Source organism: Streptomyces tibetensis (assembly GCF_007655005.1).
GTDB lineage: Bacteria > Actinomycetota > Actinomycetes > Streptomycetales > Streptomycetaceae > Streptomyces > Streptomyces tibetensis.
Window position 1 is genome coordinate 55,854 of record NZ_SZVW01000023.1, and the last position, 55,735, is coordinate 111,588.

At 71.1% G+C, this 55,735-nt stretch carries 51 protein-coding genes, 1 tRNA gene, 3 pseudogenes and 1 riboswitch (2 of these 56 only partly in view); of the genes and pseudogenes, 25 read left to right on the top strand and 30 right to left on the bottom strand.

The features are described from left to right. The 3 genes from FDO69_RS33080 to FDO69_RS33095 all read left to right on the top strand — a co-directional run. Positions 1–77, top strand: the 3' portion of a protein-coding gene (locus FDO69_RS33080; protein ID WP_138430245.1) for a hypothetical protein. The gene continues 793 nt to the left of window position 1, outside the view; the window shows 77 of its 870 coding nt (coding positions 794–870); its start codon lies beyond the left edge, outside the window; its stop codon occupies positions 75–77. A 75-nt stretch (positions 78–152) separates the two neighbouring features. Continuing rightward, positions 153–542 (top strand): TIR domain-containing protein, encoded by a 390-nt coding sequence (locus FDO69_RS33085; RefSeq protein WP_199838345.1) that lies wholly within the window; start codon positions 153–155, stop codon positions 540–542. Between the two features lie 3 nt (positions 543–545). Beyond that, complete coding sequence (locus tag FDO69_RS33095) at positions 546–1,349, top strand: RipA family octameric membrane protein (RefSeq protein WP_199838346.1); 804 nt, start codon at positions 546–548, stop codon at positions 1,347–1,349. A gap of 134 nt (positions 1,350–1,483) precedes the next feature. Here the strand turns inward: FDO69_RS33095 and FDO69_RS33100 are convergent, their stop codons facing one another. Further along, positions 1,484–2,158, bottom strand: a complete 675-nt coding sequence (locus FDO69_RS33100; protein ID WP_104785786.1) for a YdcF family protein — start codon at positions 2,156–2,158, stop codon at positions 1,484–1,486. Between the two features lie 6 nt (positions 2,159–2,164). After that, positions 2,165–2,929 (bottom strand): annotated as a pseudogene (locus tag FDO69_RS33105) (GntR family transcriptional regulator); the annotation flags it as partial. A 17-nt stretch (positions 2,930–2,946) separates the two neighbouring features. Between FDO69_RS33105 and FDO69_RS33110 the strand changes: the two are divergent. Together FDO69_RS33110 and FDO69_RS33115 are read left to right on the top strand one after the other, a co-directional pair. After that, entirely contained in the window at positions 2,947–3,162 is a 216-nt protein-coding gene (locus FDO69_RS33110; protein ID WP_104785585.1) for a DUF6284 family protein, read from the top strand. Next, entirely contained in the window at positions 3,159–3,644 is a 486-nt protein-coding gene (locus FDO69_RS33115) for a Pycsar system effector family protein (protein ID WP_167526727.1), read from the top strand. The genes FDO69_RS33110 and FDO69_RS33115 overlap by 4 nt, the downstream gene beginning before the upstream one ends. 184 nt (positions 3,645–3,828) lie before the next feature. On the opposite strand, the gene FDO69_RS33120 is transcribed toward FDO69_RS33115, so the two are convergent. Continuing rightward, positions 3,829–3,910, bottom strand: a tRNA-Tyr gene (locus tag FDO69_RS33120). Between the two features lie 220 nt (positions 3,911–4,130). Here FDO69_RS33120 and FDO69_RS33125 point away from each other — a divergent pair. Next, positions 4,131–4,619, top strand: coding sequence for a YajQ family cyclic di-GMP-binding protein (locus FDO69_RS33125; RefSeq protein WP_031108414.1), 489 nt, complete (start codon positions 4,131–4,133; stop codon positions 4,617–4,619). Positions 4,620–4,715: 96 nt separating this feature from the next. Here the strand turns inward: FDO69_RS33125 and FDO69_RS33130 are convergent, their stop codons facing one another. Beyond that, complete coding sequence (locus FDO69_RS33130) at positions 4,716–4,982, bottom strand: GlsB/YeaQ/YmgE family stress response membrane protein (RefSeq protein WP_104785587.1); 267 nt, start codon at positions 4,980–4,982, stop codon at positions 4,716–4,718. Between the two features lie 194 nt (positions 4,983–5,176). Between FDO69_RS33130 and FDO69_RS33135 the strand changes: the two genes are divergently transcribed. After that, the gene (locus FDO69_RS33135) at positions 5,177–6,439 is read left to right on the top strand and encodes an APC family permease (protein ID WP_104785590.1); all 1,263 of its coding nucleotides are present in this window, start codon (positions 5,177–5,179) and stop codon (positions 6,437–6,439) included. A 347-nt stretch (positions 6,440–6,786) separates the two neighbouring features. Here FDO69_RS33135 and FDO69_RS33140 read toward each other — a convergent pair whose 3' ends face one another. The 12 genes from FDO69_RS33140 to FDO69_RS33195 all read right to left on the bottom strand — a co-directional run bounded on the left by FDO69_RS33140 (position 6,787) and on the right by FDO69_RS33195 (position 18,481). Next, the gene (locus FDO69_RS33140; protein ID WP_104785592.1) at positions 6,787–7,179 is read right to left on the bottom strand and encodes a YccF domain-containing protein; all 393 of its coding nucleotides are present in this window, start codon (positions 7,177–7,179) and stop codon (positions 6,787–6,789) included. After that, the gene (gene htpX, locus FDO69_RS33145; RefSeq protein ID WP_033309007.1) at positions 7,176–8,039 is read right to left on the bottom strand and encodes a zinc metalloprotease HtpX; all 864 of its coding nucleotides are present in this window, start codon (positions 8,037–8,039) and stop codon (positions 7,176–7,178) included. The genes FDO69_RS33140 and htpX overlap by 4 nt, the downstream gene beginning before the upstream one ends. 262 nt (positions 8,040–8,301) lie before the next feature. Next, a complete protein-coding gene (locus FDO69_RS33150; RefSeq protein WP_104785595.1) occupies positions 8,302–9,825 on the bottom strand; it encodes an NADH-quinone oxidoreductase subunit N in 1,524 nt (507 codons plus the stop codon). Then, complete coding sequence (locus tag FDO69_RS33155; RefSeq protein WP_104785598.1) at positions 9,822–11,396, bottom strand: complex I subunit 4 family protein; 1,575 nt, start codon at positions 11,394–11,396, stop codon at positions 9,822–9,824. Before FDO69_RS33155 ends, FDO69_RS33150 begins: the two co-directional genes overlap by 4 nt. 6 nt (positions 11,397–11,402) lie before the next feature. Continuing rightward, positions 11,403–13,397, bottom strand: a complete 1,995-nt coding sequence (locus FDO69_RS33160) for an NADH-quinone oxidoreductase subunit 5 family protein (RefSeq protein WP_104785601.1) — start codon at positions 13,395–13,397, stop codon at positions 11,403–11,405. Next, complete coding sequence (gene nuoK / locus FDO69_RS33165) at positions 13,394–13,792, bottom strand: NADH-quinone oxidoreductase subunit NuoK (protein ID WP_104785604.1); 399 nt, start codon at positions 13,790–13,792, stop codon at positions 13,394–13,396. The genes FDO69_RS33160 and nuoK overlap by 4 nt, the downstream gene beginning before the upstream one ends. After that, a complete protein-coding gene (locus FDO69_RS33170) occupies positions 13,792–14,472 on the bottom strand; it encodes an NADH-quinone oxidoreductase subunit J family protein (RefSeq protein WP_104785607.1) in 681 nt (226 codons plus the stop codon). Before FDO69_RS33170 ends, nuoK begins: the two co-directional genes overlap by 1 nt. After that, the gene (locus FDO69_RS33175; protein WP_104785609.1) at positions 14,469–15,143 is read right to left on the bottom strand and encodes a NuoI/complex I 23 kDa subunit family protein; all 675 of its coding nucleotides are present in this window, start codon (positions 15,141–15,143) and stop codon (positions 14,469–14,471) included. Before FDO69_RS33175 ends, FDO69_RS33170 begins: the two co-directional genes overlap by 4 nt. A gap of 2 nt (positions 15,144–15,145) precedes the next feature. Then, positions 15,146–16,114, bottom strand: coding sequence for a complex I subunit 1/NuoH family protein (locus FDO69_RS33180; protein ID WP_104785612.1), 969 nt, complete (start codon positions 16,112–16,114; stop codon positions 15,146–15,148). Next, positions 16,111–17,472, bottom strand: a complete 1,362-nt coding sequence (locus FDO69_RS33185) for an NADH-quinone oxidoreductase subunit C (RefSeq protein ID WP_104785615.1) — start codon at positions 17,470–17,472, stop codon at positions 16,111–16,113. Before FDO69_RS33185 ends, FDO69_RS33180 begins: the two co-directional genes overlap by 4 nt. Continuing rightward, on the bottom strand, positions 17,469–18,083 hold the full coding sequence (locus tag FDO69_RS33190; RefSeq protein WP_104785618.1) for an NADH-quinone oxidoreductase subunit B: 615 nt from the start codon (positions 18,081–18,083) through the stop codon (positions 17,469–17,471). Before FDO69_RS33190 ends, FDO69_RS33185 begins: the two co-directional genes overlap by 4 nt. Beyond that, entirely contained in the window at positions 18,074–18,481 is a 408-nt protein-coding gene (locus FDO69_RS33195) for an NADH-quinone oxidoreductase subunit A (RefSeq protein ID WP_104785621.1), read from the bottom strand. Before FDO69_RS33195 ends, FDO69_RS33190 begins: the two co-directional genes overlap by 10 nt. Before the next feature lie 225 nt (positions 18,482–18,706). Between FDO69_RS33195 and FDO69_RS33200 the strand changes: the two genes are divergently transcribed. The 5 genes from FDO69_RS33200 to FDO69_RS33220 all read left to right on the top strand — a co-directional run bounded on the left by FDO69_RS33200 (position 18,707) and on the right by FDO69_RS33220 (position 25,578). Next, positions 18,707–19,918 (top strand): sensor histidine kinase, encoded by a 1,212-nt coding sequence (locus FDO69_RS33200; protein WP_104785623.1) that lies wholly within the window; start codon positions 18,707–18,709, stop codon positions 19,916–19,918. A gap of 181 nt (positions 19,919–20,099) precedes the next feature. After that, a complete protein-coding gene (locus FDO69_RS33205) occupies positions 20,100–21,461 on the top strand; it encodes a sensor histidine kinase (protein WP_104785626.1) in 1,362 nt (453 codons plus the stop codon). Between the two features lie 271 nt (positions 21,462–21,732). Beyond that, positions 21,733–22,404, top strand: coding sequence for a response regulator transcription factor (locus FDO69_RS33210; protein WP_104785788.1), 672 nt, complete (start codon positions 21,733–21,735; stop codon positions 22,402–22,404). Between the two features lie 176 nt (positions 22,405–22,580). Beyond that, on the top strand, positions 22,581–24,506 hold the full coding sequence (locus tag FDO69_RS33215; protein WP_104785629.1) for a 2-oxoacid:acceptor oxidoreductase subunit alpha: 1,926 nt from the start codon (positions 22,581–22,583) through the stop codon (positions 24,504–24,506). After that, positions 24,499–25,578 (top strand): 2-oxoacid:ferredoxin oxidoreductase subunit beta, encoded by a 1,080-nt coding sequence (locus FDO69_RS33220; RefSeq protein ID WP_104785632.1) that lies wholly within the window; start codon positions 24,499–24,501, stop codon positions 25,576–25,578. The genes FDO69_RS33215 and FDO69_RS33220 overlap by 8 nt, the downstream gene beginning before the upstream one ends. A 33-nt stretch (positions 25,579–25,611) precedes the next feature. Here the strand turns inward: FDO69_RS33220 and FDO69_RS33225 are convergent, their stop codons facing one another. After that, complete coding sequence (locus FDO69_RS33225; protein WP_104785634.1) at positions 25,612–25,992, bottom strand: winged helix-turn-helix transcriptional regulator; 381 nt, start codon at positions 25,990–25,992, stop codon at positions 25,612–25,614. Between the two features lie 90 nt (positions 25,993–26,082). Between FDO69_RS33225 and FDO69_RS33230 the strand changes: the two genes are divergently transcribed. Beyond that, a complete protein-coding gene (locus FDO69_RS33230) occupies positions 26,083–26,937 on the top strand; it encodes an SDR family oxidoreductase (protein WP_104785637.1) in 855 nt (284 codons plus the stop codon). 195 nt (positions 26,938–27,132) lie between these two features. After that, positions 27,133–28,083, top strand: coding sequence for an EamA family transporter RarD (rarD, locus tag FDO69_RS33235; RefSeq protein WP_324828126.1), 951 nt, complete (start codon positions 27,133–27,135; stop codon positions 28,081–28,083). Positions 28,084–28,163: 80 nt separating this feature from the next. Here the strand turns inward: rarD and FDO69_RS33240 are convergent. Further along, positions 28,164–29,318, bottom strand: a pseudogene (locus tag FDO69_RS33240) (MFS transporter); the annotation flags it as partial. Positions 29,319–29,411: 93 nt separating this feature from the next. On the opposite strand from FDO69_RS33240, the gene FDO69_RS33245 reads away from it, so the two are divergent. Next, positions 29,412–29,861: a winged helix-turn-helix transcriptional regulator gene (locus FDO69_RS33245; protein WP_104785643.1), complete on the top strand. Its 450-nt coding sequence runs from the start codon at positions 29,412–29,414 to the stop codon at positions 29,859–29,861. Here the strand turns inward: FDO69_RS33245 and FDO69_RS33250 are convergent. Continuing rightward, positions 29,848–30,471, bottom strand: a complete 624-nt coding sequence (locus tag FDO69_RS33250; protein WP_170320978.1) for a CGNR zinc finger domain-containing protein — start codon at positions 30,469–30,471, stop codon at positions 29,848–29,850. The genes FDO69_RS33245 and FDO69_RS33250 overlap by 14 nt on opposite strands. A 21-nt stretch (positions 30,472–30,492) precedes the next feature. Here FDO69_RS33250 and FDO69_RS33255 point away from each other — a divergent pair, with 21 nt between their 5' ends. Both FDO69_RS33255 and FDO69_RS33260 read left to right on the top strand, forming a co-directional pair. Next, positions 30,493–30,966 carry a VOC family protein gene (locus FDO69_RS33255; RefSeq protein WP_104785646.1) on the top strand — a complete coding sequence of 158 codons (474 nt, stop codon included), beginning with the start codon at positions 30,493–30,495 and terminating at the stop codon, positions 30,964–30,966. Positions 30,967–31,117: 151 nt separating this feature from the next. Continuing rightward, on the top strand, positions 31,118–32,068 hold the full coding sequence (locus tag FDO69_RS33260) for a M28 family metallopeptidase (protein WP_104785649.1): 951 nt from the start codon (positions 31,118–31,120) through the stop codon (positions 32,066–32,068). A 21-nt stretch (positions 32,069–32,089) separates the two neighbouring features. Here the strand turns inward: FDO69_RS33260 and FDO69_RS33265 are convergent, their stop codons facing one another. After that, the gene (locus tag FDO69_RS33265; RefSeq protein ID WP_104785652.1) at positions 32,090–33,571 is read right to left on the bottom strand and encodes a hypothetical protein; all 1,482 of its coding nucleotides are present in this window, start codon (positions 33,569–33,571) and stop codon (positions 32,090–32,092) included. 158 nt (positions 33,572–33,729) lie between these two features. Here FDO69_RS33265 and FDO69_RS33270 point away from each other — a divergent pair, with 158 nt between their 5' ends. The 3 genes from FDO69_RS33270 (at position 33,730) to FDO69_RS33285 (ending at position 37,318) form a co-directional block, all read left to right on the top strand. Beyond that, positions 33,730–34,233, top strand: coding sequence for a DUF6668 family protein (locus FDO69_RS33270; RefSeq protein WP_104785655.1), 504 nt, complete (start codon positions 33,730–33,732; stop codon positions 34,231–34,233). Positions 34,234–35,417: 1,184 nt separating this feature from the next. Beyond that, positions 35,418–36,473: an amidase family protein gene (locus tag FDO69_RS33280; protein ID WP_420878564.1), complete on the top strand. Its 1,056-nt coding sequence runs from the start codon at positions 35,418–35,420 to the stop codon at positions 36,471–36,473. A 263-nt stretch (positions 36,474–36,736) separates the two neighbouring features. Next, positions 36,737–37,318 (top strand): flavodoxin family protein, encoded by a 582-nt coding sequence (locus tag FDO69_RS33285; protein WP_104785658.1) that lies wholly within the window; start codon positions 36,737–36,739, stop codon positions 37,316–37,318. A gap of 3 nt (positions 37,319–37,321) precedes the next feature. On the opposite strand, the gene FDO69_RS33290 is transcribed toward FDO69_RS33285, so the two are convergent. The 4 genes from FDO69_RS33290 to FDO69_RS33305 form a co-directional block, all read right to left on the bottom strand. Next, entirely contained in the window at positions 37,322–38,233 is a 912-nt protein-coding gene (locus FDO69_RS33290) for an ABC transporter permease (RefSeq protein WP_104785661.1), read from the bottom strand. Then, the gene (locus tag FDO69_RS33295) at positions 38,220–39,242 is read right to left on the bottom strand and encodes an ABC transporter ATP-binding protein (RefSeq protein WP_104785663.1); all 1,023 of its coding nucleotides are present in this window, start codon (positions 39,240–39,242) and stop codon (positions 38,220–38,222) included. The genes FDO69_RS33290 and FDO69_RS33295 overlap by 14 nt, the downstream gene beginning before the upstream one ends. Positions 39,243–39,283: 41 nt before the next feature. Then, the gene (locus FDO69_RS33300) at positions 39,284–40,558 is read right to left on the bottom strand and encodes a LolA family protein (RefSeq protein ID WP_104785666.1); all 1,275 of its coding nucleotides are present in this window, start codon (positions 40,556–40,558) and stop codon (positions 39,284–39,286) included. A gap of 245 nt (positions 40,559–40,803) precedes the next feature. Further along, the gene (locus FDO69_RS33305) at positions 40,804–41,814 is read right to left on the bottom strand and encodes a polyprenyl synthetase family protein (protein WP_104785669.1); all 1,011 of its coding nucleotides are present in this window, start codon (positions 41,812–41,814) and stop codon (positions 40,804–40,806) included. 502 nt (positions 41,815–42,316) lie between these two features. After that, a riboswitch (cyclic di-AMP (ydaO/yuaA leader) is annotated at positions 42,317–42,494 on the top strand. Between the two features lie 3 nt (positions 42,495–42,497). Here FDO69_RS33305 and FDO69_RS33310 point away from each other — a divergent pair. Continuing rightward, positions 42,498–43,274 carry a transglycosylase SLT domain-containing protein gene (locus FDO69_RS33310; RefSeq protein WP_104785672.1) on the top strand — a complete coding sequence of 259 codons (777 nt, stop codon included), beginning with the start codon at positions 42,498–42,500 and terminating at the stop codon, positions 43,272–43,274. On the opposite strand, the gene FDO69_RS33315 is transcribed toward FDO69_RS33310, so the two are convergent. Further along, entirely contained in the window at positions 43,238–44,086 is an 849-nt protein-coding gene (locus FDO69_RS33315) for an HAD family hydrolase (RefSeq protein WP_104785675.1), read from the bottom strand. The genes FDO69_RS33310 and FDO69_RS33315 overlap by 37 nt on opposite strands. 171 nt (positions 44,087–44,257) lie before the next feature. Between FDO69_RS33315 and FDO69_RS33320 the strand changes: the two genes are divergently transcribed. The 3 genes from FDO69_RS33320 to FDO69_RS33330 all read left to right on the top strand — a co-directional run bounded on the left by FDO69_RS33320 (position 44,258) and on the right by FDO69_RS33330 (position 47,535). Further along, entirely contained in the window at positions 44,258–45,343 is a 1,086-nt protein-coding gene (locus tag FDO69_RS33320) for a GNAT family N-acetyltransferase (protein ID WP_104785678.1), read from the top strand. A gap of 21 nt (positions 45,344–45,364) precedes the next feature. Continuing rightward, a complete protein-coding gene (locus tag FDO69_RS33325) occupies positions 45,365–46,666 on the top strand; it encodes a glycosyltransferase family 2 protein (RefSeq protein ID WP_104785681.1) in 1,302 nt (433 codons plus the stop codon). Between the two features lie 113 nt (positions 46,667–46,779). After that, on the top strand, positions 46,780–47,535 hold the full coding sequence (locus FDO69_RS33330) for a polysaccharide deacetylase family protein (RefSeq protein ID WP_104785797.1): 756 nt from the start codon (positions 46,780–46,782) through the stop codon (positions 47,533–47,535). Between the two features lie 12 nt (positions 47,536–47,547). Here the strand turns inward: FDO69_RS33330 and FDO69_RS33335 are convergent, their stop codons facing one another. From FDO69_RS33335 to FDO69_RS33355, 5 genes and pseudogenes are all read right to left on the bottom strand, one after another. After that, positions 47,548–48,714, bottom strand: a complete 1,167-nt coding sequence (locus FDO69_RS33335) for a glycoside hydrolase family 26 protein (RefSeq protein ID WP_234388199.1) — start codon at positions 48,712–48,714, stop codon at positions 47,548–47,550. After that, positions 48,711–49,151, bottom strand: coding sequence for a hypothetical protein (locus tag FDO69_RS33340; RefSeq protein WP_104785683.1), 441 nt, complete (start codon positions 49,149–49,151; stop codon positions 48,711–48,713). The genes FDO69_RS33335 and FDO69_RS33340 overlap by 4 nt, the downstream gene beginning before the upstream one ends. Beyond that, entirely contained in the window at positions 49,148–50,965 is a 1,818-nt protein-coding gene (locus tag FDO69_RS33345; protein WP_104785686.1) for a glycosyltransferase, read from the bottom strand. Before FDO69_RS33345 ends, FDO69_RS33340 begins: the two co-directional genes overlap by 4 nt. A gap of 262 nt (positions 50,966–51,227) precedes the next feature. Beyond that, on the bottom strand, positions 51,228–53,528 hold the full coding sequence (locus FDO69_RS33350; RefSeq protein WP_234388200.1) for a lipopolysaccharide biosynthesis protein: 2,301 nt from the start codon (positions 53,526–53,528) through the stop codon (positions 51,228–51,230). After that, positions 53,521–54,794: pseudogene (locus tag FDO69_RS33355) on the bottom strand (DegT/DnrJ/EryC1/StrS family aminotransferase). Before FDO69_RS33355 ends, FDO69_RS33350 begins: the two are co-directional and overlap by 8 nt. Before the next feature lie 379 nt (positions 54,795–55,173). Here FDO69_RS33355 and fahA point away from each other — a divergent pair. Next, positions 55,174–55,735 carry the start of a fumarylacetoacetase gene (gene fahA, locus FDO69_RS33360; protein WP_104785689.1) on the top strand. It continues 650 nt past the right edge of the window, so 562 of the gene's 1,212 nt are visible here — the first part of the coding sequence; it begins with the start codon at positions 55,174–55,176; its stop codon lies beyond the right edge, outside the window.

Here is a 55,735-nt window from a genome sequence, read left to right on the forward strand (position 1 = left end):
AATTCAACTGCACCGTCAGGTGGCAGGGTCCAGATGGAGCAGAAAGGGACAACATGGCTACCCTGCGCCCTGTTTAGCTTTGGCTTTTTACCGTAGCTGTCCGTTCTGTGAACACACAGTGTTAGAATACCCGCCATTAAGAGAGGCGAGGTATGGACATGGAACGCCCGAGGGCCTTTATCAGTTTCCGCATGGAAGATCGCTGGGCCCGGGACTTCCTGAAGGAACGTGCGCGAAACACGCAAAACCAAGTGGAGTTCATCGACTACTCGATTCAAGACCCTTCCGACTCGTCATGGAAAAAGCAGTGCAAGCGCAGGATTTCCGAGACGAGGGGAACCATCGTTCTGATCGGGGCAACTACACACCAGTCGGAGCCGGTGGAATGGGAGATCAAGGAAACCCTTGAGCAAGGCCATCAACTCTTCGGAATTCAGGTGAATGATGGAGAAACACACCCGATTCCGAACGGCCTCCCCCCTGAGAGCGTGATCCGATGGGACTTCACTCAAATCTCTTCATGGCTCTCAACATGGGTGTGATGAATGAACTACCTTGAGCAGGTGGCCGCTGACATTCGGGCTGAGATTCCAGGCTCCGTCTTACCTCACGTCAACGTGGATGACTTGCTCAACATGTATGCGGCACTCGTTCTCGCCAAGGGCGTGGACGTAACCGCTTCAGACGTACATGACGTCTGGAGTGCCTGGCAGATGAAGCATGACCCCTCCCACGCCCATCTTCTTCCGTACGACCAACTTCCATCATCGGTGCAACAGCAGGACGCGGCTTTCGTGGTGGCTATTCGGAAGGTGGCCGAGCAGTTGCCGGGCCAGGATCGGGTCACCCAGGCACTGGTTCCGTACGGCCCTCCAGTGACGGAAGAGGATAAGGAGCGAATTTTTGAGCTATACAAACTTATGGTACAGAGCTCAGAAGGACTTGTAGGCCGCCGTCAGGGCGTGAATACTTTCTTCATCACGGCGAATGGCGTGATCCTGACAGGGCTCGGCTTCTTCATCAAGGCAGGAGGAAGCCAAGTACTCAAATCTGTTGGTGTCCTCGTGATCGCACTGACAGGACTTATCCTCGCCCACGCCTGGAAGAGTCTCATCGTTTCATTTGGGCAACTTAATACAGGAAAATTTGCGGTAATTAATCGCCTTGAACGCTTTCTGCCTGCCGCAATCTTCTATTCCGAGTGGGAGGCTCTAGAGCGGGGCCAGAACCCCAAGGTATACCGCTCTTCCACATCGCGTGAAATCTGGGCACCCCATCTGCTAACCGCTCTGTATGCCCTTGCGGCTACAGGTGCATCCCTAGTTGCCGTCGGTCTCTGGAAACCATGAACTGACAGGCGACGCAGTGTTGTCAAGTACCGCGGGGCCGACCGGCCCAGCCGCAGAAGGTTTCTCCCCGGATGCCCGCGCGGGGGCATCCGGGGAGACAGGAAAATCAGGGTGAACTGATGTCTGTCCTGGCCTCACTTGCCGGGGCGGGCAGCAACGTCGGCCGGCATGAGTCGGCTCGTGAAGCCTTCGACGCACAGCCGCTCAAAGGCGGCTACAACGGTGTCTGGCACGTCCTGCTCGATGGCCAGGCCCACCCTTGGGAAAACCAGCACCCGTTGCAGGGCGCCTACGACCATGTCGATCACCATGCGAGCGTCTCCGATGGAAGCGGCGTACTCCTTCAAGCCCATCGGCGTAGACGCGCACACCACTTCGACCTCGGGCCAGAGCTTCCGCATCATGGAGTACGAGCGTCGCTCTTCGTACGGCTTGCTCACGAGTAGGACAGACGAGACCTCGATGTCGGCCTCTGCCAGCACCGCTTTCGTGAAGTCGATGTTCTCGCCGGTGTTCGTGGCACGCGGTTCCAGGAGTACCGCGGACTCGGGCACTCCTAGCTGCAACGCCCGCTCGCGGTAGTGGACAGCTTCACCGCGCGGCATGCGCGCCCGGGTCGTCGGGCTGGTGGCCCCCGTGAAGACGATGACCGGCGCCATGCCCTGGTGGTACAGCTCCGCTGTCACGTCGGCCACCCCGAGGTCGTGACTGCCCAGCCCCACCGCCACCGAACACGGCCGTGGGGCATGGTGCATGGAGTGGTAGTCCCACAGGAGTCGAGCATCCGCCCATGTCTGTGCCGAGATCATTCCTGCCCCTTCTTGGTCCTGTGCCGAGTCGGGAACGTTGAAGTCGTACTCCCACGCGAAGCGAGAAGCGGCGTGAATGCCCACCGCGAACTCAACCACCGTGCGATCTGCGGTGTACGTGGTCCGGTGCAGCTCGACCACGGGCTCGTCGGCGGGGAGCTATAGGAGCTGCACTTCGTCCGTTGTCGGGACGCGAGCGAACAGGGCCTCCCTCATGTGGTCGATCTCGTATTCGGCGTCGTAGAGGACTCGGTACCCGCCGCCACGGCCGGCAGGCCCTGGCGTCGGGTCGACGATGCGCGTGCCCTCGACGTGCTCCGGCCTGTAATAGCTGGTGAGGGTGTGAGTTGGCTGCACTCCTTCCTTCACGAGTCGGGCGCGTGCGTACACCTCGGAGCCGACTGGGACACCCAGCCCCTCGGCTACGAGGTTGTCTGCCTCGACACGGCTCACGGTCTGCGTCTGCTCGTTGCGCTTGTATGCGCGTCCCGACGCGACGCGGTCAGCGATGAACGCGACTTCGTCACCGTCGCGCCATTTCGCCTTGTCGTACCGGGCGATACCCAGCCGCTTGAGTGCAGTGCGAGGACGCACGACGGTGCCACGTCCACGCGTCGACGTCACAAGGCCTTCAGCCTCCAATGCCTTAAAGGCCTTGTGAACGGTCTCCTTTGAGCCTTCCCCCGCCTCCACTAGCTCTCTGATCTGGGGCAACTGGGCGCCCGGCGGCAACTGACCGCTCTTGATCTGCTCCGCGAACCTGTCCGCCAGGTCGCGTCGCCGACTTCATGGAGCCGACGGCCGCTGAGCTGGACGCGATCGAGCAGGAGATGCCCGTCATCCTGGCGGACGTCGACCTGTTGGACGCGCAGATCATCACCCTGGACCGCATCCCCACCGAGCTGGACAATCGGCGCCTTCGCCGGGCCCGCCGCCGGGCGCTGGCCGCGTGCATCGCGCTGGCCAACCGCACCGGCGCTGCCCTGCCCGGGGGTGCGGCATGAGCACCACCACACGGAGCCTGACGGCCGCGCACGCTGAGGTGAAGGCGGAAATCACGCGGACCGACACCAAGACCGGTCTGCTGCTGGCGTTCGTCGGCGCAGTCCTGGCCGGCGTCTGGACGGTCGCCCGCGACCTGCCCCTGACGCTCCCCGCCTACATCGAGGGCGGGCTTGGGATGGTGCTGCTGGTCGTGGCGGCTGGTCTGCTGCTGCGGTCGACCCGGCCGAACCTGCGCGGTCGGCACGGGTTCCCGCTGTGGGCCACGCTCACCGCCGAGGAGATCACCGCCGCCGTCGCGACCGACCTGGTCACCGACATTGGCTGGCTCAGTTCCGGGGTGGACGCGATGGAGTGCGCCCGGCGCGCTGGCCACAGCATCGCGGTGCTGCACAAGGTGTACGCCAAGGTGCTCGACCAGACGCGGGAGCGTGCGAACGACCGGAACGACGCAGCCCTGCGGGAGTGGAACGAGCCAGCGTGATGATGCTCACCCCCGGGGGACGCCTGGGGGACACGCACTGATCAACCCTGGGATACGGGCGGTACGAGGTGAGACACGTCCACGCCCCGTCCACGCCCCGTCCACACCGAAGCGAACAGGAGGAGCCAACGAGAAACCCCCTCTGACCAGGACCTAACCTGATCAGAGGGGGTCTTCCCCAGTGTGGCGGCGCCAGGATTCGAACCTGGGAAGGCTGAGCCGGCAGATTTACAGTCTGCTCCCTTTGGCCGCTCGGGCACACCGCCGGGGTTGCTGCCTGTCGAGCCGCTCTTTCGCGGCGCTCCGTGGCAACGACGTAAACAATACCTGATGCCGAGGGGTGCTTCGCCACCCGATTGATCGGCGCTCGGAGGGCCGGGGGTGGCTAGGCTTGTCCGGATGCGGCCCGGGACCTGAACGGGCCCTGCGACCGCCCCCACACGCCGGTACGCACGATACGCACCCCGATACAAGGAGCCACAGGACATGGCCGACTCCAGTTTCGACATCGTCTCGAAGGTCGAGCGGCAGGAGGTCGACAACGCACTCAACCAGGCCGCCAAGGAGATCTCGCAGCGCTACGACTTCAAGGGCGTGGGTGCCTCGATCTCGTGGTCCGGGGAGCAGATCCTCATGGAGGCGAACTCCGAAGACCGGGTGAAGGCCATCCTCGACGTCTTCCAGTCCAAGCTGATCAAGCGGGGCATCTCGCTGAAGGCTCTGGAGGCGGGCGAGCCTCAGCTCTCCGGCAAGGAGTACAAGATCTTCTCGTCGATCAAGGAGGGCATCTCCCAGGAGAACGCGAAGAAGGTGGCGAAGACCATCCGCGACGAGGGCCCCAAGGGCGTGAAGGCGCAGGTGCAGGGCGAGGAGCTGCGGGTCAGCTCCAAGAACCGTGACGACCTGCAGGCCGTCATCGCCCTGTTGAAGGGCAAGGACTTCGACTTCGCCCTGCAGTTCGTGAACTACCGGTAGGTCCGGCCCTCCGGCCCCGCGCTCGCACGGACACCCGATGGGTGGGCACCTCCGGTGCCCACCCATCTTGTCGGCCGGCTGCCGTCGGCAGGCCCGTCAGTCGCGCGAGTTGCCGAACAGGAGGCGGTAGGCGATCAGGAGGACGAGCGATCCGCCGATCGCCGCAGCCCAGGTCGCACCGTCGTAGAAGCCCTTGCTGATCGGGTGGTCCATCCAGCGGGCCGAGATCCAGCCACCGATGAACGCGCCCGCGATGCCGATCAGGGTGGTGCCGATGAGACCGCCCGGGTCGCGCCCCGGCAGCAGGAACTTCGCGATGGCTCCGGCCAACAGTCCCAGGATGATCCAGCTGATGATGGTCATGCCGTGAACCTGCCCTTTCACGCTGTGCCCGCACTGTCCCGGCCGTGTGATCCCGCTTTCGGCAGGCAGGGGCCTGTGCGTCGTACGTCGGGTGTCCCGCGCGCGGCCTCCTCGCCCCGCACGTTCACGCCGTGTTGGTGGGGAGGACGCCACGGCCCCGCCCGTCGGTTGCACTGATCAGTAAGGTGCGACGCATGACAGCCTCCGACCCTGGACTGCGCCGCACCCTCGGCGTGGGCGACGCCGTCGTCATCGGACTCGGCTCGATGGTGGGAGCCGGGATCTTCGCCGCCCTCGCGCCGGCCGCGCACGCCGCCGGCTCCGGGCTGCTCCTCGGGCTGGCCGTGGCCGCTGTGGTCGCGTACTGCAACGCCATGTCGTCGGCTCGCCTCGCCGCCCTGTATCCGGCCTCGGGCGGTACCTATGTGTACGGGCGGGAGCGGCTCGGGGAGTTCTGGGGTTATCTCGCGGGCTGGTCCTTCGTGGTCGGAAAGACGGCCTCCTGTGCGGCGATGGCCCTCACCGTGGGCACGTACGTCTGGCCGGAGCAGGCGCACGCTGTCGCGGTCGGGGCCGTGGTGGCACTGACCGCGGTGAACTACGGCGGTGTCCAGAAATCCGCCTGGCTCACGCGGGTGATCGTGGCGCTCGTCTTGTCTGTCCTCTCCTGTGTGGTGGTCGTGTGCCTGGCATCCGGTGAGGCCGACGCCGGGCGGCTGGACATCGGGGCCTCGGGTGGGGCGGACGGGGTGCTGCAGGCGGCCGGTCTGTTGTTCTTCGCCTTCGCGGGGTACGCCCGGATCGCGACCCTCGGCGAGGAGGTGCGGGATCCGGCGCGCACCATTCCGCGCGCGATCCCGCTGGCGCTGGGCATCGCCCTGTTGGTCTACCTGTGTGTCGCGGTGGCTGTCCTTTCGGTACTGGGGTCGGGTGCTCTCGGGGCCACGACGGCGCCGCTGGCCGATGCGGTACGGGCGGCCGGGGCACCCTGGCTCGTGCCGGTGGTGCGGGTCGGTGCAGCCGTGGCCGCGCTGGGGTCGCTGCTGGCGCTGATCCTGGGGGTGTCGCGGACGACACTTGCGATGGCACGGGACCGGCATCTGCCGAGAGCGCTGGCCTCCGTACATCCGCGGTTCCAGGTGCCGCACCGCGCGGAGCTGGCGGTGGGTGCGGTGGTCGCGGTCCTGGCCGCCGCGGTGGACGTCCGGGGCGCGATCGGGTTCTCCTCCTTCGGTGTGCTGGCGTACTACGCCGTGGCCAACGCGTCGGCCTGGACCCTTTCTTCGGCACCTTCGGCGAGGGTGGTGCCGGCGGTGGGGCTGGCCGGGTGTGTGGTGCTGGCCTTCTCGCTGCCCCGGGTGTCGGTGGTCGTGGGCGCGGGGGTGCTGGTCGTGGGGGTGGTTGCGTACGCCGTGCGGCGCTGGAGGCAGGCAGGGGCCGGGGCAGGGGCACGGTAGGACCGGCTTCCACGACGGCCCGGGCTTTCAGGTGCCTCTCGGCTCGGGCGTTGCACGGGCTCTCAGCTCGGGCGTTGCACGGGCTCTCGGCTCGGGCGTTGCACGGGCTCTCAGCTCGGGTTATTCACGGGCTGCCGCCGCGGGGTCCAGCGGCACCTCTCATCGGGGCGGACGGCTCGGGGCACGGAGTGCCGCCCGCCCAGCGGGTGTTGTGCGTCTCGGTCGTCACTCGGGTCGGCAACTGCTCGATCGCGGTCATGGGTTCATCATGCAGGCCGCCGCTGACAGTCGGGCGGGCCTGTGGACAACCCCCGGCCTGTGGACAACGGAGGGTCGGCGCCTGTCCGTCAGCGCACTGCGAACGGCTCGTTCGTCCGCACGATGTCTCGGCCCAGCGGGAGCAAGGAGACCGGGATGAGTTTGAAGTTGGCGATGCCCAGCGGGATGCCGATGATCGTGACGCACAGGGCGATGCCGGTGGCGATGTGGCCCAAGGCGAGCCACCAGCCCGCGAGCACCAGCCACAGCACGTTGCCCACACAGGACGGCGCGCCCGCGTCACGGCGCTCGATCGTCGTGTACCCGAAGGGCCACAGGGCGTAGACGCCGATGCGGAAGGCCGCGATGCCGAACGGGATGCCGATGACGGTGATGCAGAGCAGCAGGCCCGCGAGCATGTAGGCGAGGAACAGCCAGAAGCCGCTCAGGACGAGCCATATGACGTTGAGTATGGTCCTCACTGGTTCCCACCTGCCATCTTCTCGAGCCGGGCGATTCGTTCCGCCATCGGCGGGTGCGTGGAGAACATCTTCGAAAGGCCCTGACCGGGCCGGAACGGGTTCGCGATCATCATGTGACTGGCGGTCTCGATGCGCGGCTCGGGCGGCAGCGGGAGTTGCTTCGTGCCGAGTTCGAGCTTGCGCAGGGCGCTGGCCAGGGCGAGTGGGTCGCCGGTGAGCTGGGCGCCGGAGGCGTCCGCCTGGTATTCCCGCGAGCGGCTGATGGCCAGTTGGATGAGCGAGGCGGCGAGGGGGCCCAGAAGCATGATCAGCAGCATGCCGAGCAGACCGGGGCCGTCGTCGTCGTCCGAGCGGCCGATGGGGATCAGCCAGGCGAAGTTGACCAGGAACATGATGACGGAGGCGAGGGCGCCGGCGACCGACGAGATGAGGATGTCGCGGTTGTAGACGTGGCTGAGCTCGTGGCCGATGACACCGCGCAGCTCGCGCTCGTCCAGCAGACGCAGGATGCCATCGGTGCAGCACACCGCGGCGTTGCGTGGATTGCGGCCCGTGGCGAAGGCGTTGGGTGCCTCCGTCGGGGAGATGTACAGGCGCGGCATGGGCTGGCGGGCCTGGGTGGAGAGCTCACGGACCATGCGGTAGAGCGCCGGGGCCTCGAACTCGCTCACCGGGCGGGCGCGCATCGCGCGCAGTGCCAGTTTGTCGCTGTTCCAGTACGCGTACGCGTTGGTGGCCAGTGCTACCAGGACGGCGATGACGAGCCCCATGCGGCCGAAGAAGCTGCCGATGACGATGATGAGTGCGGACAGTCCTCCCAGGAGTATCGCTGTCCTGAGCCCGTTGTGCCGGCGGTGCACGGTACGCCCTCCAAGTCGTGCGGCAGGGGGAACCTCGCTTGCTGAATCTGCGGTGCCACTGGTGCCGTGTTCTCACGTCCAGTGGACCCTCCCGTACTGGTCAACGCCAGGCGGGAGGCTCAAGTTCCCTGGTGCGTGCGGCGGTGGGGGTGGACCGTCCGGGTGACGGCGCCGGAAGCGGCACGCGCGCGTGGGGGCGAGTGCCCCGCACGCGCGCGGTGTAAGCGTCCTGCCGGTGGGGCCGCTGTGTCCGGAACGGGGTTCAGAAGAGGCCGGTGTCGGTGAAGCGCAGGATCAGCTGCGGTGCACCGGACAGGGCGATGCCGAGGACTCCGGTCAGGGCGATCGCGGCGGTGACCGGTCCGGGGACACGGTGCTTGTCGGGTTCGCCCTCGGGGGCGCGGAACAGCAGGGCCGTCCACTGGAGGTAGTAGAACAGCGCGATGACGACGTTGACGGCCATGACCACGGCCAGCCAGCCGAGACCGGCGTCGACGGCCGCCGAGAAGACGGTGACCTTGGCGAAGAGCCCGATGATGCCCGGCGGCAGTCCGGCGAGGCAGAGCAGGAAGAACGCCAGGAACAGCGCGGACAGCGGGCTGGAGGCGTACAGGCCGCGGTAGTCGGAGACTCGGTTGAGGACCTTCGTGCGGCCTACGAGCGCGGCCACCGCGAAGGCGCCGAGGTTCACGGCGCCGTACATCAGGGCGTAGGCGACGGTGGAGCCGATCGACTTCTCGGCGTCCCCGGAGTACGCGGCGGCGGCGATCGGCACCAGGAGGTAGCCGGCCTGGCCGACGGAGGACCAGGCGAGCAGGCGTACCGCGCTGTACGCGCGCGTGGCCTGCTGGCGCAGTGCTCCGGCGTTGCCCACGGTCATGGTGAGCGCGGCCAGGGCTGCCAGGGCGGGGCCCCAGACGTCGGCGTACGACGGGAGGGCCACGACCGTGACGAGGATGAGACCGCTGAAGCCGACCGCCTTGCCGATGACCGACAGATAGGCCGCGATCGGCAGGGGTGCCCCCACGTAGGTGTCGGGCACCCAGAAGTGGAACGGCACGGCGGCCGTCTTGAAGGCGAAGCCGACGAGGGTGAGGACGACGCCGGTCTGGGCGAGGGTGTGGAACTGCCCGTCGACGTGTCCGATGCGGTCGGCGACCTGGGTGAGGTAGAGGGTGCCCGTGGTGGCGTAGACGAAGCTGATGCCCATCAGGCTGACCGCGGTCGCGGTGACCGAGGACAGGAAGAACTTCAGGGCCGCCTCGGAGGACTTCCGGTCGCCGTACCTGAGGCCGACCAGCGCGAACGCGGGCAGGGAGGCGACCTCCAGGGCGACGATCAGGGTCGCGAGGTCACGGGAGGCGGGCAGGAGGGCGGCGCCGGCCGCGGAGGACAGCAGCAGGAACCAGTACTCGCCTTCGGGGAGGTCCTTGCGGGCATCCTTCAGGGCGGTGACCGACAGGAGGGCTGCCAGGAGGGCGCCGCCGAGGACCAGGAACTGGATGACCAGGGTGAAGCGGTCGGCCGTGTAGCTGCACGCGGTGGCGTCGCCGGTCAGGCAGAAGGTGCTGCGGTCGCCGTCGAGGAGGGGCAGCAGCATCAGCGTGGCGGCGGCCAGTCCCGCCACGGATGTCCAGCCGAGCAGGGCCTTGCGCTGTTCGGCGACGAACAGGTCGGCCACCAGGACGACGAGTCCGACGATCGCCGCGATGGTGGGCGGGGCGATCGCGAGCCAGTCGACGGACTGGACCAGCGACGCCGCCAGGTTCTGGGCCGGGGAGCTCATCGAGTGCCTCCTGCGAGGAGCTGCTGGACGGCCGGGTCGCTCAGGCCGAGGAGGGCCCTGGGCCACAGACCCGCGACGACGGTGAGGGCCACGAGCGGGGTCCACGCTGCGAACTCGTAGGAACGGACGTCGGGGAGCGTCGGGGCGTCCTGGGGCAGGGCGCCCATGCAGACGCGGCGGACGACGATCAGCAGGTACGCGGCTGTCAGCAGCGTGCCGAACGCGCCGATCGCCATGAAGGTGAGGAAGGCCGGGCGGCTGAGGCCGGCGGCGGGCCGGAACGCGCCGAACAGGGCCAGCATCTCGCCCCAGAACCCGGCCAGGCCGGGCAGGCCGAGCGAGGCGACGGCGGCGAAGGCGAGCAGGCCGCCGAGGCGCGGGGCCTTGCCGTAGAGGGCGGCCCCGGTCTCCTTGGCGAGGGTGTCGAGGTCGGTGGTGCCGGTGCGGTCCTTCAGCGCGCCGACCAGGAAGAAGAGCAGGCCGGTGATGAGGCCGTGGGCGATGTTGGCGAACAGGGCGCCGTTCACGCCGGTCGGGGTCATCGTGGCGATGCCGAGCAGGACGAAGCCCATGTGGCCGACGGAGGAGTAGGCGATGAGGCGCTTGAGGTCGCCCTTCGCGCCCTGCTTGGCTAGGGCCAGGCAGGCCAGGGATCCGTAGATGATGCCGACGACGGCCAGGGCGGCGAGGTAGGGCGCGAAGGTGCGGAACCCGTCGGGCGCGATGGGAAGCAGGATCCGGACGAATCCGTACGTACCCATCTTCAGCAGCACGCCGGCGAGGAGGACCGAGCCGACGGTGGGCGCGGCGGTGTGGGCGTCCGGCAGCCAGCTGTGCAGCGGCCACATCGGCGTCTTCACCGCGAGCCCGATCCCGATCGCCAGAACGGCGATGAGCTGCACGGATGTGCTCAGCGACCGGCCGTTGTCAGTGGCGAGTGCCACCATGTCGAACGTGCCCGCCTTGATCCCGATCAGGAGCAGGCCGAGCAGCATGACCACGGAGCCGAGCAGGGTGTAGAGGATGAAGCGCCAGGCCGCCTGGCTTCGTCCCTCGCCGCCCCAGCGGGCGATGAGGAAGTACATCGGGATGAGGACCATCTCGAAGGCGAGGAAGAACAGCACCAGGTCGAGGACGGCGAAGGTCGCGAGTGTGCCGGCTTCGAGGACGAGCAGCAGGGCGACGAAGGCCTTCGGGGTCGGGCCTTCGGGCATCTTGAAGTACGAGTAGAGCGCGCAGAGGAAGGTCAGCAGCGCGGTCAGGACCAGAAGGGGGAGGGAGATGCCGTCGATGCCGAGGTGGATGCGTACGTCGAGTGCGGGGATCCAGCTGATGTCCGTGCCGGCCTGCATCTTCGACGGCTGGTCGTGGTCGAAGCCGAGCGCGAGGACGATCGCCGCGATGAGGATCGCGCCGGTGACGGTGACGCCGTGCCGGAGCACCGCCTGCTCGGGTGACTTTCCCTTCAGTCCGGGCGGGGCGGGCAGGAGAGCCGCGACGGCGCCCAGGAGCGGGCCGACGACGACGAACGCCAGAAGGAACTGCATCACGGACTCGTTGATATCGATCACGCCTGCTCACGCTCCCGTGGCGACGAGGACGGCGGCGACCGCGAGGACGACGGTGCCGGCGAGCAGCGCGCTCACATAGGTCTGGACGTTGCCGGTCTGGGCACGCCGTACGGCGGCGCCGAGCCAGCGGGGCAGCGCACCCGCACCGCGGACATAGGTCTCGACGACCTCGCGGTCGAGGAACCTGACGAGGCTCGCCCCGGCCTGGACCGGGCGGACGAAGAGGGCCGTGTACACGGCGTCCAGGTGGAATCCGGCGGCCGCGTGGCGGTGCAGCGGTCCCAGCAGCAGCCGTCCCGGGTCGGCGGGGTCCGGGGCGTAGGCGATGTCGCCGTAGGCCGGCTCGTGGGTGGCGATGGCTTCGGCCTCGACCTGGGCGGCGTCGCCCTCGGGATGGGCCGCGACGGCGCCCAGCGGGACACGGGCCGCGAGGGCGGTGGTGTGCCGCCAGGCGGCGTAGGTGACGATGCCGCCGACGAGCGCCATGCCCGTGCCGAGCACGGAGGTGGTCAGGGTCGGGCCGAGGTCGCGGCCGTCGAACCAGTCGGGAAGCAGGCGGAACGCGAACCCGCCGAGGGCCAGGGACGGCACGGCGAGGACCCAGAGCACGACGGTCATCGTCAGGGGCTGCCTGCCGTGATCGGGGGCTTCGGTGCCCCGGCCGCGGAAGGCGAGCAGCCACAGGCGCATCGCGTAGGCGGCGGTGAGCACGGCCGTGAGCAGACCGGCGACGAGGACGAGCCAGCCCGCGGCGGCGGGGGCGTGCTCGGTGTGCCCGGTGACGACGTGCTCGGCGACGCCGAGCACGGCCTCCTTGGAGAAGAAGCCGCTGAAGGGCGGGATCGCGGCGAGCGCGAGCAGCGCCACCGTCAAGGTCCAGTAGGCGTCGGGGATGCGGTCGCGCAGGTTCCGCATGCGGGACATGGCGGCGAGCGAGTTGGTGCCGGCGGCGTGGATGATCACGCCGGCCGCGAGGAACAGCAGCGCCTTGAAGGCCCCGTGGGACAGGAGGTGGAAGACGGCGGCACCGCGGTCGCCGACGGCGAGGGCGCCGGTCATGTAGCCGAGCTGGCCGATCGTCGAGTAGGCGAGGACACGCTTGATGTCGTCCTGGGCGAGTGCGGCGAGGGCCGAGCCGGTCATCGTGACGGCGGCCATGACGGCGAGGACGACCATCGCGGCCTGGGAGGCCTCGAAGACCGGGAGGAGACGGGCGATGAAGTAGACACCGGCGGCGACCATCGTCGCGGCGTGGATCAGGGCGGAGACGGGGGTCGGGCCCGCCATCGCGTCGGGGAGCCAGGTGTGCAGCGGGAACTGCGCCGACTTGCCCGCCACGCCCGCGAGGAGAAGCAGGGCGATCAGCGTCGGGTGGTCGAGCCCGCCGCTCGCGACGGTACCGAGGATGCGGGTGATGCGGAACGAGCCGGCGTCGGTGGCCAGGGCGAACAGGCCGATGAGGAAGGGGACGTCGCCGAGCTTGGTGACCAGGAAGGCCTTGAGGGAGGCGGCGCGGGCCTCCGGGGTCTCCCAGTAGTGGCCGACGAGGAAGTAGGAGCAGATGCCCATGACCTCCCAGCCGACCAGCAGCACGATCAGGTCGCCGGAGTAGACGACCAGGAACATCGCGGAGGTGAACAGCGAGACGAGAGCGGCGTAGGAGGGGTATCGCGGGTCGGAGCGCAGATAGCCCGTCGAGTAGATCTGCACGCAGGAGGCGACCAGGCCGACCAGGACGGCGACGAGGGCGGCGAAGCCGTCGATGTGCAGGGCGAGCTCGATGGGGACCGAGCCGGTGGGGGTGAGTTCCGTGGCCGAGTCGACGGCCGCTCCGCCGCCCTGGCGTACGGCGACCAGCGCGGCGAGCACCAGGGAGGTGAGCGTCGGCAGGACGGCGAGGGGACGGGCGAAGCCGGGTGCCGTGCGGCCCACCAGCAGGCCGGCGGCGGCACCGAGGAACGGAAGGAGAGGGACGAGGGCGGCGAGGGTGGTCGTGGTCACGCGGTGGCCTCAGCCTTCTGGGCCTCGTCGGACTGCTCGGCCGGGCGGGCGTCGTGGTCGGGGTCGTCGGGGTCGTGCCGTTCGGAGGTGTCGCGGAGCTTGTCGATGTCCGAGGTGCCGCGATTGCGGTGGACGGCGAGGACGATGGCCAGCCCGATGCCGATCTCGGCGGCGGCGATGGCGATGGTGAACAAGGTCAGTGCCTGACCGGAGTGCAGGGTCTCCCTGGCGGCCTTGCTGAGCCAGACGTCGAAAGCGACCAGGTTGAGGTTGACGGCGTTGAGCATGAGCTCGACCGACATCAGGACCAGGATCGCGTTGCGGCGGGCGAGGACGCCGTACAGGCCCGTGCAGAAGAGCAGGGCGGAGAGCACGGCGGGGTAGGCGAGGTGCATCAGCGGGCACCTTCCTGCTCGGAACTTCCCGAACCCTGCGTGACAGTCCGGGAACTCTTCGTGACGCCCGGGGCGTTCACGGGGGGAGAGCTCGACTCCGCCTTCGCCTTGCGGGACAGGACGATGGCGCCGACCAGGGCGGCGAGGAGGAGGACGGAGAGGGCCTCGAAGGGGAGCACCCAGTTCTGGAAGAGACTCGCGCCGGTGGCCTCGGTGGAGCCGGCGGCGGGGCCGTCCAGGTCGATCCAGGTCGTGCGGAAGGCGTCGACGACGACCCAGACCAGGGCGGCGGCAGCGGCGACGGCCACGGCGAGGGCGGCCCAGCGGTTGCCGGAATCGGCGTCCGGGGAGCGGCCGATGGGGGCTCTGGTGAGCATCAGACCGAACAGGAGGAGGACGACGACGGAACCGACATAGATGAGGACCTGCACCCAGGCGATGAACTCGGCGGTGAGCAGGAGGTACTCGACGGCGAGGCCGCCGAGGGTGACCACCAGCCACAGGGCGGCGTGCACCAGCTGCCTGGTGGTGACGGTGACGAGGGCGGCGCCGAAGGTCACCAGGCCGACGAGGAGGAAGGCGATCTCGACGCCGGTCGGGGAGAGGAAACCGTGGGTTTGCGCGGCGGCCCCGGTGGTCGGGCCGGTCGCGAGGAGGGCGGCGGTCGCGGCGAGGGTCATTCTGAGCCCTCCTGCCCCGGCTTCGGCTGGTCGGTCTGCTGCTGGGAGTCGCCCTGGGGCCGGGTGGGCCGTTCGGCGGCGCGGGCCTGCTCGTCGGCGTGGGGTTCGGCGGCCGGCGGGGCCTGCTGGGCGGCCAGCTTGTCGGCGGCCTTGCGGGCGGCGGCGAGTTCCTTCGGTTCCTCCGCGCCGGGGTCGAGGGCCGGCGGGGCCGGGACGGTCCACATCCACTCGCGGAGCTTGTCGCGCTCGTGGGTGAGGTCGCGGATGTCGGTCTCGGCGTACTCGAACTCAGGGGACCAGAACAGGGCGTCGAAAGGGCAGACCTCGATGCAGATACCGCAGTACATGCACAGGGAGAAGTCGATGGCGAAGCGGTCGAGAACATTGCGGCTGCGCTCGCGGCCGCCCGGGGCCGCCGGAGGGACCGTCTCCTTGTGGGAGTCGATGTAGATGCACCAGTCCGGGCACTCGCGGGCGCAGAGCATGCAGACCGTGCAGTTCTCCTCGAACAGGCCGATCACACCGCGGGTGCGGGGCGGGAGGTCGGGCTGGGCGTCGGGGTACTGCGCGGTGACGGACTTCTTCGTCATCGTGCGGAGGGTGACGGCCAGGCCCTTGGCGAGGCCACTTCCGGGGATGCGGGGCCGGGAGGGCGGGAGAGACGCAGCCATGGTTACTGGATCACCACCTTGACGATGCCGGTGAGGGCGATCTGGGCGAGGGAGAGAGGGACGAGGAGGGTCCAGGCGAGCTTCTGGAGCTGGTCCTCGCGCAGGCGCGGGTAGGTGACGCGCAGCCAGATCACGAGGAAGGCGAGGACGGCGGTCTTGAGCAGGGTCCAGACCCAGCCGAGGCCGTCGGCGCCCCAGGGGCCGTGCCAGCCGCCCAGGAAGAGGACGGTGGTCAGGCCGCACAGGACGACGATTCCGGCGTACTCGGCGAGGAGGAAGAGAGCGAAACGGAGGCCGGTGTACTCGGTGTAGGCGCCGAAGATGATCTCCGAGTCGGCGACGGGCATGTCGAAGGGCGGGCGCTGGAGTTCGGCGAGACCGGCCACGAAGAACACGATCGCGCCGATGATCTGCCAGGGCAGCCACCACCACTCGAAGGCGTCGAGGATGCCGGGGAGGGAGACGGTGCCGGCCGCCATCGCCACCGAGGCGGCGGTCAGGAGCATCGGCAGTTCGTAGGCGAGGAGCTGGGCGGCGGTGCGCAGGCCGCCGAGGAGGGAGAACTTGTTCGCGGACGCCCAGCCGGCCATGAGCGAGCCGAGGACGCCGACGCCCATGACGGCCAGGACGAAGAAGACGCCCGCGTCGATGACCTGCCCGACGGCTCCCTCGCCGGGGCCGATGGGGATGGCCAGCAGGACGAGGAGGTAGGGCAGGAGGGCGACGGCGGGGGCCAGTTGGAAGATGCGGCGGTCGGCGCCCGCGGGGACGACGTCTTCCTTCTGCGCGAACTTCACGCCGTCGGCGATCAGCTGGGCCCAGCCGTGGAAGCCGCCGGCGTACATGGGGCCGAGGCGGCCCTGCATATGGGCCATGACCTTGTGTTCGGTCTGGCCGATGATCAGGGGGAAGGTGAGGAAGACGACGAAGACGACCAGGAGTCGCAGAGCGACGTCGAGCACGTCGTTCACTGAGGGCCTCCTGCGGGGTCCCCGGGATTCTTGGGGTGCCCGGGATTCTTGGGGTGCCCGGGATTTCCGTGGTCTTCACGGTTCTCGGGGTTGTCCGGGTTGCCCGTGGGCTTCGCGGTGTCGTCCGAGAGGTTCGGCTGGGTCGCCGAGTCCGGGGTGTCGCGGGTCTCCGGGTTGTCCGGCGACTCGGAGGGCTGCGGCCCGCCTGCAGACTCCGGCGCAGGCGCCTGCGCCGCCTCGGGAGACGGTTCGGGGGCCGGTTCGCCGAAGGCGGGACGGGCGTGGTGCCAGGGGGCGTCCGAGCTGCGCGGGGCGCTCGACGATGCGGGGGCGGACGTCGACGATGCGGGGGCGGACGTCGGGGATGCGGGGTCGGACGTCGGCGTCGGCCGGTTGGGCTGCTGACTCGCCGATCCCTGCGCCGCCGAGCGGCTTCGCCGTGGTCCCGAGGAAGCCCGGGCAGCCGACTCGTCGGGCGCCGGCGGGCTGGCCGAGCCCTCAGCGGCCGTGCGCGTCCGTCGCGGAGTTGCCGCCGCACCTGCTGCATCAGCGCCCTGACCCTGCCCACCGGCAGCCGAAGCCTCGGCCCGGGCAGCCGAAGCCTCCGCCCGGGCAGCCGAAGTCTCGTCTCCGGCAGCCGGAGTTTCCGCACCCGCGGTGGACTGGCTCGCCGACCCCTCCGACACCGAGCGAGTGCGTCGTACGGGGCGTTCTCCCGCTGGGCGTGCGGCGCCTCGGGCCGGGCGTTCGCCTGCTGCGCGGCCTGCGCCTCGGGCGGGGGCCGGCGGGAGTTGGCCTTTGAGGGGGCCCCATTCGTTGGGGTCGGGGACGCCGGGTGGGAGCATCTGGCGGCGCTTGGGGCCGCCGTGTTCCGACTCGCCCGGCTCCTTCGCGCCGGGCCAGGCCTTGGCGACGCGGGCGGCCAGGACGAAGTCCTTGCGCAAAGGGTGGCCTTCGAAGTTCTCGGGCAGGAGCAGGTGGTCCAGCGCCGGGTGGCCTTCGAAGGTGATGCCGAACATCTCGTACGTCTCGCGTTCGTGCCAGGCGGCGCCCGCGTAGACGTCGACCGCCGAGGGCAGGGTGGGGGCCTCGTGCGGGACGGTCGTACGCAGCAGGAGGCGTCGGACGGGAGAGAGTGCGGCGACGTGGGCCGTGACATGGAAGCCCGTGCCCGGTTCGTCGACGGCGCTCAGCCAGTCGAAGTAGGTGCAGCCGAGGCGGTCGCGGGCGGTCTCCAGGGCGGTGATCCAGGCTGCCGGGGGGACGTCGACCGCCAGGACCTCGTAGGACTCCTCGGCCGTGGTGTCCGGGCCGAAGAGCTCCTCGGCGGGCGCGGGCAGCCAGCCGACGGCGGTCATCGCCCCTCCCCCGAGGTCGTCTCCGGGGCGGGCGGCCGCACCAGTCCGCTCTGCAGCGCCGCCGCCGAAGGACGCTCCGCACCGCTGCCGTACCGCTCCCCCAGCGACTCGCGGGCGATCTTCTCCTGGAGCTTCAGGATGCCCTGGAGCAGCGCCTCGGGGCGGGGCGGGCAGCCGGGGACGTAGACGTCGACGGGGATGATCTGGTCGACACCCTTGGTGACCGAGTAGGAGTCCCAGTAGGGGCCGCCGCAGTTGCTGCACGCGCCGAAGGAGATGACGTACTTCGGTTCCGGCATCTGCTCGTAGAGGCGCTTCACGGCCGGGGCCATCTTGTCCGTGACCGTGCCGGAGACGACCATCAGGTCGGCCTGGCGGGGGCCCGGGGCGAACGGGATGACGCCGAGGCGGATGAAGTCGTGGCGGGCCATCGACGCGGCGATGAACTCGATCGCGCAGCAGGCGAGGCCGAAGTTGAAGACCCAGAGCGAGTAGCGGCGGCCCCAGTTGAGGACGACCTTCATCGGCTCGGGGGCGAGGCGGGCCAGGGCGCCCAGCCGCTTGGGCTCGGGCAGCAGAACAGGCTCGGACACCGAGGGGTTCACGTCCATGCCAGGACGCCCTTCTTGTAGGCGTAGAGCAGGCCGACCGCCAGGAAGCCGAGGAAGATGAACATCTCGGCCAGGGTCGTCGCGCCGTAGCCGGGGGCGGCGAAGACGGTCGCCCAGGGGAACAGGAAGATCGAGTCGACGGCGAAGATCACGTAGAGGAAGGCGTACACGTAGTAGCGGACCTGGGTGTGGGCCCAGCCCTCGCCGACGGGGTCGACGCCGCACTCGTACGTCAGGAGCTTCTCGGGGGTGGGGACCACGGGCCGCAGCAGGCGGCCTGCCCCGAAGGCGACGGCGACGAACAGCACGCCGATCACGGCGAGCAGTCCGACGACCGAGTAGGACTGGAAGTAGTCCGCCGCGACGACGGTCGTGGTGACGACGGTCGGTTCCGGCACGTCCGTCCCTCGCTCCCTCAGAATTCGGACCTGGATCCTTCGACGATGCCGCGGCTCACGGGGATGCCGCCGTTCGACGATCTGTACGCACGGGAGTCTAGGCCCTGATAAGGGCAGGGTAAGCAGCCCGTCACCGCCGGGCATACGGGGGGTGGGGTTTTCCTCAGTCGATCCTGGCGGCCCACCTCATGGCGCAGCCGTCCGCCGCCGGGCACGCTAACGCACATGACCCAACGCATCCCGTCCCCGGGCACGACGGTGGCCCGGTCGGCCGCCGGGCCGGACGACCGTCCGCCGCCGGCCCGGCTCGCCTATGACCGGCACACCTGGAAAGAGATCGCGCACCTGCTGGCCAACCTTCCGGTCGCGCTGTTCGGTTTCACCTATGTCGTGACGATGCTGTCCATCGGTTTCGGGATGACCGTCACGGTGGTCGGGTTCCCGCTGCTCGCGGCCGGACTCATGGGCGCACGGCAGTTGGGCAGGCTGGAGCGGGCGCGGGCCCGGGCTCTGCTCGGGGTGCGGATCGAGGAGCCGAGCCGGCTGCGGCTGCGCGGCGAGGGCGGCTTCTTCCAGCGGCTGTGGCTGCAGCTGAAGGACCCGGTGGGCTGGCGCACGGTCCTGTACGAGTTCATCCGGCTGCCCTGGGGCGTGCTCACCTTCAGCGTCACGCTGGTCTCGCTGTTCGTGCTGTGGCCGGTGCTGCCGTTCATCGCGCGGGGGCTGACCAACGCCGACCGGGCCATGGTGCGGGCGCTGCTGTCGCCCTCCGACGAGCTGGAGCGGCGGATCGCCGAGCTGGAGTCGGACCGGGGGGTCGTGGTGGACACGGCCGCGGCCGACCTGCGGCGCATCGAGCGGGATCTGCACGACGGGGCACAGGCCCGGCTGGTCAATCTGGCGATGGGGCTCGGCCTGGCGAAGGAGAAGGTGCTGGAGGATCCCGACGCGGCGGCGGTGATGGTCGAGGAGGCACACGGTGAGGTGAAGCTGGCGCTGCAGGAGCTGCGGGACCTGGCGCGAGGCATCCATCCTGCGGTCCTGACCGACCGCGGCCTGGACGCGGCCCTGTCCTCGGTCGCCACGCGCTGCACGGTCCCGGTGAAGGTGACGGTCGATCTGCCGGAGCGGCCGGCCGCGGCGATCGAGGGCATCGCCTACTTCACCGTGTCGGAGTTGCTGCAGAACGTCAGCAAGCACAGCAGGGCGAAGTCGGCCTCGGTGGAAGTGTGGCGGACCGACACCCGGCTGCTGATCCAGGTGTGGGACGACGGCGGTGGGGGTGCGAGCCTCGACGGCGGTACGGGGATGAAGGGCCTGGCGGAGCGGCTGGAGGCCGTCGACGGGCTGTTCGTGCTGGAGTCGCCCGAGGGCGGCCCGACGACGGTCACGGCGGAACTGCCGTGGCGTGACCGGTCCGAGGCCCGGGGCTCGTGACCGGTCCGAGGCCCGGGGCTCCTGACCGGTCCGAGGCCCGGGGGTAGGGACCGGTCCGAGGCCCGGGGGTAGGGGAAACCCCCGTTCAAGACGCCGACGGACTCCATGGTCCGCCGATCTGCGGCGGAGCAGGGTGGAGGTACGAGAGCACGGCTGCGGTACGAGGAGAAGGACGGCGTCGATGGCCACGGAGTACGGACAGGGGTACGGGCTCGACAGTGGGTCCGGGTTCCCCGGAAGCACCGAACGGCGGCACCGGTTGCCGACCGCGCTGCGGGCGCCGGTCGAGGGCCGCACCTGGCGCGAGCTCGCCCACGTGCTGCTCAGCCTGCCGGTCGGCATCCTGATGTTCACCTACGCGGTCACGATGGTGTCGCTGGGGGCGGGACTGCTGGTCACGTTCCTCGGCATACCGGTGCTGGCGGCGGCGCTCGCCGGGTGCCGCGGCTTCGGGGCGCTGGAGCGGACCCGGGCGCGGACGCTGCTGGGCCTGGAGGTGGGCGAGCCGGAGCCGCTGCGGATGACCAAGCCGGGCGCGATGGCGTGGATGGGGGCCGTCCTCAAGAGCGGCGTCTCGTGGCGGGCCCTGCTGTACGCGGTGGTGCAACTGCCCTGGGCGGTGTTCTCGTTCGCCGTCGCCCTGCACGTGTGGTTGCTGGGCTGGGCACTGCTGACGTACCCGCTGTGGTTCTGGGCGCTCCCGATGCACGCCGGCCCGGACGGGCTCCAGCTGTACGGCGACGGCACGCACCGGATCTACCTCGACAACCCCTTCGAGATCACGGTGACCGCGCTGGTGGGGCTGCTGTTCACGATCGCCGCTCCATGGCTCGTGCGGGCGCTGACGATGGTGGACCGGCTGCTGGTGCACGGGCTGCTCGGGCCGTCGCGGCTGGCCTCGCGGGTGGTGGAGCTGGAGTCGGACCGTGGGGTGGTGGTCGACACCGCTGCGGCCGATCTGCGCCGTATCGAGCGGGATCTGCACGACGGGGCGCAGGCCCGGCTGGTGGCGCTGGCCATGGATCTGGGGCTGGCGAAGGAGAAGCTCCAGGAGGACCCGCGGGCGGCCGCGCGGATGGTGGACGAGGCGCACGGTGAGGTGAAGACGGCGCTGCAGGAGCTGCGGGACCTGGCGCGCGGCATCCACCCGGCGGTCCTGACCGACCGCGGTCTGGACGCGGCCCTGTCGGCGGTCGCCTCGCGCTGCACGGTGCCGGTGCGGGTCGAGGTCGACCTGGCGGAGCGGCCGGCGCCGGCGATCGAGGGGATCGCGTACTTCACGGTGTCGGAATTGCTGCAGAACATCAGCAAGCACGCGCGGGCCACCTGGGCCGGCGTGGAGGTGTGGCGGACGGAGGACCGGCTGATGCTGCAGGTCGTGGACAACGGGGTGGGCGGGGCCGACGTGTCCGGGGGGTCGGGGCTGGCGGGGCTGGTGGACCGGCTCGACGCGGTGGACGGGATCCTGGTGGTGGACTCGCCGACGGGTGGACCGACCCGGGTGACGGCGGAGCTGCCGTGGCGGGGAGCTCATATGCGGTGACCTCCGGCCGGGGTGTGATGCCGGGGCTCCGCGCCGGTGACCCCGCCACGGGGCTCCGCCCCCTGGCCCCCCGGCCTTCGCCCACCCACCACCCGGACGAGAAGGCACCACCCCGACGAGAAAAGCAGGCCCCTCTCGATTCCGTCGGACAAGAAGCCGCTCCTGCCCCCAACCATCCCCCGACCCTGAAATGCTGGACCCGTCGTACGGGTGGGCGCGCAGCCGTTGTGGGCTGCGGACGGGCGGCATCGGGTTGTGGGGGCCGGACATCGTGGAGGACAGGGTGCGGGTGGTCATCGCCGAGGATTCAGTGCTGCTCAGGGAGGGCCTGACCCGGCTGCTGACCGACCGCGGGCACGACGTCGTCGCCGGTGTGGGTGACGGCGAGGCACTGATCAAGACCATCACGGAGCTGGACGCGCAGGGCGAGCTGCCGGACGTGGTCGTGGCCGACGTCCGTATGCCGCCGACGCACACCGACGAGGGGGTGCGTGCCGCGGTGCAGCTGCGCAGGGCCCACCCGGGGCTCGGGGTGCTGGTGCTGTCTCAGTACGTGGAGGAGCGCTACGCCACGGAGCTGCTCGCGGGGTCCAGCCGGGGTGTCGGCTACCTGCTGAAGGACCGGGTCGCCGATGTACGCGAGTTCGTGGACGCGGTGGTGCGGGTGGCGGAGGGCGGTACGGCGCTCGACCCGGAGGTGGTCGCGCAGCTGCTGGGCCGCAGCCGCAAGCAGGACGTGCTGGCGGGGCTCACCCCGAGGGAGCGTGAGGTGCTCGGGCTGATGGCCGAGGGGCGGACGAACTCTGCGGTCGCGCGGCAGCTCGTGGTCAGCGACGGGGCGGTCGAGAAGCACGTCAGCAACATCTTCCTGAAGCTGGGGCTGTCCCCGAGCGAGGGCGACCACCGCAGGGTCCTGGCCGTGCTGACGTATCTGAACTCCTGACGTTCACGATCCCTGACCCCGGAAACCCGGACAAACGCGGATGCATAGCCATACCGAAGTCGTGTCCAAGATGCGAATGACCCCAAGAAGGCGACCCTTGCGGTCGTAGTGTTGATCCAGGGAAGGCCTGCGGGAAGGTCTGTCCCGGACAGCGTCCTCGAGGGAGGTCCAGTTCAGTGACCAGCCAGGTCAGTAGCCCGGAGCAGGCCGACGAATCAGTCGTGGGAGAGCAGCGCAAAGCGGCGGGCGCGAAGGACGTGCGTCGCCTCGACCGGGTGATCATCAGGTTCGCGGGGGACTCGGGTGACGGTATGCAGCTCACCGGTGACCGTTTCACCTCGGAGACCGCGTCGTTCGGCAACGACCTGTCGACCCTGCCGAACTTCCCTGCCGAGATCAGGGCGCCCGCAGGGACCCTGCCGGGGGTGTCGTCCTTCCAGTTGCACTTCGCCGACCACGACATCCTCACGCCCGGCGACGCGCCGAACGTGCTGGTGGCGATGAACCCGGCCGCACTGAAGGCCAACATCGGCGACCTGCCGCGCGGCGCCGAGGTGATCGTCAACACGGACGAGTTCACCAAGCGGGCGCTGCAGAAGGTCGGCTACGAGACGTCCCCGCTGGAGGACGGATCGCTGGACGGCTACCACCTGCACCCCGTGCCGCTGACGACGCTCACGGTCGAGGCGCTCAAGGAGTTCGACCTCAGCCGCAAGGAGGCCGAGCGCAGCAAGAACATGTTCGCGCTGGGCCTGCTCAGCTGGATGTACCACCGGCCCACCGAGGGCACCGAGAAGTTCCTGAAGTCGAAGTTCGCGAAGAAGCCCGACATCGCGGCGGCCAACATCGCGGCGTTCCGGGCCGGCTGGAACTTCGGCGAGACGACGGAGGACTTCGCCGTATCCTACGAGGTCGCCCCGGCGGCCACGGCGTTCCCGCCGGGTGTCTATCGCAACATCTCCGGCAACCTCGCCCTGTCGTACGGGCTGGTCGCGGCGAGCCGGCAGGCGGATCTGCCGCTGTACCTGGGGTCGTACCCGATCACTCCGGCGTCGGACATCCTGCACGAGCTGAGCAAACACAAGAACTTCGGTGTGCGGACCTTCCAGGCGGAGGACGAGATCGCCGGCATCGGGGCCGCGCTGGGCGCGGCCTTCGGTGGTTCGCTGGCCGTGACCACGACGAGCGGTCCGGGTGTGGCGCTGAAGTCGGAGACGATCGGTCTCGCGGTCTCGCTGGAGCTGCCGCTGCTGGTCGTGGACATCCAGCGCGGTGGTCCGTCGACGGGTCTGCCCACCAAGACCGAGCAGGCGGACCTGCTCCAGGCGATGTACGGGCGCAACGGCGAGGCGCCGGTGCCGGTGGTCGCGCCGCGCACCCCGGCGGACTGCTTCGACGCCGCACTGGAGGCGGCGCGGATCGCGCTGACGTACCGCACGCCCGTGTTCCTGCTGTCCGACGGCTACCTGGCCAACGGCTCCGAGCCCTGGCGGATCCCCGACATCGAGGAGTTGCCGGACCTGCGGGTGCAGTTCGCGCAGGGGCCGAACCACACGCTCGACGACGGCTCCGAGGTGTTCTGGCCGTACAAGCGGGACCCGCAGACACTGGCCCGCCCGTGGGCGATCCCGGGCACACCGGGTCTGGAGCACCGGATCGGCGGCATCGAGAAGCAGGACGGCACGGGCAACATCTCCTACGACCCGGCCAACCACGACTTCATGGTGCGCACCCGGCAGGCGAAGATCGACGGTATCGACGTCCCGGACGTCGAGGTGGACGATCCCCACGGGGCGAAGACGCTGGTCCTGGGCTGGGGCTCGACGTACGGGCCGATCACGGCGGCGGTGCGGCGGCTGCGCAGGACCGGGGAGTCCGTCGCGCAGGCGCATCTGCGCCATCTCAACCCCTTCCCGCGGAATCTGGGTTCCGTGCTGGAGCGTTACGACAAGGTGGTGATCCCCGAGATGAACCTCGGGCAGCTCGCCACGCTCATCCGGGCGAAGTACCTGGTCGACGCCCACTCGTACACCCAGGTCAACGGCATGCCGTTCAAGGCGGAGCAGCTCGCCGCGGCTCTGAAGGAGGCCATCGATGGCTGAGACGTCCACGCACGGCACGGGCACCATCGAGGCGCTTTCCCTCGTCCCCAAGGCCGAGGGCAGGCAGTCGATGAAGGACTTCAAGTCCGACCAGGAAGTGCGCTGGTGCCCCGGCTGCGGCGACTACGCCATCCTCGCGGCGGTGCAGGGCTTCATGCCGGAGCTGGGGCTGGCGAAGGAGAACATCGTCTTCGTCTCGGGCATCGGCTGCTCGTCGCGCTTCCCGTACTACATGAACACGTACGGGATGCACTCCATCCACGGCCGCGCCCCCGCCATCGCCACGGGTCTGGCGAGCTCCCGCCGGGATCTGTCGGTGTGGGTCGTCACCGGTGACGGCGACGCGCTGTCCATCGGCGGCAACCACCTGATCCACGCGCTGCGCCGCAACGTCAACCTCAAGATCCTGCTGTTCAACAACCGGATCTACGGTCTGACCAAGGGCCAGTACTCGCCGACCTCCGAGGTCGGGAAGATCACCAAGTCGACGCCGATGGGTTCGCTGGACGCGCCGTTCAACCCGGTGTCGCTGGCGCTCGGCGCGGAGGCGTCCTTCGTGGCGCGGACGGTGGACTCGGACCGCAAGCACCTGACGGAGGTGCTGCGCCAGGCCTCCGCCCACCAGGGCACGGCGCTGATCGAGATCTACCAGAACTGCAACATCTTCAATGACGGCGCCTTCGACGCCCTCAAGGACAAGCAGCAGGCCGAGGAGGCCGTGATCCGGCTGGAGCACGGCAAGCCCATCCGGTTCGGCGCCGACCAGGCCAAGGGTGTGGTCCGGGATCCGCAGACCGGTGATCTGAAGGTGGTCGCGGTGACGCCTGAGAACGAGGACCAGGTGCTCGTCCACGACGCGCACTCCCCGTCCCCGACCACGGCGTTCGCGCTGTCCCGCCTCGCCGATCCGGACACCCTGCACCACACCCCGATCGGTGTCCTGCGCTCCGTCGAGCGGCCCGTCTACGACACGCAGATGGCCGACCAGCTCGACACCGCGATCGAGCAGCACGGCAAGGGCGACCTGGGCGCGCTGCTGGCGGGCGGCGACACCTGGACGGTCGTGGGCTGACCTGCCGGACACACACCCCGAGGCCCGGGACCGCTACGAGGCGGCCCGGGCCTCATCGTATGTCTGCCGCGCCTTCTCCACGTCGTCCATGCGCTCACGCGTCCACTGCGACAGGGCCCGCACCTGCTCGGCGGCCTCTCGGCCCAGGGCGGTGAGGGAGTAGTCGACGCGCGGCGGGATGACGGGCTTGGCGTCGCGGTGGACGAGTCCGTCCCGCTCCAGGGTCTGGAGAGTCTGCGTGAGCATCTTCTCGCTGACGCCCCGGCCGCCGTATGCGCCGATCGTCCGGCGCAGCTCGCTGAACCGGTACGGCCGGTCCAGGAGCTCGATCAGGACGAGCACGCCCCAGCGGCTGGTCACGTGCTCCAGGACCAGCCGGTACGGGCACAGGGCTTCGTTGTCACTTACCGCCATGCCAGTACCTTACTTCAAAGTGGGTACTTTCCAATAGTTAGCGCTTCTCCTAGGGTTAGTGCCAACGCACCCCACAAGGAGAGTCTCACCATGAGCATCGTCGTCACCGGAGCCACCGGAAACCTCGGCCGTCACGTCGTGGAGCAGCTGCTGGAGAAGGTCCCGGCCGACCAGATCACCGCGGTCGTGCGCAACGCGGACAAGGCCTCCGGCTTCGCCGACCGCGGCGTGAAGATCGCCCTCGCCGACTACAACGACCCCGCCTCGTACGACGGGCTCTTCTCCGCCGGTGACAAGGTGCTGCTGATCTCCGGCAACGAGTTCGACAAGGGCCGTGTGCAGCAGCACAAGGTCGTCATCGACGCCGCCAAGGCCGCCGGCGTGGCCCTGCTCGCCTACACCAGCGCCCCCGGCACCCTGACCGCCTCGCTCGCCGACGACCACCGCGGCACCGAGGAGATCCTGCTGGACTCCGGAGTGCCCTACGCGCTGCTGCGCAACGGCTGGTACCACGAGAACTACACCGAGAACCTCGCCCCGGTGCTGGAGCACAACGCGGTCGTCGCCGCGGCCGGCGAGGGCAAGCTCTCCTCCGCCTCCCGCGCCGACTACGCCGCCGCCGCCGTCGCCGTGCTGACCGGCGAGGGACACGAGAACACGACGTACGAGCTGGGCGGCGACACCCCGTGGAGCTTCGCCGAGTACGCGGCGGAACTGAGCCGCCAGACCGGCAAGGAGATCACCTACAGCGCGGTCTCCCCCGACGCCCTCGTCGGCATCCTGACGGGCGCCGGCCTGCCCGAGCCGTTCGCCCGCACCCTCGCCGGTGTGGACGTCTCCATCGAGAAGGGCGAGCTGGTCGTCTCCAGCGGTGACCTGTCGCGTCTGACCGGCCGTCCGACCACCCCGCTCTCCGAGGCCATCGCCACGGCGCTCAAGGGCTGAACTCCCCCGGCGGGCCCTTGAGCCGTCCCACCCCCGGATGTCATGACCGTATGCCGATACGGGCATGACATCCGGGGGCACTCGGCGTTACCGTCGTGAACGCGGACGCACGCCAGGCGCGAAGGAGGGGCTGTGACCGGCAAGCCGAGGGGTGAGCGGCACATAGGACTGCTGAACGGCTTCGCGGCCTACGGGATGTGGGGGCTGGTCCCCCTGTTCTGGCCCCTGCTGAAGCCGGCCGGCGCGGCCGAGATCCTGGCCCACCGGATGGTGTGGTCACTGGTCTTCGTGGGCGCGGCCCTGCTCGTGCTGCGCCGCTGGGCCTGGGCCGGTGAGCTGCTGCGCCAGCCCCGCAAACTGGCGCTGATCACGGTCGCCGCGGCGGTCATCACCGTCAACTGGGGCCTGTACATCTGGTCCGTGAACTCCGGGCACGTCGTCGAGGCCTCGCTCGGGTACTTCATCAACCCGCTGGTCACCATCGCGATGGGCGTGCTGCTGCTCAAGGAACGGCTGCGGCCGGCGCAGTGGGCGGCGGTCGGGACCGGCTGCGCGGCCGTCGTCGTGCTGACCATCGGCTACGGCCGGCCCCCGTGGATCTCGCTCTGCCTCGCGTTCTCCTTCGCCACCTACGGGCTGGTGAAGAAGAAGGTGGGCCTCGGCGGCATCGAGTCGCTGGCCGCCGAGACCGCGATCCAGTTCCTGCCCGCGCTCGGCTTCCTGGTCTGGCTGACCGCGCAGGGCGGCTCCACCTTCACGACCGAGGGCACGGGGCACGCGGCGCTGCTCGCCTCGGCCGGCATCGTCACCGCGCTCCCCCTGGTCTGCTTCGGCGCGGCCGCCATTCGCGTGCCGCTGTCCACCATCGGCCTGCTGCAGTACTCGACGCCGGTCCTCCAGTTCCTGCTCGGCATCCTCTACTTCCACGAGGAGATGCCGCCGGAGCGCTGGGCCGGGTTCGCGTTGGTGTGGCTTGCGTTGACGCTGCTTACCTGGGACGCGCTGCGCGCCGCTCGCCGGGCCTCCCGGACGCTCACCAGCGAGATCAATGTGCCGAGCACCACGAGCGCGACCGGCACGGTCAGCGCCGCGCGGAACGCAGAGAGCGTGGCCTCCGGGCCGGGCCCGCTGGACGCCAGGCCGTAGACCGCGGTCACCGCCGAGATGCCGATGGCGGAGCCGAACTGCGTCGCCGTGGTCAGGAGCCCGCCGGCCAGGCCCTGCTCCGACTCCGCCACCCCGTCCGTCGCCGCGATCGTCAGCGGCCCGTAGGCCAGGGCGAAGGCGAGGCCCGCGAGGAGCAGCGTCGGGAACATCGCCGCGTACGACCAGTCCATGCCGACGGGCAGGAACAACGCGTACGCGGTCGCGGCCAGGACGAACCCGCCGACGATCACCCGGGCGTTGCCCCAGCGGGCGACCAGTCTCGGTGTGAGCGTCGGCGCGAGGACGGCGTCGATGCCCATGACGACCAGGGCCACCGCCGTCTGCCGGGGCGACCAGCCGCGCAGTTCCTGCAGGTAGAGCGTAACGACGAACTGGAAGCCGAAGAAGGCGCCGAGGAAGAGCAGCGCCCCCAGGTCGGCGCGCACGACCGGGCCCTGACGCAGCAGACCGAGCCGGACCAGCGGGTCGGGGCAGCGGCGTTCGACGGCGACGAAGACACCGGCCAGCGAGACGGCCGCGAGACCGGAGGCCAGGCTGAGCGGCCAGTGGTGCAGACCGTCCTCCAGCCGTACGACGGTGTAGGCGGCCAGCAGCATGGCGCCTGCGGCGGTGACCGCACCGGGGAGGTCGAAGGTGCGCCGGAGCTTCGGCGGGGCGTCGCGCCGGGGGATCAGGCGTACGGCGGCGACGAGCAGGGCGGCGGCCAGCAGCACGGGGGCGAAGAACACCCAGCGCCAGCCGATCTCGGTGAGCAGACCGCCGATCACCAGGCCGAGGGAGAACCCGGCCGCGCCCGTCCCGGCGAAGACCAGCAGGGCCTTGTTGCGCTGCGGGCCCTCCTCGTACGACGTGGTGATCAGGGAGAGCGCGGCCGGGGTCATGAAGGCGGCGGCGACGCCGGTGACGAACCGGGCGACGATCAGCATCCAGCCGTCCGTCGCGAAGCCGCCGAGCCCCGAGAAGGCGAGGAAGACGGTCAGCCAGAGCAGGAACATCCGCCGTCGTCCGAGCAGGTCGGCGGCCCGCCCACCCAGCAGGGTGAAGCCGGCGTAGCCGAGCACGTAGCCGCTCATGACCCAGGCCGCGGTGCCGGTGGAAAGGCCCAGATCGGCCCGGACGGCCGGGATCGCCACCGCCATCATGGCGACGTCGATGCCTTCGAGGAAGATCGTTCCGCACAGAACGAGCAGTAGCGCCCAGGCACGGGTGCCCATGAGTCAACACTCCTCCCGGTCGGGGACGGTTACGCAAGTGAGGGTCGGTTCCCTCTTGTAACCAGGGCCCACCCTGCGGCAGCATCGGCGGACATGGAAGAAGGCACTTCGAAGTCACCGAGTCACTGCGCGAGCACCGTGGACTACGGCGATGCCGATCCCTTCCAGTGGGACACGCGCGAGGACTGCCAGGTCCGGCAGATCCTCGACCGGATCGCCGACAAGTGGTCCCTGCTGGTCATCGCGCTGCTGGAGAACCGGCGGCTGCGCTTCACGGAGCTGCGCCGGGAGATCGACGGGGTCAGCCAGCGGATGCTGACCGTGACCCTGCGCTCGCTGGAGCGGGACGGCCTGGTGAAACGGACGGTGCACCCGGTGGTGCCGCCCCGCGTCGAATACGAGCTGACCTCGCTCGGCAGGACGCTGCACGCGACGATCCAGTCCCTGGTGACCTGGACGGAGAAACATCAGGAGGAGATCGCGGCGGCCAGGACCGCGTACGACTCCCGCGCGGCGCAGGCCGTGGACGCTACGGCGTCGTAGGAGCGTGGCGGGACCGGTGCACCCGGGCCTTCTCGCGGTTCCCGCAGTGCTCCATCGCGCACCAGCGGCGGCGGCCCGGGCGGGAGGTGTCGACGAAGAGCAGGTGGCAGTCGTGCGCGCCGCACTCCCGGACGCGGTCGGCGTAGGGCCCGGTGAACAGGTCGATCGCGTCGCGGGCGACGGTCGCGAGCAGGTGGGTGCCCGTGGCACCGGGGGCCCAGGATCGGGTGCCGCCGGGCTCGATGCGGGCGACGAGCGGGGGCGCGGCCGCGGCGGCGTTGACGACGTCCAGGTGGGCGGCCCGCAGGGGGCGGCCGTGGGCGCGGTCGGCGGCGAGCAGGAACACGGCGTCGCGCAGGGTACGGGCATGCTCCAGTTCCTCGACCGACACGGTGAGTTCGAGCCCGTCCGGCAGACGGCTGCGCTCGGCCCAGGTGACCAGGTCGGCGGGTTCGTACAGCACTTCCCAGCGGGCGAAGGCCCCCGGGCCGCCGGTCGTCGTCAGCTCCAGGCACAGGGTGCCGGGGTCGAAGCGGTAGGGCTTGCCTCCGCCCGAGACGAGCGTCAGGCCCGGCGTCCGCTCCGGCGTTTCCCCTCCGCGTCCACTCACCTAACCAGTATAAGTGGTTACATGACGCAAACACCCGCATCACCCGCTCCCGTGCACTGGAAACTCGTCATCGACGCGAACGACCCGCACGCGCAGGCCGACTTCTGGGCCGCCGCCCTGAGGTACGAGGTCGAGGACAACAGCGCCCTGATCGGGAAGTTGCTCGGCTTCGGCGCCCTGCCCGAGGAGGCCACGGTCGAGTTCCACGGCCGCCGCGCCTTCAAGGACCTCGTCGCCGTACGGCACCCCGAGGACCCGTTCGAGGAGGAGAGCGGGACCGGGCTGGGGCGGCGGCTGCTGTTCCAGCGGGTGCCGGAGGCGAAGACGGCCAAGAACCGGCTGCACCTCGATCTGCACCCGGGCCAGGGGCGGCGCGACGAGGAGGTCGCCCGGCTGGAGGGGCTCGGGGCCAGTGCGCTGCGGCGGGTGAAGGAGCAGGGCGGCGAGTGGGTCGTGATGGCGGACCCGGAGGGGAACGAGTTCTGCGTGCAATGACCTGCGCGGCGGAGTCCTGCACTCCGTAAGCCCTGGCCAAATACGTACCTTGACGGAAAGTCAGTACCAGCTTCACCATCCAGGCACCCCATTCACAGTGGGCGGCCCGTGGACACCCCACGGGCCTCCTGACGGAATCCGGAGCCCCCACATGAAGCTCTCCGTTTCCGCGCGCGCCGTCGCCGCGGGCGGCATGGCAACAGCCATGCTCCTGACCGGCGGTGCCGTGGCGGACGCCGCGTCATCCGCTCCCGCCAGATCCGCCGCCGCGCCGGACATACCCGTGGCGAACGTCAAGACCCACCTGTCCCAGCTGCAGTCCATAGCCACCGCCAACGGCGGCAACCGGGCGCACGGCCGGGCCGGCTACAAGGCCTCGCTCGACTACATCAAGGCGAAGCTGGACGCGGCCGGATACACCACCACGATCCAGCAGTTCACCGCCTCCAGCCGCACCGGCTACAACCTGATCGCCGACTGGCCGGGCGGCGACGCGAACCAGGTCGTGATGGCCGGCTCGCACCTCGACAGCGTCACCTCCGGGCCCGGCATCAACGACAACGGCTCGGGCTCCGCCGCCGTCCTGGAGACCGCCCTGGCCGTGTCCCGGGCGCAGTACAAGCCCACCAAGCACCTGCGGTTCGCCTGGTGGGGAGCGGAGGAGCTCGGCCTGGTCGGCTCCCGCTCCTACGTCAACCGGCTGGCCACCGGCGACCGTTCGAAGATCAGCGCCTATCTGAACGTCGACATGATCGGCTCCCCGAACCCCGGTTACTTCGTCTACGACGACGACCCGGCGATCGAGAAGACCTTCAAGGACTACTTCGGCACCATCGGCGTCCCGACCGAGATCGAGACCGAGGGCGACGGCCGCTCCGACCACGCGCCGTTCAAGAGCGCGGGCGTGCCGGTGGGCGGCCTGTTCACCGGGGCCAGCCGGACGAAGACGGCGGCGCAGGCGGCCAAGTGGGGCGGTACGGCCGGGCAGTCCTTCGACCGCTGCTACCACTCGTCCTGCGACACCACCGCCAACATCAACGACACCGCCCTGAACCGCAACAGCGACGCCCTCGCCTACGCGGTGTGGGGGCTCTCGGAGTAGCCCCCACCCGGGGCGGCGCGCCTACTGCCTGCGGGCGCGTTCGGTGAGTCGGCCCATGCGGGCACGGGCCGACTCCAGCTGCTCGACCTCCTCGGCGGCGGGGCCGTCCTCGGCGGCGAGCTCCGTCCACAGGCCGATCAGGTCGCGCCCGAGCTCCAGCCCGAGCGCCGGGTCGCGCACCGCCCGCCAGGCGGTGGCCGCGCTCTCCACGTTGCCGTAGGCGGCCTCCGCGTCGCCGGCCCGGCGGTGGGCACCGGCCAGGTCGAGCGACAGCTGGAAGGCGCGGAGCGGGTCACCGGCCAAGTAGGCGATGTACGCGGTGAGTTCGCCGAGCCGGAGCACCTCGGGGTGCTCCGGCCCCAGCGTTCCCGACGCCTGCACGAGGGTCTGCTCCGCCAGGCCGGCGGCCTCTTCGATCCTGCCCTCTTTGACCGCCTCGTTGATCCGCGCGATCGGCTCCGCGAGGAGCGCGGGCGCGGCGGAATCGCCCGGGGCGGTGAGGGGTTCGTCCCCGAGCACGGCCTCCGCGACGGCGTCGAAACCGCGGGGAGGGGTGGGCTTGGGGTCGGGGTCGGCGGCGATCAGGGCGTCTTCCGGGACCGGTGCGGGTCGCGGAGCCGGCTGGGATTCGGGGAGGGGGAGCGGCCGCGCGTCCATGGGCGGAGGCGGGCCGAACGCACCGGTGGGCGCGGCGACGGTACCGGGCGGCATCGCCGGACCCGGGGCCGGGCCCGGGGCCCGGGTCGCGTCTTCCGGCGCCTGTCCCGGGGCCGGGGGCGCGTCTTCCGGCGCCTGCCCCGGGGCCGGGGGCGCGTCTTCCGGCGCGGGTTGCGCCGACTCCGGTAGCGCGGGTTGCGCCGACTCCGGTACGGCCCGCAGCTCGAACGTCGGTACGGGTTCCTCGGTCTGCTGCGGCTCGGGCACGGCCCGCAGCCGGAACGTCGGGGCCGAGCCACGGCCGGAGTCCGGCGCGGGACGCAGCACGTGCGTGGCGCTGTCACCGGGCGGGTGCGGCGGCTCCGGCGGCGGGGCCATGGCACCGCCGCTCCGGTCGTGCTGCGGCTCGGGCGGGGTCACCGCGTCGGCGCCTCGGGCGGGCTGGGGCCCGGGCGGGGTCGTGGCGACCGGCTCGGGCGGGGTCGTGGCGACCGGCTCGGGCGGGGTCGTGGCGACCGGCTCGGACGTGAAGTGGCTGGAGCCGTCCGGGTCGACCTGGAGCGGTACGACGTAACCGATGCGCTCGTCGCGGATCGTCGCGAGGACGGCATGGCCGGTGGCGAGGGCGATGTGGTGGAGGCGGTTCAGGACGGCCCGCTGAATCTCCTCGCCGGGAGCCGCGAAGACCGGGACCCCGCCGACGAAGGCGCCGTCGGACACCCCACCGGCTCCCCCGCCCACGTCCGTGCCGGCCCCGGGGACATGGACGTCGATCGGCGCCGCCGGGGTCGCCGCGTGCGCGGCCTGTTTCTGTTCCCGCTTCTTCTCGCGGCTGAGTCGCGACATCGTCCCCTCACTCGGCGTCGTACACCTACTGTCGAGTGTGTCCGCTCGCCCCCGTTTCTCACGTCACCACGGTGTCACAGGCTCGTCCCAAGGGCCGTCGGCCCGGCGCGGTCGTCGGGGAGAGCATGAGAACCAGGCCTACGAGGGAGGAGAGGGGCATGCACACAGGCATGCGACAGGGGCCCGAGATCTGGCTGCGCGGCCCGGTGACGACCCCCGAGCCGGGGCAGCCGGAGCCCGCGCACGCCCATGCCGCGGCACGGCGTTTCTCCTGGGTCGGCACACACGGCGGCGCGGGCGTTTCCACCCTCGCCGCGGTCTACGGCGGCCATGACAGCGGACGGTCCTGGCCCGGACCCGGCGACCCCCCGTCGGTGCTGCTGGTCGCCCGGACCCACGCGGCGGGGCTCGACTCGGTCGCCGGGGTGGTGGAGATCTTCCGGCGCGGCCAGGCCCCGCCGGGGCTCGACCTGGACGCCGTCGTGCTCGTGGCGGACGCGCCGGGCCGGCTGCCGCGCCCGCTCGCCCAGCGCGTCCGATCGCTGGAGTCGGTGATCGACGTGTACCGCGTGCCGTGGGTGGCGTCCTGGCGGCTCGGTGAGCCGGGCCACCCGCCGCGCGAGACGGCGGCCCTGGCCCGGCTGACGGGAGCGGCACGCTGACGGCCGTCCCCGGGCCCGACGCGTGCCCGTCAGCCGTACCGCTGACGGCCGGGGAGATCGCGGCGGGCGTACGGGCCCGGGAGCTGCGCGCGACGGACGTGGTCGCGGCGGCCCTGGCCCGGATCGAGCGGGCCGATCCGCACCTGTGCGCGTTCGTCGAGGTGTGGGGAGAGGAGGCGATGCGGCGGGCGGGTGAGCTGGACACCCGTCTCGACCGGCGGGGAGGGGCCGGGCAAGTGGACGCCCGGCTGGGCCGGGCCGGTGAGGTGGACACGCGACTCGACCGGCTGGGCCGGGCCAGTGAGGTGGACACGCGACTCGACCGGCTGGGCCGGGCCAGTGACGTGGACACGCGACTCGACCGGCTGGGCCGGGCCAGTGACGTGGACACGCGACTCGACCGGCTGGGCCGGGCCAGTGACGTGGACACGCGACTCGACCGGCTGGGCCGGGCCAGTGACGTGGACACGCGACTCGACCGGCTGGGCCGGGCCAGTGACGTGGACACGCGACTCGACCGGCTGGGCCGGGCCAGTGACGTGGACACGCGACTCGACCGGCTGGGCCGGGCCAGTGACGTGGACACGCGACTCGACCGGCTGGGCCGGGCCAGTGACGTGGACACGCGACTCGACCGGCTGGGCCGGGCCAGTGACGTGGACACGCGACTCGACCGGCTGGGCCGGGCCAGTGACGTGGACACGCGACTCGACCGGCTGGGCCGGGCCAGTGACGTGGACACGCGACTCGACCGGCTGGGCCGGGCCAGTGACGTGGACACGCGACTCGACCGGCTGGGCCGGGCCAGTGACGTGGACACGCGACTCGACCGGCTGGGCCGGGCCAGTGACGTGGACACGCGACTCGACCGGCTGGGCCGGGCCAGTGACGTGGACACGCGACTCGACCGGCTGGGCCGGGCCAGTGACGTGGACACGCGACTCGACCGGCTGGGCCGGGCCAGTGACGTGGACACGCGACTCGACCGGCTGGGCCGGGCCAGTGACGTGGACACGCGACTCGACCGGCTGGGCCGGGCCAGTGACGTGGACACGCGACTCGACCGGCTGGGCCGGGCCAGTGACGTGGACACGCGACTCGACCGGCTGGGCCGGGCCAGTGACGTGGACACGCGACTCGACCGGCTGGGCCGGGCCAGTGACGTGGACACGCGACTCGACCGGCTGGGCCGGGCCAGTGACGTGGACACGCGACTCGGCGGGCTGGGCCCGGGGCCATCCCTGCCGCTGGCCGGTGTGCCGATCGCGGTGAAGGGGCGGAACGGGCTGCGCGCCGCGGGTCCGCTGCTCGCGGCCGGTGGTGTGGTCGTGGGCGCCACGTCCGTGCCCGGGCCGGGGACGCCCTGGCAGACGTGGGGGCTCGGGGCCCGGGGCCGGACCGTCAATCCGTGGCGGGCCGACCGTACGCCGGGCGGCTCGTCGGCCGGGGCCGCGGCGGCCGTGGCGGCCGGGCTGATGCCGCTGGCTACGGGCGGCGACGGAGCAGGGTCGGTGCGGATCCCGGCGGCGTGGTGCGGGGTGCTCGGTCTGAAGACGACGAGCGGGCGGCTGCCGTCGGGCGACCGTACGGGACTCGCCGTTCCGGGGGTGCTCGCCCGCTCGGCGGCGGACGCCGGGCTGTGGTGGGCCGTGGTGTCCGGGGAGCCGGTGCCGGCCGAAGCCGCCCTTCCCGTCACCGCCGTCTGGTCGCACGACCTCGGGTTCGCCGGACCCGACCCGGAGCCCGTGGCGCTGGCCCGGGCCGCTGTGGAACGACTGGAGGCGGCAGGGGTCGTCCGGCTGGTACGGCCGCGGGTGCCGCTCCGGCTGACGGACCCCGGGCCGGCCTGGCTCGCCCTGCGCACTGCCGGTGCGGATCCTGCCAGGGCCGACTTGGCCGGGACCGACTTGGCCGGGGCCGACCTGGCCGGGGTCGATCTGGCCGGGGCCGAGCGCGTCCGGGCGGAGAACGACCGGCGGCTCGCCGGGGTTTTCGGGGAAGCCGAGCTGTTGCTGACCCCGACGGCGCCCACCGCCCCGCATGGCCACGAGGGGCCCGGGGAGCGCTACTCCACCTCTCTCACCTGGGCGTTCAACCTCAGCGGGCATCCTGCGCTGAGCGTGCCCGCGGGATTCGGAGGCGATGGCTGCCCGGCCGGACTCCAGCTGGTGGCGCCGCACGGCCGGGAGGCGCTGCTGCTGGCCGTGGCACGGGCGACGGAGACACGCGTCAAGGGCTGACACCCCGGGGGGAGACCCACGCAGGGGCACCCCGGGCGGAGACCCAGGTCAGGGGCACCCCGGGCGGAGACCCACGTCAGGGGCACCCCGGGCGGAGACCCACGTCAGGGGCACCCCGGGCGGAGACCCACGTCAGGGACAGACACCCCGGGCGGAGATCCCTCGTGCGCACTCCGGCGGACACCCCTGGCACATTTACTTGCGTACGCATATGATGCACACGCGTGTAATTGACGTACGCCGAGTTTCCAGAGGGGCACCCCATGACCCGCCGTTTCCTTTTCGTCCTGGGCAGCGCTCGCGCCGAGGGCAACTCCGAGCTGCTCGCCCGCCGGGCCGCCGAGCAACTGCCCCCGGACGTGGAGCAGGAGTGGCTCGACCTCACCGATCTCCCCGTGCCGGACTTCGAGGACCTGCGGCACGACAGCGACCACGTCCGCCCGACCGAGGGCAACGTGGCCCGGCTGCTCGACGCCACGCTCGCGGCGACGGACATCGTGATCGTCTCGCCGCTGTACTGGTACTCGGTCTCCGCGCAGACCAAGCGCTACCTGGACTACTGGTCGGGCTGGCTGCGCACGCCCGGCCTGGACTTCAAGGCGACCCTGGCCGGCCGCACCCTGTGGGGCGTGACCGCCCTCGCGCACACGCAGGAGGTGGTCGCCGACCCGCTCGTCGGGACGCTCCACAACTCGGCGGCGTACATGGGGATGCGCTTCGGCGGGGTGCTGCTCGGCAACGGCAGCAAGCCCGGTGACGTGCTGACCGACGACACGGCCCTGACCCGCGCCAAGACCTTCTTCGCACAGGAGGCGCCCCTGGCCAGGTTCCTGTACGAGGACTGAGCGCTAGGCGGTGATGTCCTTCGCCGTGAAGCGCGCCCACGCCGCCGACCCGAACACCGCCGCGTACAGGGCCTGCAGGCCGAGGTTCTTCGCCAGGTCGTCCCAGTAGACCGGCTCGCGCATGAGGTCGGCGAAGGACAGCCAGTAGTGGGAGAAGAAGTACGGCTGGAGGACGTGCAGCTGCGGGATCTGGTCGAGGATCTGGACCGTGATCAGCAGGCCGACCGTCGTCGCCATCGCCGCGATGCCGCTGCCCGTCAGCGTCGAGACGAACAGGCCGAGAGCGGCCACGCCGATCAGGGACGCGGCGACGGCCAGGGCGATCAGCAGGGCTCTGCCCAGGCCCTCGGCGAAGCTGATCTGCGTACCGGAGATGGTCGTCAGGTCCCCGAGCGGGAAGAGCAGCGCGCCGACCGTCAACGCCGAGACGGCGACCACGAGTGTGGCGGCCAGACAGAAGATGACGACCGTCGCGTACTTGGTGATCAGCAGGCGGCTGCGGCCGGCCGGGGCGACCAGGAGATACCGCAGCGTGCCGGAGTTGGCCTCGCCGGCGATCGCGTCGCCCGCGACGACCCCGACCGCCATGGGCAGGAAGAACGGGAGCGTGGCGGCCAGGGCGGTGAAGACGAGGAACAGGCCGTTGTTGGTGATCTGCGAGATGAAGGCGGGTCCGCCGCCCCCGCCGTCGGCCGAGGAACCGTCGCCGGTCTCGATCTTCACCGCGATGCCCACGAGGACGGGGACGGCCGCCAACACCGCAAGCAGGGCCACGGTGCGCCAGCGACGGAACGTGGTGAGCAGTTCGTTGCGAAGCAGGGTGGCACGGAAGGTTGTACGGCGAGCGCGGGCCGTCTGTGGCCGGTCGCGCAGTTCCCCGCGCCCCTGAGGGGCGCTCGGCTCAGCCCGCGACATCGAAACCCTCCCCGGTCAGCGCCACGAACGCGTCTTCCAGCGAGGCCCGTTGGACCGTGAAGCCGCGCACCCGGACCCCGGCCGTCACCAGCGCGGCGTTCACCTCGGCGAGGTCGCGGTCCGGTGGTTCGCCGGTCACCCGGTCGTCGGCGACGACGACGTCCCCCACGCCCTGCTCCTTCAGCACCCGGGCCGCCTCCGCCGGGTCCGGCGTGGTCACCACCAGCCGGCCGCGCGCCCCGGCGGACAGCTCGCCGACGGGGCCCTGCGTGATCAGCCGGCCCTGCGCCATCACCGCCGCGTGCGTGCAGACCTGCTCGATCTCGTCGAGGAGGTGGGAGGAGAGGAAGACGGTCGTGCCGTCCGAGGCCAGTTCCCGGACGAGGCTGCGGATCTCGCGCATGCCCTGCGGGTCGAGGCCGTTGGTGGGCTCGTCGAGGACGAGCAGCCGGCGTGGCTGGAGCAGCGCGGCCGCGAGGCCCAGACGCTGTTTCATGCCGAGGGAGTACGCCTTGGCCTTCTTGCCCGCGGCGGCCGTCAGGCCCACCCGGTCCAGTGCGGCGGCGACCCGGGCCCGCCGGGTGCGTGGATCGGCGGACGGGTCGGCGCTGTCGTAGCGGATGAGGTTGTCGCGGCCGGAGAGGAAACCGTAGAGGGCCGGGCCCTCGATGAGGGCGCCGACGTGCGGCAGCACGGCGCGGGTGGCCCGGGGCATGGGCTGCCCGAGCACCCGGGCCGTGCCGGAGGTGGGCTCGATGAGGCCCATCAGCATGCGGATGGTGGTGGTCTTGCCGGAGCCGTTGGGTCCGAGGAAGCCGAAGACGCTGCCCGCCGGGACGGTCAGGTCGAGACCGTCGACGGCGAGCTGTCCGCCGCGGTAGCGCTTGGTGAGCGCGCGGGTGGCGATGACCGGTTCCCCGGCCTCGTCCCGCGCCTCCCCGAGTTCGCGTTCCCCGGCCTCGTCCCGCGCCTCCCGCCGCTCCGGTTCCCCGGCGGACACCTCGCCCATCGGCTTCCTCGTTCTCTCGACGTCCCTTACGGCTGCGGGACCTACTTGCCGGCGTCGGCCGCCTTCACGAGCGCGTCCTTGGTGACCAGGCCCGCGTAGACCTTGCCGTCGTCGGTGACGAGGGCGTTGACCAGGCGGGTCGAGAAGATCGTGCCCGAGCCGAACGTGCCGTGGACCTTGTCGCCGAGCGAGTCGATGAAGCCGCCGAACTCGCCGCCGGCCTTGCCCGAGGGCACGCCCTCGCCGCCGGTGTCGAAGGTGGCTATGGCGTTCCAGCCCTCGCCGATGGTCTTCATTCCGTCGTGGCCGCCGAGGCCCTTGCCGAAGTCCTTCCCGGCCTTGGGGGCGTGGCCCGGCGCCTCACCCAGGTCGAAGGGCTTGCCGGGGTGCTTGCGCGGAGTCCCGCCCGAGGCCTTGTCAGATGCCTTGCCGGCGTCCTTCTCCTCGGTGACCTTCGCGCCCTTGGGCGGCGTGAAGTCGAAGGTCGAGGCGGCCGGCTGGGCGAAACTGACCTTCGTGAAGCCTGCGTCGACGACGGCCGCGCCGCCGCTCGCGGGGGTGAGCGTGAACTTCAGCGGCATGCCGGTCTCGGCGTCCACGGCCACGGTGATCGCGCCGACCGTCGAGCCGGACTGCTTCGGCTCGACGACGAGCTTGTAGGCGTCCCGGCCGGCGACCTGGGCGGTGCCGTCCACGGTCACGGACGTCGTGTCGTCGACCGCCTTCAGGGCCTCCTCGGCGAAGTCCTTCGGCGTGGCCGGCGGCTGCTGGTCCTTGCCGCGCTCCGGGCCGTCGGAGGCGGTGCCGTGGTAGACCTCGTTGGACTTGCTGTCGTAGCCCCAGACGTCCTTGCCGTTGTGGATGACGCTGTACTCGGCGGCGTTCTCCAGCAGCGACAGCTTCTGCTTGTCCGGGCCGTCGGCGGCGACGCGCAGGGTGTGCGTGCCGGAGGCCAGTTCGGTGAGCTTGGCCGTCGGGTCGGCGGAGGAGCCGCCCTCGCCCTGGCCCGCGGCGCCGGAGAGCAGGCCCGACTCCAGGCCGCCGAGGTTCGGCAGGCCGAGGTCCGTGCTGATCTTCACGGTGCCGGACAGCTGCTGGACGTCCGACTTCGCGATCTTCTCGATGAGCTGCTGTGCGGTGATCTTCGGGAGGTCGGGGTCTCCGGAGTCGGCGAGCGCGGGGACCAGCCCGATCGTCGCGGCGGCCACCCCCACCACCGTGACCGGGACGATGTACCGCGCGGCTTTGCGCCGCCCGGAGCGCTGCTCGTCGACCTCTCCGGCGGTCGTGCTGTCGTCGGATGCGTACGGTGCCATGTGTGCCCTACCTCCGTGGTCGGCGGCGGCTGTCCGTGTCGTCCACGCACTCGTCCCTGAGCCGCCATTCTCACCCGAACAGGTGAGGAGTGGTGTTTTCCGTGGTCACCATCTGACCAAATCGGCCAGGCAGATACGTCAGACCGCGGGCTCAACTCCGCGTACTGCTGGGGTATGACACGGGAGGGCGGCTTCTCCCCCGACCCGTAGGGGTCGCGGGGGTCCGGGTCGCCGTGCGGGGCGGGCTAGCCGGCCCGGTGCACCACCGCGTCGCACAGCTCCTGGAGCGCCGTCTTCGCGGTGCACTCGGGCAGCGGCGCCAGCGCCGAACGGGCGTCCTGGGCGTAGCGGACGGTGTCCCGCCGAGCCTGCTCCAGCGCGGGGTGGGCCCGCAGCAGGCGCAGGGCCTCGGTGTGCCGGTCGTCGTCGGTGAGGTCGGAGTCGAGCAGCTCGCACAGGGCGATGTCCTCGGCGAGCTGGAGCCGGGCCGCGCGCTCGCGCAGCCGGAGCACCGGCAGGGTGGGGATGCCCTCGCGCAGGTCGGTGCCGGGGGTCTTGCCGGACTCGTGGGAGTCGGAGGCGATGTCGAGGACGTCGTCCGCGAGCTGGAAGGCGACGCCGAGCCGCTCGCCGTACTGGGTCAGCACGTGCACGACGGTCTCGTCGGCGCCGGACATCATCGCGCCGAACCGGCACGACACCGCGATGAGCGAACCGGTCTTGCCGCCCAGCACGTCCAGGTAGTGCTCGACGGGGTCGCGGCCGTCCTGCGGTCCGGCCGTCTCCAGGATCTGGCCGGTCACCAGACGCTCGAACGCCTCGGCCTGCACCCGGACTGCCTCCGGGCCGAGGTCGGCCAGGATGTGCGAGGCGCGGGCGAAGAGGAAGTCGCCGGTGAGGACCGCGACGGAGTTGCCCCAGCGGGTGTTCGCACTCGCGACACCGCGGCGCACGGCGGCCTCGTCCATGACGTCGTCGTGGTAGAGCGTGGCGAGGTGGGTCAGCTCCACGACGACGGCCGACGGCACGATCCCGGGCGCGTGGCGGTCGCCGAACTGGGCGGAGAGCATCACGAGCAGCGGGCGGAACCGCTTGCCGCCGGCCCGCACCAGATGCTGGGCGGCCTCCGTGATGAAGGGCACCTCACTCTTGGTGGCCTCGAGCAAGCCTTCCTCGACAGCCGTCAATCCGGCCTGGACGTCGGCTTCCAGAGCCTGGTCCCGCACGCTCAGCCCGAACGGCCCGACGTCGGTCACGAGGGGTCTCCTGTCTGCTGTGTCTGCCGGTGATTACGCGGATTGTCGATAGGTCGCTGCCCTCACTCGAGTCAGCGTATCCGGTCACGTTTCGATCACCGCCAGCGCCCATGGTTACAGGCCGGGTGGTATCCGATCACGACCGCTATGTTTTCGATCAACCTATAAGAACAGATATTTATCGACTTACCCAGGGGTAGCGAGTTATGCACGATTTGCCGTGATGAGTCGTTGAATTCCCCTTGGCGGAAATTGCCCCACGGACTCGTGATCAGTGAGTTGAATCACTTCTTCCCCTTTTCCGCCCTGCTTCCACACCGGCCCGTACCGCCTTCCCCCGAACGTCAGTTGAGGCTTGGCTACCGCAAAGGATCAAGCCGCCCAAACGCCCCCGACCAAGGTCAACCGCGCGATATGTGACTGAGGTGCTTGTTCCCGACATGTGCTCTCGCATACGTTCCGGCCCTGTCCGGCGGACGCCTAATCCTGCCGCCGCCCGGACTCCCCACAGGAACCGACTCACTCACGCGTGGCAGGAGCGGGGGACCCAGGTAAGTCGCCGGGCCGCACAGCGGCACGGCTCGGGGTGAAGCCGCGTACGGCACACAGCGCCGTATGCGGCCGGGCACCTCCCGGCCCGAACCCGACAGCTCACCTCGCAGGCGCCGGAGAGGAACATCGCCATGACCGGACGAGGCAAGCACCGTCGCCCCAGAACCAACCCGCTGACCCGAGGCATCGTCGCCGTCGGAACCGGTGGAGCCGCACTCACCCTTCCGCTCCTCGGCGCCACGCACGCGAGCGCCGCCGAACCCCAGAGCGCCCCCGCCGCACAGTCCGTGCCGCAGGCGGCCCAGCCCGCCAAGTCCCTCACGTACACCGTGGTCAAGGGCGACTCGCTCGCCCGCATCGCGGACAGGTACGACGTCCGGGGCGGCTGGAAGCAGCTCTACGAGGACAACCGCGCGGCCGTCGGCGCCAACCCGAAGCTGATCCACCCGGGTCTGAAGCTCACGGTGAAGGCCACCAAGTCGGTCGCCCCGAAGAAGACGGCGACCAAGTCGTCCGCCCCCGCCAAGCCGGCCGCGAAGCCCGCCGGCGGCGTCGCCCAGGCCACCCAGGCGTCCGCGAAGACCTACGCGAACAACCTCGACGGGTGGATCCGAGAGTCGCTGGACATCATGGCGCAGCAGGGCATCCCGGGCTCCTACGACGGCATCTACCGCAACATCATGCGCGAGTCGTCCGGCAACCCCCAGGCGATCAACAACTGGGACTCGAACGCCGCCGCGGGCACCCCGTCCAAGGGCCTGCTCCAGGTGATCGACCCGACGTTCGCCGCCTACCACGTGCCCGGCACCTCCTTCGACCCGTACGACCCGGTCGCCAACATCACGGCGGCCTGCAACTACGCGGCCGACCGCTACGGCTCGATCGACAACGTCAACGGCCCGTACTGAGCCGACCCGCCCAGCAGTCGCTCGAGGACGACGGCGATGCCGTCGTCCTCGTTCGACAGGGTGACCTCGTCGGCCACGGCCTTGAGTTCGGGATGTGCGTTGGCCATCGCGACGCCGTGGCCGGCCCAGTCGAACATCGGGATGTCGTTGGGCATGTCGCCGAAGGCGATGGTGTCCGCCGGCCGCAGCCCCAGATGCTCGGCGGCCAGCGCCAGGCCCGTCGCCTTGGTGATCCCGCACGGCTGGAGCTCGACCGTGCCGGGCCCCGACATCGTCACCGTCGCCAGAGAGCCGACCACCGAGCGGGCCGTCGCCGCCAACTCGTCGTCCGTCAGGTAGGGGTGCCGCAGCAGCACCTTGCTGATGGACTCGCCCCACAGCTGCTCGCGCCGCTCGACCCGGACCGCGGGCAGGGTCGGGTGCGGCATGAGATAACCCGGCTCGATCAGCGTGAGCCCGTCCACCCCGTCCTGGTCGACCGCCGCGTAGACCTGCCCCACCTCGGCCTCGATCTTGCCGAGGGCGGTCTCCGCCAGCTCCCGGTCCAGGGTGATGGACCACAGCAGCCGGTCCGCGCCGGCGTCGTACACCTGCGCGCCCTGCCCGCACACCGCGAGCCCCGTGCACCCGAGGTCGTCCAGGAGCGGCCGCACTCTCGGCGCCGGCCGGCCCGTCACCACGAGGTGCTGGGCACCGGCGTCCGCCGCCCGCGCGAGCGCGGCGAGGGACCGGTCGGACAGGGTGTCGTCGCCGCGCAGCAGCGTCCCGTCCAGATCGGTGGCGATGAGTGAATATGCGAGGGGTGCGGCCATGATCAGAGAATACGGACAGCGCGCCCCTTCGTTTCATCGCACGGTGGACGCCGATTGCCCGGTTGAAGGCCTCTGCACCAGTTGGCAACAACATGCTCCGCTACCTACCCGTGGGGCCGCATAGAGCGGTACCTTCCAAGTGTCCAGGGGGGACTTGATCGGGGGGTCGGGTTGAACAGTGGGCGCATTCGCGTGGTCGGGCCCGGGGAGCTCGGCGAAGGGGAGAGGGAGCGCTGGCGCGCGCTGCGCGCCGCCTCGCAGGCACCGCGCAACCCTTTCATGGAGCCGGAGTTCACCGAAGCCGTCGGCCTGTTCCGGCCGGGGGCCCGGATCGCGGTGGTGTACGAGGGACCGGAGCCGGCCGGCTTCCTGCCCTATGAGCGGGGCCCGTTGGGGCAGGGCCGGGCGATCGGGCTGGGCGTCTCGGACGCGCAGGGCGCGATCCTGCGGCCCGGCCTCGACCTGGAGACGGGCGAACTGCTGAAGGGGTGCTCCCTGTCGAGCTGGGCCTTCGACAATCTGGAGGCCGAGCAGCGGCTGTTCGCCCGGTACGCGGCCGAGGAGTACGCCACCTACGTCATCGACGTGGAGAAGGGCTACGAGACGTACGAGTCGGTGCTGCGCGCGCAGTCGCCGAAGTTCCTGAAGACCACGCTGGCCAAGGAACGCAGGCTGGGCCGGCAGGCCGGTGAGCTGCGGTTCGTGTTCGACGAACGCGACCCGGCCGCGCTGCGCACGCTCATGGAGTGGAAGTCCGCGCAGTACCGCAGGACCGGCCGCCGGGACCGGTTCGCCCAGGAGTGGATCACCCGGCTCGTCGGTCAGCTGGCCCGGACCCGGGCGCCGGAGTGCAGCGGCACGCTGTCCGTGCTGTACGCCGGTGAGCGGCCCGTCGCCGCGCACTTCGGGCTGCGTTCGGCCTCCGTGCTGGCCTGCTGGTTCCCGTCCTACGACCCGGAGTTCGCGAAGTTCTCGCCGGGTCTGGTGCTGCACCTGCGCATGGCCGAGGCGGCGGCCGCCGCCGGCATCGGCACGCTCGACCTGGGGCGGGGCGCGGCCGAGTACAAGGACGCGCTGAAGACGGGCGAACTGCCCGTGTACGAGGGTGCGGTGACCCGTCCGGGGGTGGGAGCGGCGCTGCACTGGCTGAGCCGCGAGCCGGCACGCCGCGCGCACAGCTTCGTCCGCAGCAGGCCGCAGCTCGCGTCGCTGGCCGCGCGGACACTCAAGGGCGCGGCTCGGCTGCGCCGTACCTGACACACGAGGGGGGTGGCGCGCATGGCCCGTTCGGTGCGTGCGCAGGAGGAGATACGGCGGTTCCTGGACATCGGGGCGGTGCAGGTCGCCGAGCTGGACCTCGACGGTGACGAGGCGGTGCTCAGACCCGGCCCGGGGAGTCCGCCCGTGACGCACGGAGAGGTGTTCGTGCTGGTCAGGAGGGGCGGCCGACCCGTGGGGACGCTGCTCGGGCGGGTGCCGGAAGGGGCGGATCCGAGGGTTGTGCTGGCGGAACGGGCCCGGGCGGAATGCGGGCCCGCCGACCTCGGCGAACCCGGGGAGCCGCCGTTCACGAGCGTCGTCGTCGCGACCCGGGAGCGGGCCGGGCAGCTGGCCCGGGCGCTGGACTCGCTGCTGGCGCAGGACCATCCGCGGTTCGAGATCGTCGTCGTCGACAACGCGCCCGTCACGAGCGAGACGCGGGAGCTGGTCGAGCGGAAGTACGCCGAGCGGGTGCGGTACGTCTGTGAGCCCGTTCCGGGGCTCGCAGCCGCCCACAACGCCGGGCTGGACGCCGTCGGCGGCGAGGTGGTCGCCTTCACCGACGACGACGTGGTCGCCGATCCGCGCTGGCTGACCGAGCTGACCGCCCCCTTCGCCGCCGACCCCGGGCTCGGGTGCAGCACCGGGCTGATCCTGCCCGCGCGGCTGACCACTCCGGCCCAGGTGCTGCTGGAGAGCCACGGCGGCTTCGCGAAAGGCTTCACTCCAAGGACGTACGACCCGGCGCACCCGCCGGGCGACGAGCCGCTGTTCCCGTTCACGGCCGGGCGGTTCGGCTCGGGCGCGAACATGGCGTTCCGCACGGCGGTGTTGCGTTCCGTCGGCGGTTTCGACCCGGCCACCGGGGCCGGGACGGCGGCCCGGGGCGGCGACGACCTCTACGGCTTCGTGCGCGTCCTGGCGCAGGGGCACCGGCTGCGCTACACGCCGTACGCCCTGGTGTGGCACCACCACCGGGAGACCTGGCGGGACCTGGAGACCCAGGCCTACGGCTACGGCGCCGGACTCACCGCCTACCTCACCGCCGTGCTCGTGAACCGGCCCGCGCTGCTGCCGGCGTTCCTCGCGAGGCTGCCCCGCGGCCTCGCCCACGCGCGCACACTGACGGCGGTGCGCGAGACGGACGGGGCGGACGGCTCCGGCACGCCGGGCGACCACGACGCCCGCACGCACCCCTGGCCGCGGCGGCTGTCGCGGCTGCAGCGCAGGGGGATGCTGTACGGGCCGGTCGGCTATCTGAAGGCGCGGCGTGCGCTGCGCGCGGGCGCTCGTGGGAAGACGGCTCGGGGGTCGAGATGAAGACGGACGGCAGAGGCCGGGCCGAACGGGGTGTGCGGGAGGGTGAGGGGCCGACAGCCCCGCCTCCTGCCGAAGGCACTCCCGCCGTCCCCGTCTTCCTGTACCACTGCGTGATGGACGATCCGCCGGACTGGATCGCCGAGTTCACGGTCACGCCGAAGCAGTTCGCCGCGCATCTCGACGCCGTGGTCCGCAGCGGTCGTACGCCCGTCACGATCAGCGCGATCGCCGATCATCTGGCCGGGCGGGCCCCGCTGCCGCCCCGGCCCGTGCTGCTCACCTTCGACGACGGTTTCGCCGATCTGCCCGGACCCACCGCCGAGGCCCTGGCCGCACGCGCGCTGCCCGCCACCGCCTATCTGACCACCGGCGCCATCGCCCCGGGCGGTCGCAGTCTGCTGCCGCCCGCGCCGATGATGAGCCTGGCCGGCGCCGCAGAGCTGGAACGTTCCGGCATGGAGATCGGCAGCCACACCGTGACGCACGCGCAGCTCGACACCCTGTCCGCCAAGGCGCTGGCGTACGAACTGCGCACCTCCAAGGCCGTGCTGGAGGACGCCCTCGGGCACGAGGTCCGGCACCTCGCCTACCCGCACGGCTACAACAGCCCCCGGGTACGGGTCATGTCGGCCCGGGCCGGTTACGAGACGGCGACGGCCGTGCGGCACGCGCTCAGCTCCGACCGCGACGAGCGGTACCGCATCGCCCGGCTCATCGTCCGGCGCACCCACACCGTCGCCGACGTCGAGGGATGGCTCGCCGGGGCGGGCGCGCGGATCGCGCCGTACCGGGACGGGCCGAAGACGATCGCCTGGCGGTGGTACCGGCGGGCCCGTGCGGTCGTGCACGGGCCCGAATTCGCGGGGTGACCGGGGGCCGGGTCACCTGAGCGGCTGGTTGAGGTACGGGTCGGAGACGGCCTTGCGCAGGCTGTCCCAGGCCGCGTCGTTCGCCACCGCCAGGTTGCAGTGCGGACCGGGGTCGCGGTAGTTCCACTGGAGGGCGGCCTTGACGCCGTCCAGGCCCTTCAGCACGCCGGGCACCCGCGCGTACCACTCGGCCTGCCGCTGCGGGCGGTCGACGTCCGCGGCGGTGCCGAACTCGGAGAGCATCAGCGGCTTGTCGTCGGAGATGTTCGCGCGGATCCAGTCGTGCGTGGCCTTCTGGGTCTGCGCGAAGGTCAGCCAGCCCGCGTCGTGGCAGAGGTAGTAGTTGTACTGGTTGTAGCCGACCCAGTCGACGTAGTCGTCGCCCGGGTACATCTTCTCGATCTCGTCGGCGTGGTCGAGGTACCCGGTGGTGATCCACGTCCACACCACGTTGTCCACGCCCAGGGCGCGGAACCGGTCGTGGATGTGCCGGTAGGCCTTCACGTAGTCGGCGGGAGTGCCGCTCTCCGGGGTGCGGGTGTCCATCTCCAGGTCGAAGGAGAGGAACACCTTCCTGCCGTAGTCCTTGATGCGCCGAGCCTGGACGTCGATGACCCTGTCGTCCAGTTCCCCGGCCGCGATCTGCTTCCAGGTCGGCTGCTGCTGCCTGGTGCCGCCCCACCACTTGCTCTCCCAGGAGAGCAGCAGCAGGTGGTCCTCGCCCACGCGCCGCTCCTCCGGGGTGAGCAGCTGTCCCTCCCGCCGGGTGCCCGAGGGCAGGGACATGTCGTGGTACGTGTAGACGATGTCCAGCTCGCGGCCCACCCGCTTCTCGTAGGCGCGCACCTTCTCCGGCAGGTCGTCGCGCTCGTGCGGCACGAACGCCCCGAACCAGGCGCCGCACGGTGGTACCAGAAGGGCCGTCGGGCGGCAGTCCGCCCGGGAACCGGCTGCTCCCTGCTCCTGCGGTCCGGAGGCGTTCCGCAGGGCGAGTACGGCGACCAGGACCGCGCTGACCACCGTGGCGGACGTGATCAGCAGTCGGCGGCGGCTCGATGCCAGCGGGCCGGAGACCGGGAGGTCCTGGCGCGCGTCGTCCTCGTGCGGCTTCCCGCGGTGCCGGCCTCCGGTGGCGTGCGGCGTGCGGCGAAAGGGACGGTGGGGGCGGTTGAACCTCACTGAGCGGAACCCTTCGGTGTCCTCGGTGTCGTCCTCGGCTGCGGGGAGGCGCGCAGCGGCGGACAGAACGCGGTGAGTGTGGTCAGCAGCGTCAGCGTCAGCAGCACCCGCTGGGCGCTGAAGGTGTGCGTGGCGATCAGCACGGTCGCGACGAGCATCACGGCGCCGACGCTCAGGAACAGCGTCAGCATCAGCCGCTCCAACAGGTCGGAGTGGCGGGCGAAGTTGGGGTCCCGGCGCTCCACGGGCCCTTCGGCGGGCCGCGCCCCCAGGACGGGGGCGCAGACTCTGACCACGGCCGCGCCCGGCCCCGCCGCCAGGAACAGCACGACCGCGGCGCCCCGCAGCGGCGATCCTCCGGGCAGGGCGAGCGCGGCCAGCGCCAGCCAGCCGCCGAACGGGGGCAGCATCCGGACCACGAGTTCCTGCGGTGTCATCGCTCCGCTCCCCCTGACTGCTTCAGTACGTAGAGCCATCCGGCGCTGTTCTCCGCCACGAGCCGGAACCTCGGCGATGCGGCGACGGACTTCTGGATGCGCTCCAGCTGCGCCCGGTCGAGCTGCCCGTTCATCTCGGAGTTGGCCAACTGCCCCTGCGTGAGCAGGAAGTAGGCCCGGGCCGGGCGCTCCACCCCGGCCATGTCGCGCGCGAGGGTGGCGGCGGGTTTCCTGACGATCCGGTCGACGTGACTGCGGCCGTCGTCGAGGAACCAGTAGTGGTCGACGCTCCAGTAGTCGGCGTACGCGTCCGGGTAGTTGCGGTTGGCGGCCACGACCAGCGAGCCGTCGGGCGCCTGGTCGAAGAGCTGCCGTACGAGGGCCACTTCCTGGGGCGGGAAGTAGTTGATCCGGTCCTTGCCGGAGTAGGCGGGCACGAACGCCAGGGTGGTGCCGAGCAGTGCGGCCAGCGGCACCCAGGTGCCGGTCCCCCACCGGCGGGCCCGGGCGGGGCCGGTGGCCTGCCGTTCGCCGGCCTCCTGCGCGGCGGCGTCGGCGGCCAGGGTGCGGACCTTGGGCAGCAGCGCCGCGGCGGCGAAGAAGGCGGCGCCGGGCAGCATGAACAGCAGCACCCGGAAGATCATCTCGCTGCCGTAGCTGCTCGCCGCGAACATCGGCAGCGGGGCCGCCGCGACCAGCAGCAGGGGCCGGGCGCGGTGGCGCAGGACCCGCTGGCGCCACACGCCGACGGCCGCGAGCAGCAGGACCGAACCGGACAGCAGCCGGGCCGCCCAGGACGTCATGATCGCTCCGGTGCCGGTCGGGGTGGCGCCGTAGCCCGTCTCGACGTTGGCGCCGACGTCCCCGATGGAGCGGATCATGTCCGGCATCGCCGCGGACAGGAAGGGCAGCGCGGCCGTGAGGCACCAGGCCAGGAAGATCACGACGGTCGTGACGACCGGGACCCAGTCGCGGTAGCGGCGGCTCAGGCACAGGGCGAGCAGGCAGACGACCAGCATGCCCGGGGTGAGCTGGTGGGAGATGACGATCGCCACGACCATGACGGTGATCACCACCGTCCACACCGCCTGCCGCGGCTGCCCGCGCCGCACGGCGGACCGGCCGAAGCGCCGCAGGACGACCGCGAGCACCCCCACGTGCAGCGCGTACGCCACGGACTGGGGGGAGAAGTAGTCCTGCCCGACCCAGTTGGCGACGTAGAAGAGCCAGACCGCGGTCCAGATCAGCCGCCGGTCCTCGGTGAAGGTGCGGTAGATCAGCAGCAGCGGGAGCAGCAGCATCAGGCTGGAGACCAGGGGCCACCAGGCCATGTACATCGCCGTCGAGTCCACGCCCAGCAGCCGCTGCAGGGCGGCCTGGGCGGCGAAGAAGCCCGGCCACTGGTCGTACACGGCCATGTCGCCGACCTGATCGGCCGTCTGCAGACCGCCGGCCGTCAGCAGATGGTCGATGACCGCCTCGTGCTTCCACGCCCAGGCGTACAGCGGGGTCGGGTAGAGCACGGCCTGTGTGGCCCGCTCCATCACCAGCAGGCCCAGCACGTACGCCGCCGACCAGGCTCCCGGGCGGCGCGCGTCGCGGACCGTGAGGAAGAACCCGGTGGTGAGCACCACGAGCCCTGCCCAGAAGGCCGGGTGCAGCGCGCTGACCAGCCCGTAGTCGTCGAGCCGCGAGACGTCGGTGTGCCGCACGGCGTACGCCCAGAGCGCGAGCGCGACGAGCAGCGGGACACCGGGCCAGGCGAGCGCGCGGCGGCCGGACCAGGCGGGGGGCAGGTCGGACAGATCCGTCACGGGCTCGTGGGCGGGGCTCGACGACTCCGAGGAGGAGGGACTGGAGGACTGGCTGGCCGTCTCGGGGCCGCCGGCGGGGGTGTTCGCGCCGTCCCGTGCGGGTGTGGGTTCCGGCGTGGATCTCTCCCTCGGTGTGACTGGCGGACGCACGGTGGTTCCCCCCTGGCTGTTGCTCTCTTCGGCTCGCTTCGGCTCTTCGGGCCTGAGCTCGGATCGGTCTCGGCTTCGGGTGTGATCGGATCGGTCTCGGCTTGGGGTGTGATCAGTCGCGGGGCCGGCTTCGGGTGTGATCAGTCGCGGGGCCGGCCGGTCGGTGGTCCGTCGGCCGTTCGGTCGACTGGACCGGCGGGCCGGTTGAGGTCGTGGTGCGGGAGCGCGCCCACGCCGAGGCGGCGCGGTGGAGCAACAGGAGCAGCGTGAGGGCGAGGAGCAGGGGCGGCGCGAGGGGTGCGAGCGCGTCGCGCCACACCCAGCCGCCGACCGCGACGAGATACAGAACCCCCCAGCGCCCCGGCCACGTCAGCCGGCCGCCCGCGCTCGCGAGCAGCAGCCCCAGCGGTACGAGACACAGCAGCTGGCAGACCGGCGGCGCCCAGCGCAGCAGCGGCTCGGGCCCGTCGAGACCCACCGCGCCCGCCAGGAAGCCGGCGGTCTTCTCGTACAACGCCCCGTGCACCGGCCGCGGTTCCCGTCCGAGGGCGACCGGTGCGGCGTACAGGGCGCACAGGACGGCGCACAGTGCCGTGCCGGGCAACCACGGGTCGTGCCGGGTGCTCAGCGTGACGGCGGCGACGAACACCACGAGCAGCAGGCCGCCCGCGGTGAGCGACGGCAGGGGCAAACCCTCCAGCAGCTGACGCCCGGACAGAGCGGCTTCGGATGCCCCATCGAGCCAGGGCAGGTCGCGCAGCGGGGCCCAGAAGAAGACGACGGCGACACCGAGCAGGCTCCACAGGGCGCCTCGCAGCCGCCGCTCCTGCGGCTTCCGGTCCGGTTCCAAGGCCTCGTGGGGCGGTGGTTCCCTGGTCGGTCCGTCCGGCCGCACGATGAGCGCCAGTGTGTCCGCCTGCAGCGCCTCGCGCTCGTAGCCGGGGCGCCCGATGAACAGCGTGACCGTGTCCTGGTCGCCGTCCTTGGACTGGTAGGCGGCCCGGCGGGCCCAGGTCGTGCCGTATCCGGCGGTGGCGTTGAGTTTCGCCCAGTGGGTGCCGTAGGCGGGGACGGCCGGTGGACGGACGGCCGGGGTGCTGTCGTCGTGGCGCAGGGCCGAGCGCAGTCCGGCCATGGAGACCACGGCGATCAGCGTCATGCTCAGCAGCACCGCCCAGCCGGCGCCCGCGATCCCGGATGGGGTGAACAGCATGGCCGCACTGCCCAGCACCAGGGCGCACATGGCCCCTTGGAGCGCGGCCAGCACACCCGTGCGCCCCTGGACGCGCAGGACGCCGATGTACAGCTCCACCACGACCCGAGGCAGGGCGCCGAGGGCGAGCAGCCGCAGCACGGTCGAGCCGTGCTCGGCGTAGTCCGGGCTGAAGGGCGTGAGGATGTACGGGGCGAAGACGACCAGCACGGCCACGACCGGGACCAGCAGGAGTGTCATGCGCCGCAGGGCGCCCCGGACGCCGTCGGCGAGCTGGCGCGGGTCGTGCGAGGCGTGCGCGGTGAGCGACGAGGCCATGTTGATGGCCATGAACTCCATCGTGCCGCCGACGGTGTAGGCCACGTAGAAGTAGCCGTTCTCTGCGGCGCTGAAGCGGACCGCGACCATCACCGGCAGCAGGTTGATCATCGCCAGGCTGAACAGGGCGCCCAGCGAGTCGCCGGCCAGGAAGCGGCCCATGTCCCGGATCTTCGGGGGTTCTTTGTCGCGGTCGGCAGCCGCCTGGCGAGGGATGAGCCGGCGGAAGATCAGCCAGCCCAGCGGCAGGGTGGAGAAGGCGATCGCCACCGCCCAGGAGACGAAGATGCCGAGGACCGGCAGCGTGCCGGCGAAGACGGCCAGGAGGGCCAGCTTCCCGACCGAGAAGACCGCGTTCCCGGCGGGCACCCACTCCGCCTTGCGCAGCCCGGTGAGCACCCCGTCCTGAAGGGTGAGCAACGCCCAGGCCACACAGGCGGCGACGAACACCGCACCCGCCATGGGCGTGCCCAGGGGCGCGTAGGACGCTCCCCAGGCGTCGAGCGTGAGCAGGAAGACGGCGGCGGCGAGCGCCACGACCAGTGAACTGGCCACGTACGTGCCCCACACCAGCCGTCCGGTCTCCCGCCCGGCGCGCGGGACGAAGCGGACGACGGCACCGATCATCGTGGTCGCCGTGATGCTGGCGAGCAGCCGCATGGCGGCGATCGCGGCCGATCCCTGGCCGACGGCCTCCTCCGTGTAGTAGCGGGCGGCGACCAGCCAGAATCCCAGGCCCAGTACGGCGGAGACGCCGGTGCTGAGCATGAGGAAGTAGGCGTTCTTGAACAGCGAGTCGTGGGTGTGGTCGCTGTCGGCAGGCTTCGGCCCGCCGCCGTCGGTGCGCGCGGCGGCGGGCTCGTGCACCTGGATCTCAGCCACGGGAGCGTCCCAGCCCTCCCGGTGTCGGCCTGTCGCCGGGCAGCTCTCCCGGTGCCGGGGCCGGTTGCGCCCCGGACCGCTCCAGCACCTCGATGACCGTCCGCGCCCGCTGCGGGTCCACGGGCAGCGCGTGCCGCGCGAACCAGCGGGCCGCCTCGGGAGCCGGTGAGGGGTCGGTGAACTCCGCACCTGCGTAGTCGTCCAGGGGCGGGTCGTAGAGGTAGCCGACGACGATGCCCTGCCGCGCCAGCGCCGCGATCGCCGCGTCCCGGTCGGCCACGAACAGCGGGACCCGGAACAGCGGCTGCGTCCCCTGGCCGTCGCGTGGCTTGGCCCAGGGGGTGGACAGCAGCAGTTCCGTGCCCACCCGGCAGGCGTCCAGCACGTCGTCCAGCCGGTCGAGCTTGTGGCCGATGCGGCGCAGCCGCAGCCGACCGGACCGAAGGCGGTAGTCGTGCATGTCGACGCGCACCCACGGGTGGTGGGCGTCGAGCCCGGGCGTGTGGCGGGCGGCGAGGGCGAGTTCGTCCGGGCGCAGCGGCATCCGGATCTCCTCGCGGTCCGCCAGCCCCAGCAGCCGGATCGCGGCCCAGGCGGCGCGCCGCAGCCGCAGCCCGCGCACCGTCGCCTCCGCGTACGGCCGGACCAGATAGGCGAGTTCGGCGCTCGCCCGGCGCGGCGCGAGCAGTCCCTCGCAGGTCTTCTCCACCGCCTCCCGCAACCCCGGATCGGCGAGCGAGAGCATGCCTCCGGCCTTCGCCCCGACGTGCTTGGACAGGCTGAACACGGATGCCTCGCCCCACGCACCGACCGGCCGGTCGCCGACCCGGCTGCCGATCGCGTGCGCCCCGTCCTCGAACAGCGGGATCCCCAACGCGTCGCACTTCTGCCTGAGGCGTGGCGCCGGGTCCGGGTTCCCGTACAGGTTCGTCGTGAGCACGGCCGACACCGAGCCCCACACCTCGTCCGGCACGGCATCGATGTCGATGGACGCGTCGAGCGGGTTCAACGCGTCGTGAGCACGGCCGACACCGAGCCCCACACCTCGTCCGGCACGGCATCGATGTCGATGGACGCGTCGAGCGGGTTCAACGGCGCCTGCACCGGGCGCAGTCCGGCCGCGAGCACGACGAAGAAGATCACGTCGTCGTTGACCGGCGACATCAGCACCCGTCCGCCGGGCGGGCACCAGTGGCGCAGCGCCACGTACAGCCCGAAACGGCACGACGGTACGTACACACATTCCCGGCCGAGCCGGACGCGCATGGTCTCTTCCAGCCGCTTCGGCTGTGCACCACGCCGCACCGAACCCGGACCGGCCTCCCCTATGGCCATCCGCCCCCCAGATGTGCCGTGGGAAAGCCCCCTCCCCGAGGCCTTCCGGCACCCGCCCAGAGTCGCCCCGTTCGCACCGCTCCGTCAAGATTGCGTCGCGTCCTGTGGATAACTTCCGGCACGTACGAATGCGGCGTCCCGTCCGGCGCGCCGGAGTCGCCCCGTCCGGTCCCACCCGGGCCCACCTGCCCCGTTCGCCCGTCTCCGCCTCCTCGGACTCTGCCCATGACCGGTGCGTCACCCGTAACGTGTGGCATGACCACGAACACGTGGCGACGACATGGCACACCCGAAAGCGAGGCAGCACCCGATGCCCCCCTTCGATGTCCCCGAGGGCGATCCCTTCGGCCCGCACAACCTGCCGTACGGCGTGTTCTCCCTGCCCGGCTCGTCCCACCGGGCCGTGGGCGTCCGGCTCGGCGACCACGTACTGGACGCGGGCGCGGCGGCCCACGCGCTCGGTTCGCCCTACGCCTCCCTGCTCGCACAGCCGACCCTCAACCCGCTGCTGGCCGCCGGCCGCACGGCCTGGTCGGACGTCCGCCGGGCGCTGACCGCCTGGGTGACCGTGCCGTCCCACCGCGAGACCGTCGCACCGCTGTTCCACCCCCTGTCGTCGGTGACCCTGCACCTGCCGTTCGAGGTCGCGGACTACGTCGACTTCTACGCCTCCGAGAACCACGCCCGGAACGTCGGGCAGATGTTCCGGCCCGACGCCGAGGACTCCCTCACCCCCAACTGGAAGCACCTGCCCATCGGCTACCACGGCCGCTCCGGCACGGTCGTCGTCTCCGGCACGGAGGTCCCTCGGCCGTCCGGGCAGCGCAAGGCCCCCGCCGACGCCGCTCCCGTCTTCGGGCCCTCCGTCCGCC

What these genes read in the sequence shown, in the direction of transcription:
- FDO69_RS33085 (WP_199838345.1), top strand. Translation starts at nt 153, where the DNA reads ATGGACATGGAACGCCCGAGGGCCTTTATCAGTTTCCGCATGGAAGAT.
- FDO69_RS33095 (WP_199838346.1), top strand. Translation starts at nt 546, where the DNA reads ATGAACTACCTTGAGCAGGTGGCCGCTGACATTCGGGCTGAGATTCCA.
- FDO69_RS33100 (WP_104785786.1), bottom strand. Translation starts at nt 2,158, where the DNA reads ATGATCTCGGCACAGACATGGGCGGATGCTCGACTCCTGTGGGACTAC.
- FDO69_RS33110 (WP_104785585.1), top strand. Translation starts at nt 2,947, where the DNA reads ATGGAGCCGACGGCCGCTGAGCTGGACGCGATCGAGCAGGAGATGCCC.
- FDO69_RS33115 (WP_167526727.1), top strand. Translation starts at nt 3,159, where the DNA reads ATGAGCACCACCACACGGAGCCTGACGGCCGCGCACGCTGAGGTGAAG.
- FDO69_RS33125 (WP_031108414.1), top strand. Translation starts at nt 4,131, where the DNA reads ATGGCCGACTCCAGTTTCGACATCGTCTCGAAGGTCGAGCGGCAGGAG.
- FDO69_RS33130 (WP_104785587.1), bottom strand. Translation starts at nt 4,982, where the DNA reads ATGACCATCATCAGCTGGATCATCCTGGGACTGTTGGCCGGAGCCATC.
- FDO69_RS33135 (WP_104785590.1), top strand. Translation starts at nt 5,177, where the DNA reads ATGACAGCCTCCGACCCTGGACTGCGCCGCACCCTCGGCGTGGGCGAC.
- FDO69_RS33150 (WP_104785595.1), bottom strand. Translation starts at nt 9,825, where the DNA reads ATGAGCTCCCCGGCCCAGAACCTGGCGGCGTCGCTGGTCCAGTCCGTC.
- nuoK (WP_104785604.1), bottom strand. Translation starts at nt 13,792, where the DNA reads ATGCACCTCGCCTACCCCGCCGTGCTCTCCGCCCTGCTCTTCTGCACG.
- FDO69_RS33170 (WP_104785607.1), bottom strand. Translation starts at nt 14,472, where the DNA reads ATGACCCTCGCCGCGACCGCCGCCCTCCTCGCGACCGGCCCGACCACC.
- FDO69_RS33175 (WP_104785609.1), bottom strand. Translation starts at nt 15,143, where the DNA reads ATGGCTGCGTCTCTCCCGCCCTCCCGGCCCCGCATCCCCGGAAGTGGC.
- FDO69_RS33185 (WP_104785615.1), bottom strand. Translation starts at nt 17,472, where the DNA reads ATGACCGCCGTCGGCTGGCTGCCCGCGCCCGCCGAGGAGCTCTTCGGC.
- FDO69_RS33190 (WP_104785618.1), bottom strand. Translation starts at nt 18,083, where the DNA reads ATGGACGTGAACCCCTCGGTGTCCGAGCCTGTTCTGCTGCCCGAGCCC.
- FDO69_RS33200 (WP_104785623.1), top strand. Translation starts at nt 18,707, where the DNA reads ATGACCCAACGCATCCCGTCCCCGGGCACGACGGTGGCCCGGTCGGCC.
- FDO69_RS33205 (WP_104785626.1), top strand. Translation starts at nt 20,100, where the DNA reads ATGGCCACGGAGTACGGACAGGGGTACGGGCTCGACAGTGGGTCCGGG.
- FDO69_RS33220 (WP_104785632.1), top strand. Translation starts at nt 24,499, where the DNA reads ATGGCTGAGACGTCCACGCACGGCACGGGCACCATCGAGGCGCTTTCC.
- FDO69_RS33225 (WP_104785634.1), bottom strand. Translation starts at nt 25,992, where the DNA reads ATGGCGGTAAGTGACAACGAAGCCCTGTGCCCGTACCGGCTGGTCCTG.
- FDO69_RS33230 (WP_104785637.1), top strand. Translation starts at nt 26,083, where the DNA reads ATGAGCATCGTCGTCACCGGAGCCACCGGAAACCTCGGCCGTCACGTC.
- rarD (WP_324828126.1), top strand. Translation starts at nt 27,133, where the DNA reads ATGTGGGGGCTGGTCCCCCTGTTCTGGCCCCTGCTGAAGCCGGCCGGC.
- FDO69_RS33245 (WP_104785643.1), top strand. Translation starts at nt 29,412, where the DNA reads ATGGAAGAAGGCACTTCGAAGTCACCGAGTCACTGCGCGAGCACCGTG.
- FDO69_RS33255 (WP_104785646.1), top strand. Translation starts at nt 30,493, where the DNA reads ATGACGCAAACACCCGCATCACCCGCTCCCGTGCACTGGAAACTCGTC.
- FDO69_RS33260 (WP_104785649.1), top strand. Translation starts at nt 31,118, where the DNA reads ATGAAGCTCTCCGTTTCCGCGCGCGCCGTCGCCGCGGGCGGCATGGCA.
- FDO69_RS33265 (WP_104785652.1), bottom strand. Translation starts at nt 33,571, where the DNA reads ATGTCGCGACTCAGCCGCGAGAAGAAGCGGGAACAGAAACAGGCCGCG.
- FDO69_RS33270 (WP_104785655.1), top strand. Translation starts at nt 33,730, where the DNA reads ATGCACACAGGCATGCGACAGGGGCCCGAGATCTGGCTGCGCGGCCCG.
- FDO69_RS33285 (WP_104785658.1), top strand. Translation starts at nt 36,737, where the DNA reads ATGACCCGCCGTTTCCTTTTCGTCCTGGGCAGCGCTCGCGCCGAGGGC.
- FDO69_RS33290 (WP_104785661.1), bottom strand. Translation starts at nt 38,233, where the DNA reads ATGTCGCGGGCTGAGCCGAGCGCCCCTCAGGGGCGCGGGGAACTGCGC.
- FDO69_RS33295 (WP_104785663.1), bottom strand. Translation starts at nt 39,242, where the DNA reads ATGGGCGAGGTGTCCGCCGGGGAACCGGAGCGGCGGGAGGCGCGGGAC.
- FDO69_RS33300 (WP_104785666.1), bottom strand. Translation starts at nt 40,558, where the DNA reads ATGGCACCGTACGCATCCGACGACAGCACGACCGCCGGAGAGGTCGAC.
- FDO69_RS33310 (WP_104785672.1), top strand. Translation starts at nt 42,498, where the DNA reads ATGACCGGACGAGGCAAGCACCGTCGCCCCAGAACCAACCCGCTGACC.
- FDO69_RS33315 (WP_104785675.1), bottom strand. Translation starts at nt 44,086, where the DNA reads ATGGCCGCACCCCTCGCATATTCACTCATCGCCACCGATCTGGACGGG.
- FDO69_RS33325 (WP_104785681.1), top strand. Translation starts at nt 45,365, where the DNA reads ATGGCCCGTTCGGTGCGTGCGCAGGAGGAGATACGGCGGTTCCTGGAC.
- FDO69_RS33330 (WP_104785797.1), top strand. Translation starts at nt 46,780, where the DNA reads ATGGACGATCCGCCGGACTGGATCGCCGAGTTCACGGTCACGCCGAAG.
- FDO69_RS33340 (WP_104785683.1), bottom strand. Translation starts at nt 49,151, where the DNA reads ATGACACCGCAGGAACTCGTGGTCCGGATGCTGCCCCCGTTCGGCGGC.